The 54,565-nt window shown below is 72.4% G+C and carries 52 protein-coding genes and 1 tRNA gene (2 of these 53 cut by a window edge); 31 read left to right on the top strand and 22 right to left on the bottom strand.

Annotation, left to right across the window (positions count from 1 at the left end):
* From AB0E91_RS11370 to AB0E91_RS11385, 4 genes are all read left to right on the top strand, one after another.
* A protein-coding gene (locus AB0E91_RS11370; protein ID WP_161179992.1) for an aspartate kinase crosses the window boundary here: on the top strand, positions 1–87 show its 3' portion. Its footprint begins 1,191 nt before the window's first position; 87 of the gene's 1,278 nt are visible here — the last part of the coding sequence; the start codon falls outside the window, past its left edge; the stop codon is at positions 85–87.
* A complete protein-coding gene (locus tag AB0E91_RS11375) occupies positions 87–1,154 on the top strand; it encodes an aspartate-semialdehyde dehydrogenase (RefSeq protein WP_361778655.1) in 1,068 nt (355 codons plus the stop codon). Before AB0E91_RS11370 ends, AB0E91_RS11375 begins: the two co-directional genes overlap by 1 nt.
* Before the next feature lie 455 nt (positions 1,155–1,609).
* A complete protein-coding gene (locus AB0E91_RS11380; protein ID WP_361779072.1) occupies positions 1,610–2,194 on the top strand; it encodes a SigE family RNA polymerase sigma factor in 585 nt (194 codons plus the stop codon).
* A 101-nt stretch (positions 2,195–2,295) separates the two neighbouring features.
* Positions 2,296–3,537 carry a hypothetical protein gene (locus tag AB0E91_RS11385; RefSeq protein ID WP_361778658.1) on the top strand — a complete coding sequence of 414 codons (1,242 nt, stop codon included), beginning with the start codon at positions 2,296–2,298 and terminating at the stop codon, positions 3,535–3,537.
* On the opposite strand, the gene AB0E91_RS11390 is transcribed toward AB0E91_RS11385, so the two are convergent.
* Positions 3,507–4,361, bottom strand: coding sequence for an SURF1 family protein (locus tag AB0E91_RS11390; protein WP_361778661.1), 855 nt, complete (start codon positions 4,359–4,361; stop codon positions 3,507–3,509). The two genes, AB0E91_RS11385 and AB0E91_RS11390, sit on opposite strands and share 31 nt — an antisense overlap.
* A 97-nt stretch (positions 4,362–4,458) precedes the next feature.
* Between AB0E91_RS11390 and AB0E91_RS11395 the strand changes: the two genes are divergently transcribed.
* Positions 4,459–6,249, top strand: a complete 1,791-nt coding sequence (locus AB0E91_RS11395; protein WP_361778664.1) for a prolyl oligopeptidase family serine peptidase — start codon at positions 4,459–4,461, stop codon at positions 6,247–6,249.
* Positions 6,250–6,280: 31 nt separating this feature from the next.
* On the opposite strand, the gene AB0E91_RS11400 is transcribed toward AB0E91_RS11395, so the two are convergent.
* Positions 6,281–8,074, bottom strand: coding sequence for an NAD-binding protein (locus tag AB0E91_RS11400; RefSeq protein WP_361779075.1), 1,794 nt, complete (start codon positions 8,072–8,074; stop codon positions 6,281–6,283).
* A 155-nt stretch (positions 8,075–8,229) separates the two neighbouring features.
* On the opposite strand from AB0E91_RS11400, the gene AB0E91_RS11405 reads away from it, so the two are divergent.
* The 8 genes from AB0E91_RS11405 (at position 8,230) to crcB (ending at position 14,054) form a co-directional block, all read left to right on the top strand.
* Positions 8,230–9,282, top strand: a complete 1,053-nt coding sequence (locus AB0E91_RS11405; RefSeq protein WP_361778667.1) for a permease — start codon at positions 8,230–8,232, stop codon at positions 9,280–9,282.
* A complete protein-coding gene (locus AB0E91_RS11410; protein WP_361778670.1) occupies positions 9,279–10,058 on the top strand; it encodes a TIGR03943 family protein in 780 nt (259 codons plus the stop codon). Before AB0E91_RS11405 ends, AB0E91_RS11410 begins: the two co-directional genes overlap by 4 nt.
* A 96-nt stretch (positions 10,059–10,154) precedes the next feature.
* Entirely contained in the window at positions 10,155–10,628 is a 474-nt protein-coding gene (locus tag AB0E91_RS11415; RefSeq protein ID WP_361778673.1) for a carboxymuconolactone decarboxylase family protein, read from the top strand.
* 97 nt (positions 10,629–10,725) lie between these two features.
* Positions 10,726–11,778 (top strand): permease, encoded by a 1,053-nt coding sequence (locus tag AB0E91_RS11420; protein WP_361778676.1) that lies wholly within the window; start codon positions 10,726–10,728, stop codon positions 11,776–11,778.
* Positions 11,775–12,626 (top strand): TIGR03943 family protein, encoded by an 852-nt coding sequence (locus AB0E91_RS11425; RefSeq protein WP_361778679.1) that lies wholly within the window; start codon positions 11,775–11,777, stop codon positions 12,624–12,626. The genes AB0E91_RS11420 and AB0E91_RS11425 overlap by 4 nt, the downstream gene beginning before the upstream one ends.
* 221 nt (positions 12,627–12,847) lie before the next feature.
* Positions 12,848–13,333 (top strand): CrcB family protein, encoded by a 486-nt coding sequence (locus AB0E91_RS11430; protein ID WP_361778682.1) that lies wholly within the window; start codon positions 12,848–12,850, stop codon positions 13,331–13,333.
* The gene (locus AB0E91_RS11435; protein WP_361778685.1) at positions 13,330–13,683 is read left to right on the top strand and encodes a DUF190 domain-containing protein; all 354 of its coding nucleotides are present in this window, start codon (positions 13,330–13,332) and stop codon (positions 13,681–13,683) included. The genes AB0E91_RS11430 and AB0E91_RS11435 overlap by 4 nt, the downstream gene beginning before the upstream one ends.
* Entirely contained in the window at positions 13,680–14,054 is a 375-nt protein-coding gene (gene crcB / locus AB0E91_RS11440) for a fluoride efflux transporter CrcB (RefSeq protein WP_361778688.1), read from the top strand. Before AB0E91_RS11435 ends, crcB begins: the two co-directional genes overlap by 4 nt.
* Before the next feature lie 62 nt (positions 14,055–14,116).
* Here the strand turns inward: crcB and AB0E91_RS11445 are convergent, their stop codons facing one another.
* Positions 14,117–14,845 carry a TetR/AcrR family transcriptional regulator gene (locus tag AB0E91_RS11445; protein WP_361778691.1) on the bottom strand — a complete coding sequence of 243 codons (729 nt, stop codon included), beginning with the start codon at positions 14,843–14,845 and terminating at the stop codon, positions 14,117–14,119.
* Between the two features lie 139 nt (positions 14,846–14,984).
* Between AB0E91_RS11445 and AB0E91_RS11450 the strand changes: the two genes are divergently transcribed.
* Positions 14,985–16,670: a CocE/NonD family hydrolase gene (locus tag AB0E91_RS11450; protein ID WP_361778694.1), complete on the top strand. Its 1,686-nt coding sequence runs from the start codon at positions 14,985–14,987 to the stop codon at positions 16,668–16,670.
* Here AB0E91_RS11450 and AB0E91_RS11455 read toward each other — a convergent pair.
* Positions 16,640–17,110, bottom strand: a complete 471-nt coding sequence (locus AB0E91_RS11455) for a nuclear transport factor 2 family protein (protein ID WP_361778697.1) — start codon at positions 17,108–17,110, stop codon at positions 16,640–16,642. The two genes, AB0E91_RS11450 and AB0E91_RS11455, sit on opposite strands and share 31 nt — an antisense overlap.
* 119 nt (positions 17,111–17,229) lie before the next feature.
* Between AB0E91_RS11455 and AB0E91_RS11460 the strand changes: the two genes are divergently transcribed.
* Together AB0E91_RS11460 and AB0E91_RS11465 are read left to right on the top strand one after the other, a co-directional pair.
* A complete protein-coding gene (locus AB0E91_RS11460) occupies positions 17,230–18,399 on the top strand; it encodes a low temperature requirement protein A (RefSeq protein WP_361778700.1) in 1,170 nt (389 codons plus the stop codon).
* A gap of 98 nt (positions 18,400–18,497) precedes the next feature.
* Entirely contained in the window at positions 18,498–18,932 is a 435-nt protein-coding gene (locus AB0E91_RS11465) for a hypothetical protein (protein WP_361778703.1), read from the top strand.
* Positions 18,933–18,962: 30 nt separating this feature from the next.
* On the opposite strand, the gene AB0E91_RS11470 is transcribed toward AB0E91_RS11465, so the two are convergent.
* Both AB0E91_RS11470 and AB0E91_RS11475 read right to left on the bottom strand, forming a co-directional pair.
* On the bottom strand, positions 18,963–19,787 hold the full coding sequence (locus AB0E91_RS11470) for an alpha/beta fold hydrolase (RefSeq protein WP_361778706.1): 825 nt from the start codon (positions 19,785–19,787) through the stop codon (positions 18,963–18,965).
* 93 nt (positions 19,788–19,880) lie between these two features.
* Positions 19,881–20,588 carry a nucleotidyltransferase domain-containing protein gene (locus AB0E91_RS11475; RefSeq protein ID WP_361778709.1) on the bottom strand — a complete coding sequence of 236 codons (708 nt, stop codon included), beginning with the start codon at positions 20,586–20,588 and terminating at the stop codon, positions 19,881–19,883.
* Positions 20,589–20,889: 301 nt separating this feature from the next.
* Here AB0E91_RS11475 and AB0E91_RS11480 point away from each other — a divergent pair, with 301 nt between their 5' ends.
* Positions 20,890–22,143 carry an LAETG motif-containing sortase-dependent surface protein gene (locus tag AB0E91_RS11480; RefSeq protein ID WP_361778712.1) on the top strand — a complete coding sequence of 418 codons (1,254 nt, stop codon included), beginning with the start codon at positions 20,890–20,892 and terminating at the stop codon, positions 22,141–22,143.
* Between the two features lie 150 nt (positions 22,144–22,293).
* Here the strand turns inward: AB0E91_RS11480 and AB0E91_RS11485 are convergent.
* The 3 genes from AB0E91_RS11485 to AB0E91_RS11495 form a co-directional block, all read right to left on the bottom strand.
* A tRNA-Pro gene (locus tag AB0E91_RS11485) sits at positions 22,294–22,367 on the bottom strand.
* A gap of 77 nt (positions 22,368–22,444) precedes the next feature.
* Entirely contained in the window at positions 22,445–23,206 is a 762-nt protein-coding gene (locus AB0E91_RS11490; RefSeq protein ID WP_361778715.1) for a Pr6Pr family membrane protein, read from the bottom strand.
* 101 nt (positions 23,207–23,307) lie between these two features.
* Positions 23,308–24,234 (bottom strand): metallophosphoesterase, encoded by a 927-nt coding sequence (locus tag AB0E91_RS11495; protein WP_361112893.1) that lies wholly within the window; start codon positions 24,232–24,234, stop codon positions 23,308–23,310.
* 187 nt (positions 24,235–24,421) lie between these two features.
* Between AB0E91_RS11495 and AB0E91_RS11500 the strand changes: the two genes are divergently transcribed.
* On the top strand, positions 24,422–24,889 hold the full coding sequence (locus tag AB0E91_RS11500) for a GatB/YqeY domain-containing protein (protein WP_361778719.1): 468 nt from the start codon (positions 24,422–24,424) through the stop codon (positions 24,887–24,889).
* Between the two features lie 95 nt (positions 24,890–24,984).
* Here AB0E91_RS11500 and AB0E91_RS11505 read toward each other — a convergent pair whose 3' ends face one another.
* Positions 24,985–27,315 carry a transglycosylase domain-containing protein gene (locus AB0E91_RS11505; RefSeq protein ID WP_361778722.1) on the bottom strand — a complete coding sequence of 777 codons (2,331 nt, stop codon included), beginning with the start codon at positions 27,313–27,315 and terminating at the stop codon, positions 24,985–24,987.
* A 540-nt stretch (positions 27,316–27,855) separates the two neighbouring features.
* Between AB0E91_RS11505 and wblA the strand changes: the two genes are divergently transcribed.
* The gene (wblA, locus tag AB0E91_RS11510; RefSeq protein WP_063777071.1) at positions 27,856–28,194 is read left to right on the top strand and encodes a transcriptional regulator WblA; all 339 of its coding nucleotides are present in this window, start codon (positions 27,856–27,858) and stop codon (positions 28,192–28,194) included.
* Between the two features lie 134 nt (positions 28,195–28,328).
* Here wblA and AB0E91_RS11515 read toward each other — a convergent pair whose 3' ends face one another.
* Together AB0E91_RS11515 and AB0E91_RS11520 are read right to left on the bottom strand one after the other, a co-directional pair.
* Complete coding sequence (locus AB0E91_RS11515; protein ID WP_361778725.1) at positions 28,329–29,699, bottom strand: ArsA-related P-loop ATPase; 1,371 nt, start codon at positions 29,697–29,699, stop codon at positions 28,329–28,331.
* Positions 29,696–30,673, bottom strand: a complete 978-nt coding sequence (locus tag AB0E91_RS11520; protein ID WP_361778728.1) for an ArsA-related P-loop ATPase — start codon at positions 30,671–30,673, stop codon at positions 29,696–29,698. The genes AB0E91_RS11515 and AB0E91_RS11520 overlap by 4 nt, the downstream gene beginning before the upstream one ends.
* A gap of 72 nt (positions 30,674–30,745) precedes the next feature.
* On the opposite strand from AB0E91_RS11520, the gene AB0E91_RS11525 reads away from it, so the two are divergent.
* The 4 genes from AB0E91_RS11525 (at position 30,746) to AB0E91_RS11540 (ending at position 33,211) form a co-directional block, all read left to right on the top strand.
* Positions 30,746–30,904, top strand: a complete 159-nt coding sequence (locus AB0E91_RS11525) for a DUF4177 domain-containing protein (protein ID WP_018547934.1) — start codon at positions 30,746–30,748, stop codon at positions 30,902–30,904.
* Entirely contained in the window at positions 30,901–31,365 is a 465-nt protein-coding gene (locus tag AB0E91_RS11530; protein WP_361778731.1) for a RidA family protein, read from the top strand. Before AB0E91_RS11525 ends, AB0E91_RS11530 begins: the two co-directional genes overlap by 4 nt.
* Before the next feature lie 143 nt (positions 31,366–31,508).
* Entirely contained in the window at positions 31,509–32,384 is an 876-nt protein-coding gene (locus AB0E91_RS11535; protein ID WP_361778734.1) for an NUDIX hydrolase, read from the top strand.
* Positions 32,381–33,211, top strand: coding sequence for an MBL fold metallo-hydrolase (locus AB0E91_RS11540; RefSeq protein ID WP_361778737.1), 831 nt, complete (start codon positions 32,381–32,383; stop codon positions 33,209–33,211). Before AB0E91_RS11535 ends, AB0E91_RS11540 begins: the two co-directional genes overlap by 4 nt.
* Before the next feature lie 60 nt (positions 33,212–33,271).
* Here the strand turns inward: AB0E91_RS11540 and AB0E91_RS11545 are convergent, their stop codons facing one another.
* Both AB0E91_RS11545 and AB0E91_RS11550 read right to left on the bottom strand, forming a co-directional pair.
* On the bottom strand, positions 33,272–34,114 hold the full coding sequence (locus AB0E91_RS11545) for a nucleotidyltransferase domain-containing protein (RefSeq protein WP_361778740.1): 843 nt from the start codon (positions 34,112–34,114) through the stop codon (positions 33,272–33,274).
* Between the two features lie 145 nt (positions 34,115–34,259).
* Complete coding sequence (locus AB0E91_RS11550; protein ID WP_018547939.1) at positions 34,260–34,934, bottom strand: Crp/Fnr family transcriptional regulator; 675 nt, start codon at positions 34,932–34,934, stop codon at positions 34,260–34,262.
* A gap of 311 nt (positions 34,935–35,245) precedes the next feature.
* Between AB0E91_RS11550 and nth the strand changes: the two genes are divergently transcribed.
* The 3 genes from nth to AB0E91_RS11565 all read left to right on the top strand — a co-directional run bounded on the left by nth (position 35,246) and on the right by AB0E91_RS11565 (position 38,147).
* Positions 35,246–36,058, top strand: coding sequence for an endonuclease III (gene nth / locus AB0E91_RS11555; protein ID WP_361778743.1), 813 nt, complete (start codon positions 35,246–35,248; stop codon positions 36,056–36,058).
* A 73-nt stretch (positions 36,059–36,131) separates the two neighbouring features.
* Positions 36,132–36,827: a CoA pyrophosphatase gene (locus AB0E91_RS11560; RefSeq protein WP_361778746.1), complete on the top strand. Its 696-nt coding sequence runs from the start codon at positions 36,132–36,134 to the stop codon at positions 36,825–36,827.
* Positions 36,828–36,947: 120 nt separating this feature from the next.
* Entirely contained in the window at positions 36,948–38,147 is a 1,200-nt protein-coding gene (locus AB0E91_RS11565) for a MarP family serine protease (protein ID WP_361778749.1), read from the top strand.
* Between the two features lie 73 nt (positions 38,148–38,220).
* Here the strand turns inward: AB0E91_RS11565 and AB0E91_RS11570 are convergent, their stop codons facing one another.
* The 6 genes from AB0E91_RS11570 to AB0E91_RS11595 form a co-directional block, all read right to left on the bottom strand.
* Positions 38,221–38,400: a hypothetical protein gene (locus AB0E91_RS11570; protein ID WP_361778753.1), complete on the bottom strand. Its 180-nt coding sequence runs from the start codon at positions 38,398–38,400 to the stop codon at positions 38,221–38,223.
* Positions 38,401–38,539: 139 nt separating this feature from the next.
* Positions 38,540–39,475, bottom strand: a complete 936-nt coding sequence (locus AB0E91_RS11575) for an alpha/beta hydrolase (RefSeq protein ID WP_161183591.1) — start codon at positions 39,473–39,475, stop codon at positions 38,540–38,542.
* Complete coding sequence (locus AB0E91_RS11580) at positions 39,472–39,975, bottom strand: phage holin family protein (protein ID WP_361778756.1); 504 nt, start codon at positions 39,973–39,975, stop codon at positions 39,472–39,474. Before AB0E91_RS11580 ends, AB0E91_RS11575 begins: the two co-directional genes overlap by 4 nt.
* Before the next feature lie 63 nt (positions 39,976–40,038).
* Positions 40,039–41,481, bottom strand: coding sequence for a Na+/H+ antiporter NhaA (nhaA, locus tag AB0E91_RS11585; protein WP_361778759.1), 1,443 nt, complete (start codon positions 41,479–41,481; stop codon positions 40,039–40,041).
* 426 nt (positions 41,482–41,907) lie between these two features.
* The gene (gene acs / locus AB0E91_RS11590; RefSeq protein WP_361778762.1) at positions 41,908–43,863 is read right to left on the bottom strand and encodes an acetate--CoA ligase; all 1,956 of its coding nucleotides are present in this window, start codon (positions 43,861–43,863) and stop codon (positions 41,908–41,910) included.
* A gap of 125 nt (positions 43,864–43,988) precedes the next feature.
* Positions 43,989–46,424, bottom strand: coding sequence for a SulP family inorganic anion transporter (locus AB0E91_RS11595; protein WP_361778764.1), 2,436 nt, complete (start codon positions 46,422–46,424; stop codon positions 43,989–43,991).
* A gap of 376 nt (positions 46,425–46,800) precedes the next feature.
* Here AB0E91_RS11595 and AB0E91_RS11600 point away from each other — a divergent pair, with 376 nt between their 5' ends.
* Complete coding sequence (locus tag AB0E91_RS11600; protein WP_361778766.1) at positions 46,801–48,066, top strand: hypothetical protein; 1,266 nt, start codon at positions 46,801–46,803, stop codon at positions 48,064–48,066.
* 63 nt (positions 48,067–48,129) lie between these two features.
* Here AB0E91_RS11600 and AB0E91_RS11605 read toward each other — a convergent pair whose 3' ends face one another.
* Complete coding sequence (locus AB0E91_RS11605; RefSeq protein ID WP_361778768.1) at positions 48,130–49,110, bottom strand: ATP-binding protein; 981 nt, start codon at positions 49,108–49,110, stop codon at positions 48,130–48,132.
* Between the two features lie 144 nt (positions 49,111–49,254).
* On the opposite strand from AB0E91_RS11605, the gene AB0E91_RS11610 reads away from it, so the two are divergent.
* Entirely contained in the window at positions 49,255–50,079 is an 825-nt protein-coding gene (locus AB0E91_RS11610; RefSeq protein ID WP_361778771.1) for an oxidoreductase, read from the top strand.
* Between the two features lie 399 nt (positions 50,080–50,478).
* On the opposite strand, the gene AB0E91_RS11615 is transcribed toward AB0E91_RS11610, so the two are convergent.
* Positions 50,479–51,312 carry an HAD-IB family hydrolase gene (locus tag AB0E91_RS11615; protein ID WP_361778774.1) on the bottom strand — a complete coding sequence of 278 codons (834 nt, stop codon included), beginning with the start codon at positions 51,310–51,312 and terminating at the stop codon, positions 50,479–50,481.
* A gap of 585 nt (positions 51,313–51,897) precedes the next feature.
* Here AB0E91_RS11615 and ssd point away from each other — a divergent pair.
* The 3 genes in view from ssd to AB0E91_RS11630 are tightly spaced (each overlapping or abutting the next) and all read left to right on the top strand, a layout consistent with a single transcriptional unit that may run on beyond the window.
* Positions 51,898–53,004, top strand: a complete 1,107-nt coding sequence (ssd, locus tag AB0E91_RS11620) for a septum site-determining protein Ssd (RefSeq protein ID WP_361778777.1) — start codon at positions 51,898–51,900, stop codon at positions 53,002–53,004.
* On the top strand, positions 53,001–54,233 hold the full coding sequence (locus tag AB0E91_RS11625) for a TadA family conjugal transfer-associated ATPase (RefSeq protein ID WP_361778780.1): 1,233 nt from the start codon (positions 53,001–53,003) through the stop codon (positions 54,231–54,233). Before ssd ends, AB0E91_RS11625 begins: the two co-directional genes overlap by 4 nt.
* Positions 54,226–54,565, top strand: partial view of a type II secretion system F family protein gene (locus tag AB0E91_RS11630; protein ID WP_361778783.1) — the beginning only. 536 nt of this gene lie beyond the right edge of the window; only the first 340 of its 876 coding nucleotides appear in the window; the start codon lies at positions 54,226–54,228; the stop codon falls past the right edge of the window. The genes AB0E91_RS11625 and AB0E91_RS11630 overlap by 8 nt, the downstream gene beginning before the upstream one ends.

Genomic DNA, 54,565 nt, shown 5'->3' on the forward strand with positions numbered 1-54,565 from the left:
ACCGAGGCCGTGCGCGCCGTGCACACCGCCTTCGGCCTGGACTCCGACAGCGACGAGGCCGTGGTCTACGGGGGTACCGGCCGCTGATGAACAGGGGCCCCCGCCGCCCCGCCCTCGCGGTCGTGGGGGCGACCGGCGCGGTCGGGGCCGTCCTGCTCCAGATCCTGTCCCAGCGCGCGGACGTGTGGGGCGAGATCAGGCTGCTCGCCTCCCCGCGCTCGGCCGGCCGCAAGCTGGCCGTGCGCGGGGTGGAGACCGAGGTCGGCGCGCTGACCGAGGCCGCCTTCGACGGGATCGACATCGCGCTGTTCGCCGTGCCCGACGAGGTCGCGGCCCGGTGGGCGCCGCTCGCCGCCGGGCGCGGCACGGTCGTCGTGGACACCTCCGGCGCCTTCCGGGCCGACCCGGAGGTGCCGCTCGTCGTCCCCGAGATCAACCCGCACGCCGTGCGCAACCGGCCGCGCGGCATCGTGGCGAGCCCGGGCGGTACGACCCTGTCGATGATCGTCGCCCTCGGCGCGCTGCACGCCGAGTACGGCCTGCGCGAGCTGGTCGTCTCCTCGTACCAGGCGGTCAGCGGGGCCGGGCGGGCCGGGGTGGAGACCCTGCGCGCCCAGCTGTCCCTGGTCGCCGGTACGGAACTCGGCGGCGCCCCCGGTGACGTACGGCGGGCGGCGGGCGAGCTGACCGGGCCGTTCCCGGAGCCGGTCGCGCTCAACGTGGTGCCCTGGGCCGGGTCGCTCGGCGCGGACGGCTGGTCCTCGGAGGAGCTGGGGGTGCGGGAGGAGTCCCGCAGGGTTCTCGGGCTGCCGGACCTCCCGGTCGCGGTGACCTGCGTCCGCGTCCCCGTCGTCACCGTGCACTCGGCGACCGTCCACGCCCGCTTCCAGGACGAGGTCACGGTCGACGGCGCCCGCGAGATCCTCGCGACCGCGCCCGGTGTGGTGCTGTGCGACGACCCCGAGGCGGGTGAATTCCCCACCCCGGCGGACGTGGTGGGCACCGACCCGACCTGGGTCGGCCGGGTCCGGCGGGCCCTCGACGACCCCGCCGCGCTCGAACTCTTCGTGTGCGGCGACAACTTGCGCAAGGGCGCCGCGCTCAACACCGCGCAGATCGCGGAGCTGGTCGCTGCCGGGAATCTGTGGGAATGACAGGGGTTCCCTGTGGATTCCGTAGGATTATTTTAAGAAATGTGGCCGGAACCATGGTCCAATTCACTTGAACCCCGGCTCCACGACGACAGAGGATTTCCTTCCCGCCCTCCGCAACCGCGCGAGGGCGGGAAGCGTCTTTGCGGGCACCCGAGTGGGGCCGGGGGCGCGGAGATTCCGGCGCGGAGCGCCGTGATCGGGGTCGCTGTGACGCCCGTTCGACGAGGACACAGGGGAAGAGCGGGACGCATGGCGGCACTTGAGGATCGGTCGGTCGTCGCACATGTGGCGCCCGGCACGTACAACCCTCGCGGGGGTGTGTGTGTCCAACAGGCGTGGCAGAGGTACTCGAATTCGCCCCCGCGCTCTTCGAGCAGGGCGTATCCCCAACGGCAGGCGGCGCCGCGGCGCTCCGTCCGCCCCGCGCCGTGCTCCGGCCGCGCGCACTCGGTGACATGCCGGTGATCGCGCCGATGCCCGCAGGGCGGCAGACCCGCATACCCGGCCAGCGCGACGGCGCGGACGGCACGACGTCCGACGCGGCCGCCGGCACGACCGTCGACCATCTCACCGAGACCTACCGCGCGCACTACCGCTCGCTGCTCGGTCTCGCGGCGCTGCTGCTCGACGACACCGCCTCGTGCGAGGACGTCGTGCAGGAGGCGTTCATCCGCGTCCACTCGGCGCGCAAACGGGTGCGTGACCCCGAGAAGACCCTCGCCTACCTTCGGCAGACGGTCGTCAACCTCTCCCGCTCCGCCCTGCGTCGGCGCATCCTCGGCCTGAAGCTCCTCTCCAAGCCGATGCCCGACATGGCGAGCGCGGAGGAGGGCGCCTACGACCAGCTGGAGCGCGACGCCCTCATCAAGGCGATGAAGGGCCTCCAGCGCCGTCAGCGCGAGGTGCTGGTGCTGCGCTACTTCGCCGACATGACCGAGGCCCAGACCGCCGAGACGCTCGGCATCTCGCTGGGCTCGGTGAAGGCGTACGGCTCACGGGGCATCGCCGCGCTGCGGGTGGCCATGGGAGCGACGAAATGAGCGGGAGCGCTCCGCACGAGCGGGACACCGGGCACGGGGAGCCGCGGCGCGAGCCGAACACCGGCCACGACGACACGCCTACGCACGCTGGGAACGGAACTGTGAAGCACGGCCCCGACGGAGACGGCCGGAAGTCCGGCGAAGAACGCGAGACACCCACGGCTGCGGCTTCGGAGGCACCCGAGGCGTCCGAGACCGTCGAGCTGCCCAAGGCATCCCCGGCCGCGAAGGCTCCCGGGGGCGACGGGCTCGCCGAGCTGGCCCGGCTGATCGGGCCGACCGACCTGTTCGGGCCGGGCGACCTCGGCGGTCCGGGGAGCGGGGACACCGGTGCCGCCCCCGACGAACTGGCGCTGCGCCGGCTGCTGCACTCCGCCGTGGACGACCTCGAACCCCGGGACGGCTCACTGGACCGGCTGCGGCGGGCCGTACCCGCGCGGCGGGCGCGCAAGCGGCAGGCGACCGTGGGCATGGCGGCGGCCGCGCTGTTCATCTGCACCGCCGTCCCCGCCCTGGTGCACGTCTCCAACTCGGGCGGCACCGACCCCAACACCGCCATGGCGGGCCAGTCCTCCCTGGCCCAGGGCAGCGAGGGCAAGGGCCGGAGCGGCGGCGGCGCCACCGCGGGCACCGGCGGCCAGGCGGGCACCACCGCCGGGCAGCCCGGGACCGTCGGCGGCACGGAGCAGCCCGGCACGAAGTCCCCGGGCGACAGCGGCGCCACCGGCGGCACCGACCCCTCCGCGAGTGCCGTCTCCGGCACCCCGCCCTGCACGGCCGCCCAGCTCGGCGCGACCGGCACCACCGACGCCCCCGACTCCTCCGGCGTCGTCTACGGCACCTTCAGCGTCACCAACACCTCCGCCACCGCCTGCACGGTCAACGGCACCGGCCAGGTCGGCGCGACGGCCCAGGGCGCGGCCGACCCGGCGAAGGTCACCGCCGCGGCGCACGTACCCGGCGACGCGGCGGCCGCGCTGCCCGCGCCCGGCCTGGTCGTGTCCACGCTGGTGCTCCGGCCGGGCGCGTCGTACGCCGAGAAGTTCGGGTTCGTGCCCTCCGAGACCTGCCCCGTCCAGGGCGGCGCCACCGGCGGTACGGGCGGCGGCGACTCCACGCCCAGCCCGACCCCGAGCGCCGGCCAGGACGGCGGCGCGACCGGCGGCACCCAGAACACCGCCGCCGAGGGCACCGCACCCCAGCTGGTGACCGACGGCACTCCGGCCGAGGGCAGCGTCCTGGTGACGTACCACGCGGTCGGCGGCACGCTGAGCGCCACCGCGACGGTCCCGAGCGCGTGCGCCGGGACGGTCTACTTCACCGGGATGGTGCCGGGGGTCTGAGTGCCGGGGGCCTGAGCCTCCGCCTCGGTGTCCTGCCGCTCCGGGCCCGTCTCCGGGTCCGGCTCCGGCGGCAGGATGCCGAGTTCCGCGTCGCGCACGGCCTCCGCCTCGCGGCGCAGCAGCCGGAACCACATGAAGACCACGAAGCCCGCGAAGACGAACCACTCACCGGTGTAGCCGAGGTTCTGGAACGCCTTCAGATCGAGACCGGTCCCGGCGGGCGCGGTGGCGGGCACCGCCTTCATTCCCGTGTCGCCCTTGTCGAGGGTCACCCACGCGTCGTAGAGCCGGTCCGGCACCAGGTTGACCAGCGAGGCCGGGCTGATCGCGGCCGTCTGCCCGGCGGGCAGCCCGCCCTGGGCGCTGACGCCGTTGTCCCCGGGGGTCTCGGGCGCCTGGAGCGCGCCGGTGACGGTGACCTCGCCGGCCGGCGGCTCGGGCGCGGTGTGCGCGTCGGCCTTCCCCGGCAGCCAGCCGCGTACGACGGGCAGCGACTTGCCGGTGCCGGTGCGCAGCAGGGTGAGCACGTAGTACCCGGTGCGGCCGTCGAGCTGCCGGTCCGGGACCAGCAGCTGCGTGCCGTACCGCCCGCTCGCGGTCACCCGCTCGCCGGAGGTCCGCTTGTCGACGGGCAGCATCGTGGCCAGCGGCCGTGCCGTCCCGCTGCGATCCGAGGACGCCTGCTCGGTGGCGGTGCGGGAGTCCTGCACCCGCCCCTCGAACCGGCTCAGCTGCCAGGACCCCATGAACACGCAGAACGGGACGGCGAGCAGCACGAAGACGTTGATGCCCCACCAGCGGGGTGTCAGCAGGAACCGGTACACACCCCAACGGTACGGCGGGCCGCCCGGGCGCCCTCGCGGGGGGCCCGCGTGCGCCTGAAGCCGACGCGGGATTCGCGGGTCGGGGATGCTAGGGGGCATGAGTGAAGCTGTGGAGATGCCCGACTGGGAGAAGCGGTTCCGGGCGCCGCGCGTCTCGCTGCCCGACTGGGCCGAGGACGCGCCGGAGCGGTCGCTGTTCGTGTCGAACGCGACCGGCACCTACGAGCTGTACGCCTGGGACCGCGCGAGCGGTGCCCAGCGGCAGGTGACGGACCGGCCCAACGGCACGACCGACGGGGTGCTCACCCCGGACGGCGCGTGGATCTGGTGGTTCGACGACAAGGACGGCGACGAGTTCGGCGTCTGGCGCCGCCAGCCCTTCGAGGGCGGCCCGGACGAGCCCGCCGTACCCGGGATCGAGGCCGCCTACTCGGCCGGGCTCGCGCTGGGCCGGGACGGGCGTACGGCGGTCGTCGGGCGGTCCACGGACGAGGACGGTACGACGATCCACCTCGCGCGCTCCGGGGAGGAGCCGGTGGAGCTGTACCGGGACCGGGAGTCCGCCGGGGTCGGCGACCTCTCCCACGACGGCTCGCTGATCGCGATCGAGCACACCGAGCACGGCGACGCCATGCACGCGGCGCTGCGCGTCGTGCGGACCGACGGCAGCACGGTCGCCGAGCTGGACGACACGCGCGGCGGCACGGAGGAGCTGGGCCTTGAGGTGCTCGGCTTCGCCCCGGTCGACGGCGACACCCGGCTGCTCATCGGGCACCAGCGCCGGGGCCGCTGGGAGCCGCTGGTGTGGGACGTGGCGACCGGCGCGCAGACCGACCTCGCGCTGGAGCTGCCCGGTGACGTGGCCGCCGAGTGGTACCCGGACGGCAGCGCCCTGCTGATCTCGCACGGCTTCGAGGCGCGCAGCGAGCTGTTCCGGTACGACCTGGCGGACGGCACGCTGACCCGTATCCCGACCCCGCCGGGCACGGTCTCGGGGGCGACGGCGCGGCCGGACGGCAGCGTGGAGTACCTGTGGTCGTCGGCGGAGGAACCGCCGGTCGTCCGGTCCACGTCCGGCGCGGTGGTCCTGGACCCGCCCGGCATGAAGTGCCCGCCCTCGGTCGCGGTGCAGGACGTGTGGGTGGAGGGCCCCGGCGGCCGCATCCACGCCCTGGTCCAGAAGCCCGCGGGCGCCACCGGTCCGCTCCCCACGGTCTTCGACCTGCACGGCGGCCCGACCTGGCACGACAGCGACTCCTTCGCCGCCGGACCGGCCGCCTGGGTGGACCAGGGGTACGCGGTGGTCCGCGTCAACTACCGGGGCTCCACCGGCTACGGCCGCGCCTGGACCGACGCCCTCAAGCACCGGGTCGGCCTGATCGAGCTGGAGGACGTCGCCGCCGTCCGCGAATGGGCCGTCTCCTCCGGCCTCGCCGACCCCGAGCGCCTGATCCTCACCGGCGGCTCCTGGGGCGGCTACCTCACCCTGCTCGGCCTCGGCACCCAGCCCGAGGCGTGGACGGTGGGCATCGCGGCGGTCCCGGTCGCGGACTACGTCACGGCGTACCACGACGAGATGGAGGCCCTGAAGGCCATGGACCGCACGCTGCTGGGCGGCACCCCCGAAGAGGTCCCCGACCGCTTCGAGGCGTCCTCCCCGCTGACCTACGTCGACCAGGTCAAGGCCCCGGTGTACATCTCCGCCGGCGTCAACGACCCCCGCTGCCCCATCCGCCAGATCGACAACTACGTCGACCGCCTCCGCGAGCGCGGCGCGGCCCACGAGGTCTACCGCTACGACGCGGGCCACGGCTCCCTGGTCGTGGACGAGCGGATCAAGCAGCTGTCCCTGGAGATGGAGTTCGCGCGACGGCACCTGGCGCCCTGAACCGGGTGAACGCCCGGGCGGCCGGCGGGACTCAGCCGAGTTCCGCCAGCCCCCGGCGGGTTGCCGCGACGACCACGCGGTCTCCCTTGCGGAGGACGTAGTTCGCGGGCACGTCCGGGAAGCCCTCCAGGGCGAGGACGCGCCAGGCGCCGGGGCGGAAGGCCTCGGCGAGGGTGTGGCCCTCCAGTTCGGGGTGGCCGGTGACCTCCACCGAGGCGAAGAGGAGGACGCGGCGTTCCACCGGGAAGGCGCCCAGGACGCGGCGGCCGAGCATCGCGCCCGCGAAGGCGGGGGCGGAGAGGTAAGTGACGCTGCGGCTGCGGGTGGTGGCCTGGGGATGGGCGGCGCGCAGGGTGCGGTAGACGGCGGTGGCGAAGTCGTCGTCGTAGAGGCGGAGAACGACCCGCAGGGCGGGGTGCAGGGAGCGGGCGTAGAGGGCCGCCTCCAGGTTGGTGGTGTCCGCGCTGGTCACCGCGAGGAGGGCGGACGCGCGGTGGATCTTGGCCGCCTCCAGGACGCCTTCCTGGGTGACGTCTCCGAGGACGACCGGGACACGGAGGCGCCGCGCCACCGCGAGCCCGCGCGCCTCGGGCCCCGACTCCACGCACACCACGGGGATGTCCAGCTCCCGCAGCCGTACCAGCACCCGGGTGCCGATCTTGCCGAGACCGAGCAGGACGACATGGCCGCCCAGGCCGCGCGGCGGCTTCCGCAGCGCGCCCACCGTGCGGAACGTGCCGAGCCCTTCGAGGACCGCTGCCAGCAGCACCGGCAGCAGCAGCAACCCCGTGAGTCCGGACAGGAGTTGGAGGATCTGGCGGCCGATCGGCTGGCCGAGCGCGGGCTCGTCGATCGCGAACAGGTCGAGGAGGGTGAGGTAGAACGCGCCGAGCGGATGGATGCCGGTGACGAGCCACAGCGCCACCGCGAGCGCGAGCACACACCCCGCGAGCCCCGCGAGGGACCACCGCAGGCGGGGCGAGAACAGCGAGGTCAGCGGCGGTACGACCCCCATGCCGAGGCCCGCCCCGGCCGTCTGCGAGGTGCGCGCGGAGACCTGTTCCAGCACGATCCGCGACCGGTTCCCGGCCTGCCGTACCTCCTCGTCGTCGGGCAGCATCCGGGGCCGCTGGTCGGGGGAGCCGTCCGCCGCGTCGGGGTCCGAGAGAAGCGCCAGTGTGCACAGCCCGGGAGCGCCCTCCGGCGGTGCCGCCCGCTCCACCGCGCGCAGCATCAGCCCGTCGGTGTGCACGACCCGGCTGGTCCCGGTGAGCGCGGTGGCGGCCAGCGCGGGAGCGGCGGTGTCGGCGTCGGACAGCACGGTCGTCGACCCGTCGGGCAGCCCGAGTTCGTCGTCACCGGCCGCCAACGCGGCAGCCTGGTCGAGGAGTTCCTCGATGTGCTGCCCCAACCTCCGGTTGTAGAGCCGCAGGACGAGCCGGACGCGGGGGTTCAGCCGCCGCGCGGTCAGTGCCGCGCGGATGTTGGTCTCGTCGTCCTCGTACACCAGCGCCAGCGCCGCCGCCCGGTCCACCCCCGCCTCGGCGAGCACGGCCTCGGTGGCGGCCGGAGCCTCCAACACTCGCTCACCGTAGGAGTGTTGAGGAGCCGGTGGCGGCACGGCCGCGTTCGCCCCGGCCCGCCCGACCGCCGCGTTCACCACGCGGTCGAACAGTGCCGCCGACGCCGACCGCGGCGGCCCGACGACCGGCGGCCCCGCCGTGTCCGCGCCCGGCGGTACGACCAGGACGACCTGCTCGCCGTAGACTCCGCGCAGTTCGGCGGTCAGCCGGCGCGCGAGCCCGTCGTCGCCGCACACCACCATGTGCCCGGACGCTCCGCCCGTACCGCCCTGCCCAGGAATGGTCCCCACGAGGGAAAAGAGTGCCCCAAGGAGCGGCCCGGTTCCAGGGATGGCGTGAACGGGCGCGCCCCGGGGTGCGTACCGCCCGAAGGAGTACCGATCCGGAGGGAACACCCGTGGCCATCACCGAGGACGCCCCGCCCACGCGCACGGGCGGCGAGGGGGAGCCCGGCGGGAAGGCGGTGCCAGGCGGGGAGACGGTGCCCGGCGAAGAGGGTCGTCCGCGCCTCAGCTCCCCCCTCGTGCTGACCCTGGTCCTCCTGCTCGCCGTCCTCGCCCAGTCCCCGATCCGGGGCGCGCTCGGCACGCCGGTGATGCAGAGCTGGACGACCGTCTTCGTGGCCGTCACCGTCCAGGCGCTGCCCTTCCTGGTCCTCGGTGTCCTGCTCTCCGCCGCCCTCGCGGTGTTCGTACCCGCCTCCTTCTTCGCCCGAGCGCTTCCCGCCCGGCCCGCGCTCGCCGTCCCGGTCGCCGGACTCGCGGGCGCCGTGCTGCCCGGCTGCGAGTGCGCCTCGGTGCCGGTCGCGGGCGCGCTGGTGCGCCGGGGCGTGACCCCGGCCGCCGCCTTCGCGTTCCTGCTGTCCGCACCCGCGATCAACCCCGTCGTCCTCACCGCGACCGCCGTCGCCTTCCCGGACAACCCCGAGATGGTCCTCGCCCGTTTCGGCGCGAGCCTCCTCGTGGCCTGCGGCATGGGCTGGCTCTGGCAGCGCCTCGGCCGCACCGACTGGCTGCGCACCCGCGCCCACGGCGCCCACGAGGGCGCGACGAAGGGCGAGACGTTCTGGAACTCCGTACGCCACGACACCGTCCACGCGGGCGGCTTCCTGGTGCTCGGCGCGATGGCCGCCGCCACGCTGAAGGCCGTCGTACCGGCGACCTGGCTCCGACTGGCCGCCGACAACCCGGTGTTGTCGGTGCTCGCCCTCGCCGTCCTCGCCGTACTGCTCTCCATCTGCTCGGAGGCGGACGCGTTCGTCGCGGCCTCGCTGACCCAGTTCTCGATGACGGCCAAACTCGTTTTCCTGGTGGTGGGCCCGATGATCGACCTCAAGCTCTTCGCCATGCAGGCGGGCACCTTCGGCCGCGGCTTCGCGCTCCGCTTCGCCCCCGCCACCTTCGCGGCGGCCGTCGCGGGCGCGGTCCTGACCGGGGCGGTCCTGCTGTGAACCGGCACGCCCAGGCGGCGGTCCTCTTCCTGCTCGGCGGCGCGCTGCTGCACGCGGGTACGACGGATCTGTATCTGCGGTACGTCAAGGCGGGGCTCCAGCCGCTGCTGCTCGCGGCGGGGGCGGTGCTGATCGTGACGGCGGGGGCGACGGTCTGGTACGAGTGGCGACGTGCGAAGTCGGCCTCAAAGGGCGGGAGTTCGGAGGCACCGGGCCACCCGGAACACGAGGAGCATGAGGAGCACGGGGGGCACGAGGGGCACACCCACCCCGAACCCGGCGTCTCCTGGCTCCTCGTCCTCCCCCTCCTCGCCCTCATCCTCGTCGCCCCGCCCGCCCTCGGCTCGTACAGCGCCCTGCGTACCGGCACCGCGCTCCAAAAGCCCTTCGGCTACGACCCGTTGCCCGCGGCCAACCCCGTCCCGCTGAGCGTGGTCGACTACGCCTCCCGTGCCGCGTACGGCCACGGCCGGACCCTGCACGGCCGCGCCGTCCGCGTCACCGGCTTCCTCGCGCTGGACGGCTCGGGCAGGCCGTACCTCGTCCGCATGGCCCTCAACTGCTGTGCGGCCGACGCCCAGCCGGTCAAGGTCGCCCTGACCGGACAGCTCCCGCCGGTGCTGCGCCCGGACGCCTGGCTGGAGGTGGAGGGCGCGTACAGCCCGAAGCTGACCCGCGATCCGGTCAACGGCGGCCCGATCCCGTATCTGCAGGTCACGTCCACCAGGCCGGTGCCGACCCCGCGCGACCCGTACGACGAGACCTGGAACAAGTGAGCATGGTGACGCGGGTCACACGGGACCATGTCACATCCCGGCGCCGCCCTCCGTCGTAACGGTGTATCCATCGGAAACGGCATCAGGGAGCACGGCATGGAAGCCCGACTCAACGTCTTCGCCAACCCGATCTCCGGCAAGGTCATCAAGCACCTCGGCGCGGCCGGGCGCGTGCTCTCCGAGTCCTCGCTGCCCGCGTCGACGCAGGAGCTGGTGAAGATCCGCGCCAGCCAGATCAACGGCTGCGCCTTCTGCCTCGACATGCACACCAAGGAGGCCGCGCACGCGGGGGAGACCCACCAGCGGCTGCATCTGGTCGCCGGGTGGCGCGAGGCCACCGTCTTCACCGACGCCGAGCGCGCCGCCCTGGAGCTGGCCGAGCAGGGCACCCGTATCGCGGACGGGGCCGGCGGTGTCCCGGACGAGGTGTGGGCGAACGCGGCCAAGCACTACGACGAGGAGCAGCTGCTCGCGCTGGTCACGCTCATCGCCGTCATCAACGCGTACAACCGGATGAACGTCATGATCCAGCTGCCCGCGGGTGACTACCAGGTGGGCCAGTACGCCTGAGGACCGGCCCGAGCGGAACCCTGTGAGACGGCGTGTGCGCACGGTCGCGCGCACGCCGCTCGCATAAGGTCGGCCACACCCGACATCCGGAGTGAAAATGGGAAAAACGGATGAATTGGTGGGTGTGGTCGACGGGGCGGCGACGGCTGTTGCCGCCCCGCCGGTGCCCACCGCTGTCCTACGGCCCGGGCCCCGCCGCCGCCCCGTCACCGTGGCCCTCGTCGCGGCGGCCGCCGTCGGCACGGTGGTACTGCTGCTCCTCGGCACCGGATGGCTCGACCGGCCCGCCGTCCAGGCGTGGCGCACCGTCTGCCTCGCCATCGCCGTCCAGGCGCTGCCCTTCCTGCTCCTCGGCACCGTCCTGTCCGGCGCCATCAACGCCTTCGTCCCCGCCGACCTGTTCACCCGGATCCTGCCCAGGCGGGCCGCGCTCGCGGTGCCGGTCGCGGGAATGGCGGGGGCGGTACTGCCGGGGTGCGAGTGCGCCTCGGTCCCGGTGGCGAACAGCCTGATCAGACGGGGTGTCACCCCGGCCGCCGCCTTCGCCTTCCTCCTCTCCGCGCCCGCGATCAACCCGGTCGTGCTCACCGCCACGGCGGTCGCCTTCCCGGGCAACCCCGCGATGGTCGCCGCCCGGCTGCTCGCCTCGCTGGCCACGGCCGCCGTGATGGGCTGGCTGTGGCTCTGCTTCGGCAAGGAGAAGTGGCTGCGGCCCGCCGTACGGCACACCGGACACCAGCACGGACACAGCCGCTGGACGGAGTTCCGGCACGGCTTCCAGTACGACTTCCTGCATGCGGGCGGCTTCCTCGTCCTCGGCGCGATGGCCGCCGCCACCTTCAACGTCGCCGTCCCGCGCTCGGTCCTCGACACCTTCTCCGGCTCGCCCTGGCTGGCCGTGCCCTTCCTCGCCGGACTCGCCGTACTGCTCGCGGTGTGCTCGGAGGCGGACGCGTTCGTGGCGGCCTCGCTGACGGGGTTCTCCCCCACAGCCCGGCTCACTTTCATGGTGGTCGGCCCCATGGTGGACCTGAAGCTGATCGCCCTTCAGGCGGGCACGTTCGGCCGCGCGTTCGCGCTCCGCTTCTCGGCGGCGACGACGGTCGTGGCGGTCGCCGCGAGTGTCCTGGTCGGAGGGGGGCTGCTGTGAGAAGGACCGTACAGAGCGCGCTGCTTCTGCTGACCGGCGCGGGCCTCCTCCACTCGTCGCTCTTCACGACGCTGTATCTGCGGTACGTGAAGGAGGGGCTGCGGCCGCTGCTGGTGGCGTCGGGGGTGGTGCTGGTCGTGCTGGGGGTGATGAACCTGGTGCTGGAGCTGCGCGGGCGGCCGTCGGACGGCCACGACCACGCGGACCATGAGGACGGGGGCCATGAGGACGGAAGCCATGGGCGCGATCACGCGGGCCACGATCACGGGGACCACGGGCACGCGGACCATGGGAGCGATCACGGGGATCACGGCCACGACCACTCCCGCGCCCCCAAGGTCGCCTGGCTCCTCGCCCTCCCCGCGCTCAGCCTTCTGATCTACGCCCCACCGGCCCTCGGCGCCTACACCGCGTCCCACGCGAGCACGAAGTCGGCGCCCCCGACGAAGCAGACCCGCTTCGAGCCGCTCCCCGCCTCCACGGCCCCCGTGCCGATGACCCTGACCGGTTTCACCAACCGCCTCCAACAGGACCCGGCGAAGACGCTCAGCGGCCGCGCGGTCCAGCTGACCGGCTTCGTCACCCCGGGCGGCGCGGACGGCGGCTGGTACCTCACCCGGATCATCTTCACGTGCTGCGCGGCCGACTCCCAGACGGTGAAGCTCCGTATGTACGGCCCCGAAGCCCCACCCGCCAACACCTGGCTCTCGGTCACCGGCACCTGGCACCCGTCCGGCGCCCTCGGCACCAGGTCGGCGGCGGCCGCGCTGGACGTCCAGGAGTCCCACCCCGTCGCCCAGCCGATCAACGCCTACACGGACGACCTGCCGCTGACCGTCGGCTCGTAAAGCCGTAGAGCCGTAAAACCACAGGAGTCGGGACCCGCCGGTGACGTGGTCACTCACGGCGGGCCCCGGGTAGGCTGGGTGACCGGCCGTGCCCTCGGGGTGCGGCGCGGCGGTGGGGCTCGCCGTACCCGAACCGCGGCATCGAAGCCGCCAACAGTCCCTGCTTGCGATGGAGTGTGCCCGTGTGCGCGGGCCCCGGGCGAGTAGGGAGACGTACCTTCATGACAGCATCGCGACCCGCCACCACGAGCGAACCCGTGGACCCCGACGTGGATCTGCGCGCACCCCGCGAACGCGCGCGTTCCTGGCGGGCCCAGGCGCCCGTCGTGGCCGTCGTCTCGGTGGGCGGCGCGATCGGCGCGACCGCCCGGTACGCGGGCTCGCTGCTGTGGCCCACGGCCGCCGACGGGTTCCCGTGGACCACCTTCGTGATCAACGTGACCGGCTGCGCGGTCATCGGTGTCTTCCTGGTCCTCGTCAGCGAGGTGTGGACGGCCCACCGCCTGCTGCGCCCGTTCTTCGGCACCGGCGTCCTCGGTGGCTACACGACCTTCTCGACGTACGCCGTCGAGATCGAGCGCCTCGTGAACGCGGGCGAGGCCCGCACCGCCCTCGTCTACCTGGCCGCGACCCTGCTCGCGGCCCTCGGCGCGGTGACACTCGCGGTGACGGCCACGCGCCGCGTCCTGGCCTGGAGGCAGTCATGACGGCGACACGGCTGACCGGAGACGCCCTGCGGGTGACGATCTTCATCGGTGAGCACGACACGTACCACCACAAGCCGCTCTACAGCGAGATCGTCCACCGCGCGCACGCGGCCGGGCTCGCGGGCGCGAGCGTCTTCCGGGGCATCGAGGGCTTCGGCGCGACCTCCCTGATCCACACCGCCCGGCTGCTGTCCCTCAACGAGGACCTGCCGGTGGCCGTCGTGATCGTGGACACGGAGGACCGGGTGCGGGCGTTCCTGCCCCAGCTGGACGAGCTGGTGGGCTCGGGACTGGTGATTCTGGACGACTGCGAGGTCATCCGCTACGTGGGCGAGGAGAGGCACGCGTGAACTGGCTGCTGGTGATCGTCGGAGGCATGGCGGGTGCCCCGCTGCGCTACCTGACCGACCGCTTCGTGCAGAAACGCCACGACGCCGTGTTCCCCTGGGGCACCTTCACCGTCAACGTCATCGGCTGCTTCATCCTCGGCCTGCTGACCGGCGCGGTCGTGGCCGGTGCCGCGTCGAGCAACGCCCAACTGCTGCTCGGCACGGGCCTGTGCGGCGCCCTGACGACGTACTCCACCTTCTCCTTCGAGACCCTGCGCCTGGCCGAGGACGGGGCGCGGTTCCTCGCCGCGGCGAACGTGGTCGCGAGCCTGGTGGCGGGGCTGGGGGCCGCGTTCGTGGGGACGGCGGTGGCGGAGGCGATCTGGGTCTGAGGCGGCGGGGGCGGCTTCGGGGGCGCCCGCCGTCAGGCCATCGGATTCCGGGCGTGCCCCCGTCAGGCCGTATCCAGGCCGTCGACCAGCCGGTTCAGGAATCTGCCGAAGGTCGCCTCGGGGGTGACCGGACGGCCCGGCGCGGCCAGTGCCTCGGCGAGTTCCGGGTGGTGGCCGTCGGCGGCCATGGCGGTGAGATAGCGGGCCTCGGCCGCGCGCCGGCCGGGTGAGTCCGCGCTCGCGGACTGGGCCAGCTCATGGCGGACATGCCCGGCCACGAAGGACGTGAGCTGGGCGAACACCTCCAGCCGTGCCGCGCCGTCGAGCCCGCTCGGCCGCAGCGCGGCGAGAGCGCGTTCGAGGAAGTCCAGGGCGCGCGGTCCGGGGGTGTGCCGGGTGACGAGGACGGCGGCCAGCCACGGGTGGCGCAGCATGAGCGCGCGCTGCCGGTGGGCCAGCGTCTTCAGGTCGGCCCGCCAGTCGCCGGTGAGCGGGTCCGTGAGCGGCAGCTCGCCGCAGACGTCGTCGGCCATCAGCGCGAGCAGGGTCTCCTTGTCGGGGGCGTAGGTGTAGAGCGACATCACGCCCGCGCCGACCTCGGCGGCGACCCGCCGCATGGTGACCGCGTCCAGCCCCTCCGCGTCCGCGAGGGCGACCGCCGCCGTCGTGATCGCCGCACGGCTGAACGTGGGCCGCCGTCCCCGGCGCGGCCCGGCGGCCGCCGGCGTGGGACCCAGCCACAGCCGCTCCGGGTCGACGCCCGAGGCGCCCGTTCCCTTGTCGTGCGGCACGTCTCCCGCGCTCCCTTTCCCTTGGTTTCCCTTGGTTTTACCCCGCCGGCCGGTGTCGGCCCTTGCCAAGGTCATCCAAGCATCCCCTATTCTCGTGCACCGTACGGAAATGAGGAGGGGAACGATGAGGAGGGGACCGATGTCATCATCCACGCCCGACGCCGTGACCGTGGCGCACTTGCCCAAAGGGCGCCCGCCGCTCTCCGCGCGCCTGCTGCGGGCGACCTTCCGGGGACTCCCGGACCCGCGCCACCCCGTGGGGTACGAGCCCGCGGTCCCGGTGCCCGCCGCCGACGGCAGCCCCCTGCTCACCGACCACTACTTCCCGCGTGCCGAGGGCGACTTCCCCACCCTCCTGGTCCGCTCGCCCTACGGCCGGGGCCTGCCGTGGTCCGCGATGTACGGGCTGCTCTTCGCCGAACAGGGCTTCCACGTCGTCGTCCAGAGCTGCCGGGGCACCGGTGGCTCCGGCGGCACCTTCGACTTCTGGCGCAACGAGCCCGGCGACGCGCAGGCGGCGGTCGCCTGGCTGCGCCAACAGCCCTGGTTCGACGGCAGGTTGGGCACCATCGGCCCCAGCTACCTCGGCTACACCCAGTGGGCCCTGGCCCTCGACCCGCCGCCTGAGCTGAAGGCGATGGTGCTCCAGGTCGCCCTGCACGACCCGCACGCCGTCTTCCACACCGACGGCGCCCTGCACCTGGACAACTCCCTCAGCAGCGGGGTGGGCTTCTCCCACCAACACCGGGGCGTCATACCGTTCGTGAGAGCGACCCTGCGCCTGAAGCGCCGCCTGCGCGAGATCACCGCCGCCCGCCCGCTGCGCGGCGCATACCGGCCCGCCCTCGGCGAACTGCCCTGGCTGGACGACCTGATGACCCACCCGGACCCCAACGACCCGTACTGGGACGGTGCTTCACTGGCCGAGGCGGCCGACGGTCTCCGCGTCCCCACCAGCCTGATCTCCGGCTGGCACGACGCGCTCGCCGACCAGACCTTCGAGCAGTACGAGCGCCTGCGCCGCGCCGGATGCGAGACCGCCCTGCTCGTCGGCCCCTGGACCCACTCCTCCGCCCTCCAGCAGGGCTGGCCCGAGGTGTTCGCGGAAAGCCTCGCGTGGCTGCGCGCCCACCTGTGCGACGACCGCTCCGAACTGCGTCCGACCGAGGTACGCGTCCACCTCGGCGGCGCGTGGCGCGACCTGGACGGCTGGCCGGTGAAGGCGGAGGCGGCCTCCTGGTACCCGCTCTCCGGCGCCCAGCTCACCCGGCAGTCCCCCGTGGACGACTCCCCGGTGGCGTCGTTCCGCTACGACCCCGCCGACCCCACCCCGTCCGTCGGCGGCCCCCTGCTCTCGCCCGGCGCCGGACCCCGCGACAACCGGCCCCTGGAGGCCCGCGCCGACGTCCTGACCTTCACCGGCCCTCCGCTCACCGAGCCGCTGGACATCCTGGGCCCGGTCACCGCGCGGCTCAGCGTCTCCACCGACACCGGGTACGCCGACGTCTTCACCCGACTGTGCGACGTCGACCCCGAGGGCCGCTCCGTCAACGTCTGCGACGGGCTCGGCCGGGCCCGCACCACCGGCGACACGCCCGCGCGGCTCACCGTGCCGATGAGCACCACCGCCCACCGCTTCCCCGCCGGACACCGCGTCCGCTGGCAGATCAGCGGCGGCGCCCACCCCCGCTACGCCCCCTCCACCGGCACCGGAGACCTCCCGGCCGACGCCACCACCCGCGTCCCGGCGCGCATCACCCTCCACGCGGACTCGGAGCTGACGCTGCCCGGGATTCAGAGCCCGAGTTCCGACAACCCCGGGTGATCGTCGGGCCGTCGGCCCAGCGGCCAGTGGTATTTCCGCTCCTCCTCGCCGATCGGCAGGTCGTTGATGGAGGCGAGGCGCACCCGCATGAGCCCGTCCTCGTCGAACTCCCAGTTCTCGTTGCCGTAGGACCGGAACCAGGTGCCCGAGTCGTCGTGCCACTCGTAGGCGAACCGCACGGCGATTCGGTCACCGGCGAAGGCCCACAGCTCCTTGATCAGCCGGTAGTCCAGTTCCCGGGCCCACTTGCGGGTGAGGAAGGCGACGATCTCGTCCCGGCCGCGCAGGAACTCGGCGCGGTTGCGCCAGCGGCTGTCGGGCGAATAGGCGAGGGCGACCTTCTCCGGATCGCGCGAGTTCCAGCCGTCCTCGGCGAGACGCACCTTCTCGACGGCGGACTCGCGGGTGAAGGGGGGAAGGGGCGGGCGGGCGTCGGCCATGGTCACTCCAGGGGGGCGGGGTGCTGGGGTGCGGGGGTGCTGGGGTGTTCCATTCCATCGCGCGGCGGGGAGTGATCGCATCCGATGCCGCTGCGGGCGCCGCCATTACGGTGTCCGGCATGAACCAGTCACAACCCATCGGAAACGGCCGGTCCTGGTACCGCCCCATGGTGGCCCGCCCCACCGACGAGCGGCACCGCGTCGCCACCGTCCTGGAGCTGTTCTTCGACCTCTGCTTCGTCACCGCGGTCGCCGAGGCGGCCGCGGCGTTCGAACACGAGCTGGCGGGCGGCCACCTGGGACACGGGGTGCTCGGCTACGCGCTCGTGTTCTTCGCGATCTGGTGGGCGTGGATGAACTTCACCTGGTTCGCCTCCGCCTACGACACCGACGACGTGCCGTACCGCGTCCTCACCCTGATCCAGATCACCGGCGCCCTCATCATGGCGGCCGGCGCGGCCAAGGCGCTGGAGCACTACGACTTCACGGTCGTCACCTACGGCTATGTCGTGATGCGGCTCGCCATGGTCACCCAGTGGCTGCGCGCGGCCCGCTCCGACCCGGCCCGCAGAGCCTCCAGCCTGCGCTACGCGGTCGGCATCCTCGTCGTCCAGATCGGCTGGGTGGCCCGCCTCGCCCTGCCGCACGGCCTGGGCCTGCCCTCCTTCCTCGTCCTCGCCGTCGCGGAACTCGCCGTACCGGCCTGGGCCGAGCGCGCCGCACGCACCACCTGGCACCCGCACCACATCGCCGAGCGGTACGGCCTGTTCACGCTCATCGTGCTCGGCGAGTCGATCACCGCGGCGACGGCGACCGTACGCACCGCCCTCGACACCGCCGTCTCCCTCGGCGACATCGCCCCGCTGGTCGTCGGCGGCATCCTCACCGTCTTCGCCATGTGGTGGCTCTACTTCACCCAGGACGCCGCCGAACGCCTCAACTCCCTGCGCATGGCCCTGCTCTGGGGCTACGGCCACTACGTCGTCTTCGCCTCGGCGGCGGCCGCGGGCGCGGGCCTCGCGGTCGAGATCGCCCACCTGACCGGCCACGCGCACCTCAGCCGGGTCGCGGTGGCGGCGGCGTACACGGTGCCGGTGGCCCTGTACCTCCTGGTCCTGCGCCTCCTGCACCGCCATGGACGCGCCGGAGCCCTGGACGTGGTGTGGGCCGTCGGCATCCTGGCCGTCCTGGCGGTGACGTTCACCCCGAGCCCGGTGCTGGCGACGGGGTGCGTGATGTCGGTGCTGGTGGGGGCGGTGGTGGTGCTGGGGGAGCGGAGGCGGGCGTGATGCCGCAGGCCGGCCGTACGGGCATCCCCCGAGGCCGGGTGATCATTTTCCGGCAAAGGGCGATGACGGGCCGCAGGCCCTGTGCCAAGCTGCACGGCATGGGGTGGACCTTCAAAGCTCACGGTGCCCTCGCCTACGCGCTGGGCATCACACTGCTGGCACTGACCGCACTCGCCTTGCTGCCCACGACGACACCGCCGATCCGGCCGACCGGCCCGGGATGGCCGACCATGGCGATGCTCGCCCTGCTCATCCCGACCGTCCTGTCGACCCTGTTCCGTGCCTTCCTCGTCCGAGCGGACGCCCGCTCCGGGTGGCTGGCCTTCCGCTGCCTCCCCGAGAAGGTCCAACTGGCCGTGGCCGCCGCCTTCCTCGTGGGCGTAGCCCTGCTGGTCCTCAACCTGACGACCGGCGCCGGGAACGACAACCCCCACTGGCTCGCGGTCCCGGCACTGCTCTACATCGCCTCCGCGTACTCGATCCTGGCCACCGGGGAGATGAACCGAGCGGACCGCGAGATCGGGGAGGCGTGACGGGACGGCCGGCCTGAGCGGGGGAGCCTCTCACCCGCGGTCGACCGTCTCCAGGAACTCCCGGAGCAGCCCGCTCACCACGGCGGGCTGCTCCACCGTGCTGCTGTGCCCGGCCCCCGGCACCACCTCCAGCCGGGCCCCCTGCACCGCCGCCGCGATCCGCTCCGACTCGACGGCAGGCGTGGCGACGTCATCGGCACCTACGACGACCAGCGTGGGCACGGCGATACGGCCGAGTTCTTCGCTCACGTCGGGCCGCTCGACGACTCCGAGCACTGCCTTGCGTATCCCGGAACGCCGACAGCGCCGCAGCCGCCGTACCCACTCGTCGACAACGGGCGCGCTCGCCGGTGACGCGAGGAACTCGGGCCCGAACATCTCGGCCTTCACCCTCCCCAGCACCGGCCGGACCCCGGTGAGCAGATAGACGTTGGCCAGCAGCCGGTACTCCCCGACCCGTGCGGACTCCTCGGCCCGCGCACTGGTGTCGAGCAGCGTCAGCGACCTCAGCAGCTCCCCGTGCCGGGCCGCGATGCGCTGCCCGACGAAGCCGCCCATGGAGAGCCCGACGTAATGAACGGCCCCGAGCCCGAGCCGCCCGATCAGCGCGACGGCATCACCGGTCAGCGTGTCCATGTCGTACCCGCCCGGCGTCGCCGGAGTCTCCCCCTGCCCCCGCCAGTCCACGGTCACGCACCGGTAGTCCCCCCGCAGCGCCTCCACCTGCGCGTGGAACATCCACCCGTTGAAGAGCAGCCCGTGCCCGAAGACGACGACGGGCGCATCGGGCTTCCCTGGCGGCGCCCCCGTGTCGGTGCAGAAGACGGAAACGCCATTGACGTCGACCAAGGGCACGCGTGACTCCTTCGCTCGGGGTGGCAGCCGAGCGTAGAGGTGCGCGGGGCGATGCTCAACGGGCCTGCGCGACAGAGCCGTTCGGCTCGACGACTAGGACGACGTCCCACCCCGCCGATACCCGGCCCAAAGCCGCCCACCGGCCTCCCCCAGCACCTCGTCCACGACGGAGACGAGCAACTCGTCCCGCCCGTCGAGCACTTCCCTCACTCCGTGCCGCAGCCGATCCCCCAGCCCCGGCGCGGCCACCTCCAGCCGCCGCGCGAGCCACTTCCCGCCCCCACGCCAGGAGCGACGGACAACCAACGCCAACTCGCCGGTCCGTCTGGCGAGTTCACCGGCGATGAACAGCCGCTCATTCCGATCCCCGCTCCCCGCCAGGTCGTCGAGCAGATCGGTGATCGCATACCGCAGATCCTCAACCACCTCCCCGTCCACCACGGGCGGCCCCGCGGCGACCAACTCCCGTGCCTCGGCGGCGAGTCGTGCCCCCACCCCGTCGACGTCGAACAGCAACTCCCCCTCGGCACACATGAAAAGCAACGGCGACCGCCCCTTGCTCACCTCCCGCCCGACATATGCCCCCCACGTCCCCTCGGTATGCACGAACATCTCCACCGGCCACCCCGCCCCCCGAAAGCTCACCCGATACGGCGCCGGTGCCCCATGCAGCACGACGACGACATCGAGGTCCGACATCGCCGTACGCCGCTCCGTGACGACACTGCCCCCGAGGAACGCGGCCCGAGCGTCGGGGTGGTGCTCCAGCACCAGGGCCCGCGCGGTCTCCACCAGATCCATCCGGCAACTATCCACCGGACGGGGTCCGGGCTGCCGTCAGGAGTGCCGGGACGGCATGAGGGTGACATGGGTCATGGAAACAGTGCGGGAGAAGTGGGCAACTGTCCCTGCGCGCCCGGTTTGACTCCGATGGAGCCGTTCCCCGGGCCACGAGGGGCCAGGGAAACACCTATACCGTCTCTTTACATTCCCCCTAGACTCGTCGGCGTCCAGGGCGCCCCCAAATCCACTTGTTCCGGGGGCCGTTGCTGCTGTTTCTCTCCTCGGGGGTCCCTCTGTGAAGCTTCGCAGTTCTCTTGCCATGGCAGCCGCCGTCGCGATGGCGACGCCTGTCGTGCTGCTCACCGCCACGTCCGCGTCGGCTCTCGGCGCGAGCACGGCACAGACGCAGAACCAGCCGACGTACGCGGAGCTGAAGCAGGCTGCCGCCGACGCGAAGAAGGCCCACGAGGAAGCCGTCACGGCCAGGGAAGAGGGGCTGAAGGAGCTCAAGGCGACCCTGGAGGCCCTGGACTCCGACACGCACCCGCTCAAGGCTGCCGTGATCGCCGCGGAAAGAGCGGCCAAGGAGGCCGCCGCCACCAGGACCGCCGCCGAGAAGGCCGTCGCGGACGCCGAGGCCAAGCTCGAGGCGGCCGGGGACGACACCGAGAAGGCCGCCGCGCAGCAGGCCCTCGAAGCCGCACAGGCCGACCTGGCGAAGGCGGTCACGGCCGCGAAGGACGCCGACGCCGAGGTGGAGAAGGCCGACACCGCGCTGGACGACGCCCGGGTGGCGGCGAGCCGTAAGTACGGTCAGCTCCAGACCGCCGCCGCGAAGACCCTCAAGGACCTGGAGACCGCCGACGCGGCGCTGGCCGCCGCCGGACAGTGCGTCCGTGAGGCCGGGCTGACCTCGCTCGCGGACGGCCTGCCCTCGAAGGTCACCGCCGGGACCACCGTCGACTTCACCCTGCGCGTCGCCAACGGCACCGAGCGCACGCTGACCGTCGACCCGCTGGTGGCCTTCCACACGAAGGACGCCGCCAAGCACCTGCTGAAGGTGGAGTGGTCCGACGGATCGGCCTGGCAGACCCTCGACGAGGACAGCGGGGCCGAGCACATCGGCCACATGGAAACGATGAAGCCCGGCGACCACCGTGACGTGAAGATGCGCATGACGGTCGGCTCCTCCGCCCGGGCCACCGACGCCTTCGCCCTGCTCGCCAGTGACGCCTCCGACGCGTACAACCCCTGCGTCCTGGGCCCGATGAAGCGCTACGACTTCGAGCTCCTGCCCGCGGGCAGCAAGCCCGGCCCGGTCGACGACGCCAAGCCCGGCCGCCCCCAGGGGAACGACGAGCGCCCGTCCGGCACGGGCCCGTCCCCGCAGGGCGGCACGCCCACGCCGACGACCACCACGTCCGGCACGCGAACCCACACCAGCGGCAACCTCGCCGAGACCGGCGCCTCCTCGACGACCATGCCGCTCGCCCTCGCGAGCGCCGCCACCCTGACCCTCGGCGCCGGCGCGCTCCTCGTCGCCCGCCGCCGCAGGGCCACGGGCAACAATTGACGGCTGAACGCCCCTGAGCGAGCTGTGGCACGACCGCCGTGCCACAGCTCCCGGGCAACGGCCACCCGGCCACGCACGAACCGAGCCCGCACAACAAATCAGGCCCGGTGCTGATCTCTCAGCACCGGGCCTGACCTGGTGTTACGGCTGTCGGGGTGGCGGGATTTGAACCCACGACCTCTTCGTCCCGAACGAAGCGCGCTGCCAAGCTGCGCTACACCCCGATTGTCGCTGCTCTCGCGGCGACGACGTTTACTTTAGCCCACTGGGGGCCGGAGGCGAAATCCGGTTCTGGGCGGGGTCAGACGCGGCGGCGGGTGGGGGTCGGGCGGGTGTGGTCGAGGGCGATCAGGAGGAGGGCCAGGGCGTAGATCGCGAGGCCGATCAGGAGGGCGTTCGCGAGGGTGCTGCGGTAGCCGTGGGCGGCTGCGTCCAGGAAGGGGTAGAGGTAGCGGCCCCGCACACTGTCCGAGGGGACGAAGAGCGCTCGTGTCAGCGTGAAGATCAGGTACGCCAGCGGGAACACCAGCCACGCCGCCGCCTGGCGCAGGTGCAGACGGGGGGCCGGGGTGAACAGCAGCCAGTCCAGCAGGGCCGCCAGCGGCAGCACCGTGTGAAGGATCTGGAGCGCGCCCCACTGGGCGTGCCAGCGCTCCGGGATCGCCGACGTGCCCGTCATCGAGAACGGGGGCGTCGTATGGGCGAGCAGTACGTGGTACGTCAGCGCGCTGGTCACGATGTAGAGGAGTGCCGCCCCCGACACCGCGGCCGGTACGGCCCGCCGCGCCCGCCAGGACCGCGACGCCGACAGGAGCATGACCACCGCCAGCAGGATCGCCGCCTGGACACCGAAGTAGCTCAGGATGCGCGACGGGGCGCCGATCATGAGTTCCAGGGCGATCCCCGCCGCCGCGAGGAGCGCGGTTCCCAGGCGGAAGAGCGCCACCCAGGGGCGCCGGATCGGGGCCACCACCGCCGTCACCGGCACCGGCGACGGCCGCAGCACGGGCGGGCTGGGGATCGCCGGCAGGTCGGGGATGTCCCTGGGTATCGGTGCGGTCATGCCCTCACGCTAGGCATAAGGGGTGAAAGGGGCTATGTGGAGTACTCCGGGAGGGGGACGCCTTAAGCCCCAGGGCATGAGCCCCCCCAGGGGACGTGCCCCTACTCCCGCCCCACCAGCGTCAGCAACGTCACCTCCGGCGGACACGCGAACCGCACCGGCGTGTACCGGTTCGTCCCGCACCCCGCCGACACGTGCAGATGCGAGGTCCGGCCCGCCACCGAGTGCGTCGACAGCCCCTTCACCCGGTCCGTGTCCAGGTCGCAGTTGGTGACCAGGGCGCCGTAGAAGGGGATGCAGAGCTGGCCGCCGTGGGTGTGGCCCGCGAGGATCAGCGGGTAGCCGTCCTCGGTGAACGCGTCCAGCGTGCGCAGGTACGGCGCGTGGACGACGCCCATCGAGAAGTCGTGGCCGGCCGTGGGCCCACCGGCCACCCGGGCGTACCGGTCGCGCTTGATGTGCGGGTCGTCCAGGCCCGTCAGCTCGATCGAGGCGCCGTCGATCTTCAGGGTTCCCCTGGTGTTGGTCAGGTTGAGCCAGCCCGCGGAGTCGAAGCCGTCCCTGAGGTCCTCCCAGGGGTTGTGGACCACACCGGTGGCGGGCGCGTTGCCGTTCAGGCCGTGGCGGCCGCTGGCCTTCTCCAGGAGGTAGCGGGCGGGGTTGCGCAGCTTGGGGCCGTAGTAGTCGTTGGACCCGAAGACGTAGGCACCCGGGAACTCCATCAGCGGGCCGAGCGCGTCCAGCACCTCGGGGACGCCCTCGGGGTCCGAGAGGTTGTCGCCGGTGTTGATCACGAAGTCCGGGCGCAGCCCCGCGAGCGACTGCAGCCAGCGCCGCTTCTTGCCCTGGCCGCTCACCATGTGGATGTCGGAGACCTGGAGCACCCGCAGCGGGCGCATCCCCGGCGGCAGGACCGGCACGGTCACTCGTCGGAGGCGGAAGGAGCGGGCCTCGAACCCCGCCGCGTAGGCCACTCCGGCGGCGCCTGCCGCCATGATCCCCAGGGGTACTCCGTATCGCGCGCGCATACGACCATCGTGTCAGACCCCCGTGCGACGGCGAGACCGGGAGCCCTTTGGCGCAAGGGGTGTTCGGGCCGCCGGACGGCGGGGAGCGCGGGCCGTGCGGGACAGGGCGTCCGGGCCGTGCGGGACGGGAGGCGCGGGCCGCGAAAACGGGGCGCACCCCGGGCGGCGTACCTGCGACAATCGGACCATGACCACCACGCTCAAGGCGAAGCTGCACGACGACCTCAACGCCGCGATCAAGGAGCGCGACGAGCTGCGCTCCTCCACGCTCCGGCTGACCCTGGCCGCGATCTCCAAGGAAGAGGTCGCGGGCAAGGAGAAGCGCGAGCTGTCCGACGACGAGGTCCTCAAGGTGATCACCAAGGAGGCCAAGAAGCGTCGCGAGGCGGCCGAGGCGTTCGCGCAGGGTGGTCGTGCGGAGTCGGCCGAGCGGGAGAAGGCGGAGGGTGAGCTCCTCGCCACGTACCTGCCCAAGCAGCTCTCCGACGACGAGCTGAACGCGATCGTCTCCCAGGCGGTCGAGGAGGCGAAGGCCGCCGGTGCCGAGGGCCCGCGCGCCATGGGCGCCGTGATGAAGATCGTGAACCCGAAGGTCGCCGGTCTGGCCGAGGGCGGCCGCGTCGCCGCCGTCGTGAAGAAGCTCCTCCAGGGCTGACGGCCCCAGCCGGACTCCGAGAGTCCCGCCCGTAAACGACTTCGGGGCCGCACCCCTGCTCGCGCAGAAGGTGCGGCCCCGCCGTCGTACGTGCCTCAGTTCCGGCGGCCGCCGTTCGTGCCGCCGTTGCCCTGACCCTGCGTCGGGTTCTGGGGCACCGTGACGGTCGGGTTCGTCGTACCGGGAGTGCCGCCGCCCGCGCCGCCCGGGGTCCCCGTGCCGCCGCCGTTCGTCAGGGCGCCGAAGAGGCCGCCGATCAGGCCGCCGCCGCCCGGGTTGCCCCGATGTCCGCCGCCCGTACGGCCGTTGTCGCCGCCGTTGTCCCGGCCGCCGTCCCTGCCGTGGTCGTCGTCATCGTCGTCGGGGATGTCGATCAGCTGGAAGTCCGGGGCGGCCTTTCCGACGAGGGCGCCCGCCATGGCGTCCTTCCAGATCGGGCCCGGGACCTCGCCGCCGTAGACCAGCGGACGGTAGACACCGCCGATGGTGACACCGGCCATCTTCAGGTCCTGCTGGGCGCTGCCGACCCAGACCGCGCCGGCCAGGTTGGGCGTGTAGCCGACGAACCAGGCGTTCTTGCGCTCGTCCGTCGTACCCGTCTTGCCCGCGCTCTCGCGGTCCGTGAGGCCCGCTTCCTTACCGGTGCCGGAGTCGACCACGCCGCGCAGCAGCGTGTTCACCGTGTCCGCGGTCTTCTGGCTCATCGCGCGCGAGCAGCTCGTCCTCGGGACCGGGATCGACTTCTCCTCGGTGCCGATCTTCTGGGTGATCGACTCGATGGCGACCGGCGTGCAGTACTTGCCGCGCGAGGCGAAGGTCGCGTACGCGCTCGCCATGGTCAGCGGCGACAGGCCGATCGAGCCGAGCGCCATGGACGGGGACTGCGGGATCTTGGTGCCGTTGCCCTGCACCACGTGCATCGCGTCGGTGATCTTCGCCACCGGGCACAGGCCGATGTCGGAGATGAGCTGCACGAAGTAGGTGTTGACCGACTTGGCCATCGCCTCCTTCATGCGGTACGGGCCCTTCTCGGACTCGTTCTCGTTCTCCACGGTCTCGTGCTCGGTGTTGCGGTAGGCCGTGCCGCTGCATCCCTGCACCGGGCTCGGGTACTCCATCTTGTACGGCGAGGAGTACGACTGGGTCGGCTGCTTGCCGCCCTCGATCGCGGCCGCCGCCACGAACGGCTTGAACGTCGAGCCGGTCGGGAAGCCGAAGTTGGAGCCGCCGTAGGCCTTGTCCACCGAGAAGTTGTACTCGGTCTCGTCCTTGCCGTAGCCGAACGGCTTCGACTGGCCCATCGCCAGGACCTTGCCGGTGCCCGGCTCGACCAGGGTGGCGGCCGCGGCGACCTTGTCGGACTTGTAGACGTGGTCCTTGAGGGAGTCCTGCACGGAGTCCTGGGCCTGCGGGTCCAGGGTCGTACGGATCGTCAGGCCGCCCTTGTTCCAGAGCGTGGCGCGCTCCTCGCGGGTCTTGCCGAAGACCGGGTCGGTCAGGAAGACGTACTCCACGTACTTGCAGAAGAAGGCGGAGCCGCGGGTCGCGGTGATGCAGCCGTTCTTCGGCTGGCTGACGTGCAGCCCGAGCGGCTTCTCCATCGCGCTGTCGGCATCCGCCTGGGAGATGTCGCCGACCTCGGCCATGCGCTGCAGCACGGTGTTGCGCCGCTTGGTGGCCTCGGCCTCGTCGTTCACCGGGTCGTAGCGGCTCGGGGACTGGACGATGCCGGCGAGGAGCGCGGACTCCTGGAGGTTGAGGTCCTTGGCGTGCTTGGAGAAGTAGCGCTGCGAGGCGGCCTCGACGCCGTACGCCTGCTCGCCGAAGAACGTGATGTTGAGGTAGTTCTCCAGGATCTTCTTCTTGCCGAGCTTCTCCTCGATCTGGATCGCGTACTTCAGCTCGCGGACCTTGCGGCCGAGGGTCTGCTGGGTGGCCTGGGCGACCTTGGTCGGGTCGTCCCCCGCCTCCTCGATGAAGTAGTTCTTCACCAGCTGCTGGGTGAGCGTGGAGGCGCCCTGCGCGACCCCGCCCTCCTGGGCGTTCTTGTTCAGGGCGCGCAGCACGCCCTTGAGGTCCACCGCGCCGTGCTGGTAGTAGCGCGAGTCCTCGATCGCGACGATCGCCTTCTGCATGTACGGCGAGATGTCCTTGAGGTCCACCACCGTGCGGTCACGGGAGTAGACGGTCGCGATCTGGTGGCCCCGGCTGTCCAGTATGGTCGTGCGCTGGCTGAGCTGGGGGCTCTTGAGGTTGGCGGGGATCTCGTCGAAGCCCTGGACGGAGCCCTTCGCCGCGAGGCCCAGCGCGCCCGCGGCGGGCAGCGCGATGCCCGCGAGCACCGCCCCCGCCAGCACACTGACACCGAGGAACTTGGCGGCCTGCTGCGTCGTCGAGAGGCCACCGCCGGAGCGCTTCTTTGGCATGGGGGCAGCCTAATCCGTACTGATGAGCGTTCCGATGGACCGACAGTCCTTCGGGATGTTCGGGTGCAGGATCGTGACGTACGCCGGTGGCACGCGGGCGCCACGGGAGCACGCGGGCGTCATGGCACGGCGCGGCGGGGCGCGTCCGTGTCCATTCGCCGGACACGCGCACAGGCATTGGCCTAAGCTGCGCTCAACTGTCACAGCGGTGCGGCCATGTAGCAATACGTCCGGCGACCCCGAATCGTTCCGGGAGTACCCCCACTTTCCGGCGGGGCGTGTCCGAATCCGCCTCGTGTGTCACCGGACGCCCCTTGTGGCGCACCACAACCGTCCCGCTTCGCCGGGATGATCACGCATGTCGTCAGCTCACTCCTCCGGGTGATCTGCCGCTTACCCATAGTCCGTTCGGGCCATTCAAGATTGGGCCCGAAGGGGGTGTTGCGCTGTCCGCGCCTTCCGTAACGTCCTCAACTGGCGGCGGTGAATATGCCGCTGCCGCCGTGGGGGAGCCTCGATTCGGGAGAGGACGGCGCCGGTATGGGCTGGGTTACCGACTGGAGTGCGCAGGCCGCCTGCCGCACTACCGATCCGGATGAACTGTTCGTTCAGGGAGCAGCGCAGAACAGGGCGAAAGCGGTGTGCACCGGGTGCCCGGTGCGGACGGAGTGCCTGGCGGACGCGCTGGACAACCGTGTGGAGTTCGGTGTGTGGGGAGGCATGACGGAGCGCGAGCGCCGCGCCCTGTTGCGCCGGCGCCCCACCGTCACCTCCTGGCGGCGGCTGCTGGAGACCGCCCGTTCGGAGTACGAGCGCGGCACGGGAATCGTGCCCCTCGACAACGACGAGGTGTACGAGAACTACGCGGCGGTCAGCTGAGGGCTTGCCCTCGGCATAGGCCGACGGGGTAGGTACTGGGCTGCCGCGTGTGCCGCTGCCCAGGTGTGGCGGGGCCGCGTGCGCCGCTGTCGTACGGGCGCGTGCGCCATGGGGTCAGTTCCGTGCGGCCCTCATCAGGTCAGTTCCGTGCGGCCCTCGGAGAGACGGTCTCCGATGTCGCGCAGGCCCGCCAGGTCGTGTACGTCGCCGGGGAGGGCCGGGACCTCGACGAGCGCCACCTCGGGGTGGCGCGAGACGAAGCGGTCCCGGGTGCGCTGCTCGCGTGCGAGCAACTGCATCCGGTCGGCGTGCAGCCTGAGCAGGCCCGCCGTCAGCTCGTCGACGGACCGGTCCGGATCGGTGGCGGGGGAGCCTGCGCCGGGGGCCGGGTCCTCGGACGGAGCGGAGTCTGAACTTCCGTACATGTCGGGAGAGTTACGAGATCCAGCTTTCCCGTCCCCCTGATCGACAATGCGGTCCTCCGCAAGATTTTCCGCGGCCGCGAGCGCCCGTTCGGCCGAGAGCCGTCCGGCCCCGCTCGCGTGCACGCGGTTGAGGACCAGCCCGACCAGCGGCATCTTCTCCGCGGCGAGGCGCTCCACGAAGTACGCCGCCTCGCGCAGCGCGTCCCGCTCCGGCGCGGCCACCACGAGGAATGCCGTACCGGGTGCCTGGAGCAGCTTGAACGTGGCGTCCGCGCGTGTACGGAACCCGCCGAAGGTGGTGTCCATCGCGGAGACGAAGGTCTGTACGTCCTTCAGGAGCTGACCGCCCAGCAGCTTGCCGAGCGTGCCGGTCATCATCGACATGCCGACGTTCAGGAAGGCCATCCCGGCGCGGCCGCCGAGCTTGGCCGGGGCGGTGAGGACGCGGATGAGGCGGCCGTCCAGGAACGACCCGAGCCGCTTGGGCGCGTCCAGGAAGTCCAGCGCGTTGCGGGAGGGCGGGGTGTCGACGACGATCAGGTCCCACTCGTCCTTGGCGCGGAGCTGGCCGAGCTTCTCCATCGCCATGTACTCCTGCGTGCCCGCGAAGCCTCCGGAGACCGTCTGGTAGAAGGGGTTCGCCAGGATCTGGGCGGCCCGCTCGGGGTCCGCGTGCGCCTCCACGACCTCGTCGAAGGTGCGCTTCATGTCGAGCATCATGGCGTGCAGTTCGCCGCCCGGGGTGTCGTCGGACCCGGCGTCCGGACGGCGGTCCTCGGTGCCCTTGACCCGGCGCGGCACGTTGTCCAGCGAGTCGATGCCCATGGACTGGGCGAGCCGCTTGGCCGGGTCGATGGTGAGGACGACCACCTTGCGGCCCCGCTCGGCCGCGCGCAGCGCGAGCGCCGCCGCCGTCGTGGTCTTGCCGACCCCGCCGGAGCCGCAGCACACCACGATCCGGGTCCCGGGGTCGTCCAGGAGCGCGTCCACGTCGAGCGCGCGGGCGGGGGACAGGCCGGGGCGCTCGCCGTCCTCGGCGTGCGCTCCGGCGGCCTTCGGCCGTGCCGGGTCCGGACTCATGACAACCCCTGCTTCCGCAGCTCGGTGGCGAGTTCGTACAGGCCCGCGAGGTCCATGCCCTCGGCGAACAGCGGAAGTTCGCGCATGGGCAGGTCCAGCTCGGCGAGGACCGTGCGCTGCTCCTGCTCCAGCGCGTACCGCTCGGCGTACTCGGCGGCCTGGTTCAGCAGCGGGTCGACCAGCCGCTCGGCGTTGCCGCCGCGGCGGGCGCCGCCGAGTCCGGCCGCGGACAGCGCGCGGGCGACGGCGGAGTGCGAGACCGTGCGGGCGAGTTCCAGGTCGGCCGCGTCCAGCACCTCGGGGCGGACCATGTTGACGATGATCTCGCCCACCGGAAGCCCCGCCGCGCGGAGTTCGGCGATGCCGTCGGCGGTCTCCTGGACCGGCATCTCCTCCAGGAGCGTCACCAGGTGCACCGCCGTCTCGGGCGACTTCAGCACCCGCATCACGGCCTGCGCCTGATTGTGTATCGGGCCGATCTTGGCGAGGCCCGCCATCTCGTCGTTGACGTTCAGGAAGCGGGTGATGCGGCCGGTCGGGGGCGCGTCCATGACGACGTGGTCGTAGAGGAAGCTGCCCTGCTTGTCCTTGCGGCGCACCGCCTCGCACGCCTTGCCGGTCAGCAGTACGTCTCTGAGGCCCGGTGCGATGGTGGTCGCGAAGTCTATGGCGCCCAGTTTCCGCAGGGCGCGGCCCGCGCCGCCGAGTTTGTAGAACATCTGGAGGTAGTCCAGAAGGGCCTGTTCGGGATCGATGGCGAGTGCGTACACCTCCCCGCCCCCGGGAGCGACGGCGATCTTCCGCTCCTCGTAGGGCAGCGCCTCGGTCTCGAAGAGCTGTGCGATGCCTTGCCGGCCCTCGACCTCCACGAGAAGCGTCCGCTTCCCCTCGGTCGCGAGGGCCAGCGCGAGGGCGGCGGCGACCGTCGTCTTTCCGGTCCCGCCCTTGCCGCTGACGACCTGGAGCCTGCTCACGTCTTCGAGACTAACCAGTCCGGGCCACAGTCACGCGGGAGGCTGTGGATAACAGCGACTACAGTCGGCCCCATGACCAAGTGGGAATACTCGACCGTGCCGCTGCTCGTCCACGCCACGAAGCAGATTCTGGACAACTGGGGCGAGGACGGCTGGGAGCTCGTCCAGGTCGTGCCCGGACCGAACCCGGAGCAGCTCGTGGCCTACCTGAAGCGGGAGAAGCAGGCGTGAGCGCGGTGGAGGCCCGGCTGGCCGAACTCGGGCTGACACTGCCCGAGGTCGTGCCGCCGCTGGCCGCCTACCAGCCGGCCGTGCTGTCCGGTGTGTACGTCCACACCGCGGGCCAGCTGCCCATGGTGGACGGGCAGCTGCCGGTCACCGGCAAGGTGGGCGCCGAGGTCACCGCGGAGGAGGCCAAGGACCTCGCCCGCACCTGCGCGCTGAACGCGCTGGCCGCCGTGAAGTCCGTCGCGGGTGATCTGGATCGCATCGCCCGCGTGGTGAAGGTCACGGGCTTCGTGGCCTCCGCGTCCGACTTCACCGGCCAGCCCGGCGTCCTCAACGGCGCCAGCGAACTGCTCGGCCAGGTCCTCGGCGACCGGGGCGTGCACGCCCGCAGCGCGGTCGGCGTCGCGGTGCTGCCGCTGGACGCGCCGGTGGAGGTCGAGATCCAGGTGGAGCTGCTTCCGTGAGCCGGGCGGAGCTGCTTCCGTAGACCAGGCGGAGCGGCTTCCGTGATCCATGGGTGGTCGCTCACGTAACACCCACGTCAAACACCCCGCACGACCCCCGGCCACCTCTCGAACATTCGCTCTGTCCGGGATAGCCTCCGGCCATGGCGAACGGTCAGTGGTACCCCCCGGAGTGGCCGGACCGCATCCGCGCGCTCGCGGACGGCACGCTCACTCCCGTGGCGCCCAGACGCGCGGCGACCGTGATGCTGCTGCGGGACACACCGGCCGGGCCTGCCGTGCACATGCTGCGCAGACGCGCCTCCATGGCTTTCGCCGGAGGCGCGTACGCGTATCCGGGCGGCGGGGTCGACCCGCGCGACGACGACCGTGAGATCGGCTGGGCGGGCCCCTCGCGCGCGTGGTGGGCCGAGCGGCTCGGAGTGGACGAGAGCAGCGCCCAGGCCGTCGTCTGCGCGGCCGTGCGGGAGACGTTCGAGGAGGCGGGCGTCCTGCTCGCCGGGAGCGGCCCCGACGCGGTCGTGGGCGACACCGGCGGCGACGACTGGGAGGCCGACCGCGCCGCCCTGACCGCCCACGAGCTGTCCTTCGCCGAGTTCCTGGACCGCCGGGGCCTGGTCCTGCGCTCCGACCTGCTCGGCGCCTGGACCCGCTGGATCACCCCGGAGTTCGAGTCCCGCCGCTACGACACCTGGTTCTTCGCCGCCGCCCTCCCCCAGGGCCAGCGCACCCGCGAGACCTCGGGCGAGGCCGACCGCACGGTCTGGACACGCCCCGAGGAGGCCGCCGCCGGGTACGACCGGGGCGAGCTGCTGATGATGCCGCCCACCATCGCCACCCTGCGCCAGCTGCTGCCGTACGGCACCGCCGCCGACGTGCTCGCGGCCGCGCCGGAGCGGGACATGACCCCGGTGCTCGCGCGCGCCCGGCTGCGGGGCGGCGAGGTCGTGCTGAGCTGGCCGGGGCACGACGAGTTCACCAGGCACGTCCAGGCGGCCCCCGGCGGAGGTGCGGCATGACCGACGCCGCCGTACTGCCCGGACAGCCCCGGAACGTGGTCGCCTCGGGCCCCGCGACCGAACGGGCCGTCAACGTCCTCGCGCCCAACGCCTCCGCGATGACCCTGGACGGCACCAACACCTGGATCGTCGCCGAGCCGGACTCCGACCTGGCCGTGGTCATAGACCCCGGGCCCCTGGACGAGGGCCATCTGCGCGCGGTCGTGGACGCGGCGGAGCGGGACGGGCGGCGCATAGCCCTCACCCTGCTCACCCATGGCCACGCCGACCACGCCGAGGGCGCCTCCCGCTTCGCGGAACTGACCGGCACGCGCGTGCGTGCCCTCGACCCGGCGCTGCGCCTGGGCGACGAGGGGCTGGCGGCCGGAGACGTGATCACCACCGGCGGGCTCGAACTGCGGGTCGTAGCGACCCCGGGGCACACCTCGGACTCGCTGAGCTTCCATCTCCCGGCCGACGGCGCGGTGCTGACCGGCGACACGATCCTCGGGCGCGGCACGACCATGGTGGCGCACCCCGACGGCCGTCTGGGTGAGTACCTGGCCTCCCTGCGCCGGCTGCGCTCGCTCACCGTGGACGACGGCGTGCACACCGTTCTGCCGGGCCACGGGCCGGTCCTGGAGGACGCCCAGGGCGCCGTCGAGTTCTATCTCGCCCACCGCGCCCACCGGCTCGCCCAGGTCGAGACGGCCGTGGAGAACGGCCACCGCGGCGCGCCCGCGATCGTCGCCCACGTCTACGCCGACGTGGACCCCTCGCTGTGGCCCGCGGCCGAGCTGTCCGTCCGCGCCCAGCTGGACTATCTGGGTGAGCACGGGCTCATCTGACCGGCCCCGCTGATCCAGCAGGCCCCGCCGATCCGACCGGCGCCGCCGATCCGGCCGTCGCTACGGCGTGACCTCCTCCGGACGGAGGACCTTCTCGCCGTGCACGCGCGCGTACTCGGCGGCGAGCCAGGGGCCGAGGTCGTCCGTGTACAGCCGCAGCACCCCCGTGTCCCCGGCGGGCTCGCGGCCGTAGCGCGCCGCCACGCGCATCGGGGCGGCCCGCTCCGGGTGGTACGCCCCGAAGACCTCCGCCATCTCGCCCAGGTCGCTCGTCCAGCCCCGCCAGCGGGGCATGACCAGGGTGAAGCCGGTGCGCACGAGATGCCGGGACATGAAGCGCACCAGCGGTCTGCGCGCCTCCTCGGTGTCCGGCGCGGCCGCGATCCGGGTCCGCCAGCGGGGCAGCAGCCGGGCGAGGTCGCCGTTGGTCTCGCGGGCCAGCAGGGAGGTCGGGCGGTAGCGGGGCAGCAGGGCGGCCAGGTCGTCCCCGGCGAGCGGGGTGCACAGGCAGGCCACGAACCAGCCCAGGTCGTGCCGCTCCGCCTCGCTCAGCAGCCGCTCCCGGCCGTACAGGAGGGTGCCCACGCCGTCGATCACGCCGTACTCCCGGTCCAGGGCCGCCCCGAGGGCGTTCGCGACGGTCCGGTCGGCCTCGGTCGGCTCCGCGCGCAGCGCGACCAGCAGGTCCAGGTCGCTGCGGCCCTCGCGCGCGGTGCCGCGCGGGACCGAGCCGTACAGGTAGGCGCTGTCCAGGCGGTCGCCGTAGGCGGCGGTGAGGCGGTCGCGCGCGGCGGCCACGACCGGGCGGAAGGCGGGCGGCACGCGCGCGAGGGAGCCCTCGCGCGCGATGAACCCGTCGGGGTCCAGGCCGTGCGGGGCGGGAAGGCGCTGAGGCTCGGGCATACCCCGCACTCTGCCGGTACGGGGCGGTGCGGATCAGCCGAATTACGGCGATTGCGACGGCCCGGTACGCGGGAGGACACCGGCCGGGCCCACGGGAAGGGGCCCCGCCGTCCGGCAGGGCCCCTGTCACCGTGTGCGGGTCGGGTCAGCGCGAGCGCTTCGCCAGGCGCTCCACGTCCAGCAGGATCACGGCCCGCGCCTCCAGGCGCAGCCAGCCGCGCTGGGCGAAGTCGGCCAGCGCCTTGTTCACGGTCTCGCGGGAGGCGCCCACCAGCTGGGCCAGCTCCTCCTGGGTGAGGTCGTGGACGACGTGGATGCCCTCCTCGGACTGCACGCCGAAGCGGCGCGAGAGGTCGAGCAGAGCGCGCGCGACGCGGCCGGGGACATCGGAGAAGACCAGGTCGGACATGGCGTCGTTGGTCTTGCGCAGCCGGCGGGCGACGGCGCGCAGCAGGGCCGTGGCCACCTCGGGGCGCGCGTTCAGCCAGGGCTGGAGGTCGCCGTGGCCGAGGCCGAGCAGCTTGACCTCGGTCAGCGCCGTGGCGGTCGCCGTGCGCGGGCCCGGGTCGAAGAGCGACAGCTCGCCGATCAGCTCACCGGGGCCGACGACGGCCAGCATGTTCTCCCGCCCGTCGGGGGAGGTGCGGTGAAGCTTGACCTTGCCCTCCGTGACGACGTACAGCCGGTCGCCGGGGTCGCCCTCGTGGAACAGGGAGTCTCCACGGGCGAGGGTCACCTCACTCATGGAGGCGCGAAGCTCCGCGGACTGCTCGTCGTCGAGAGCCGCGAAGAGCGGGTTGCGCCGCAGAACGTCGTCCACGAGTTCTCTCCTTGTCGACCTGCTCAGGGGATGGTTCTCCCCCACGTGCCAGGGGACCGTGCTCCCCATTTTGCCGGACGGTCCAAACAGTGTGATCTGTCACAAGGATGCCGCACACGTGTCCCAACGTGAGCGGCAGGGGTCCAATCGGGGGCTGATCCTCCGGGTCCGGGGCGGATGTCGGTGCCGGGCTTTAGGCTGGCCGGGTGTCCAAACAGCCGGTGAGAGCACAGGCCGAGGGGGCTGAACGGGTGACCGTGCGCCGCGATTCCGCCGTGGGCGAACAGGGTTCCGATGGAAGTGGCAAAAAGGTGAAAACCGTAAAAAAGGCTGCGGCGAAGAAGGTGGCCGGCGAGTCCCGCACCGCCCTGGTCCGCCGCGCCCGCCGGATCAACCGCGAGCTGGCCGAGGTCTACCCCTACGCCCACCCCGAGCTGGATTTCGAGAACCCCTTCCAGCTCGTGGTCGCCACGGTCCTGTCGGCCCAGACCACCGACCTGCGCGTCAACCAGACGACCCCGGCGCTCTTCGCCAAGTACCCGACCCCCGAGGACCTCGCGGCCGCCGACCCGCAGGAGGTCGAGGAGATCCTGCGGCCCTGCGGCTTCTTCCGGGCCAAGACCCGCTCGGTCATAGGGCTCTCCAAGGCCCTCGTGGAGGACTTCGGCGGCGAGGTGCCCGGAAAGCTCGAGGACCTGGTCAAGCTGCCCGGAGTCGGCCGCAAGACCGCCTTCGTGGTCCTCGGCAACGCCTTCGGACGCCCTGGGATCACCGTGGACACCCACTTCCAGCGGCTGGTGCGGCGCTGGAAGTGGACCGAGGAGACCGAACCCGAGAAGATCGAGGCAGCCGTCGGGGCGCTGTTCCCCAAGAAGGACTGGACCGACCTGTCCCACCACGTGATCTGGCACGGCCGCCGCATCTGCCACGCCCGCAAGCCCGCCTGCGGCGTCTGCCCCATCGCCCCGCTCTGCCCCTCGTACGGCGAGGGCGAGACGGACCCCGAGAAGGCGCGGAAGCTCCTCAAGTACGAGAAGGGCGGCTTCCCCGGCCAGCGGCTGAACCCGCCGCAGGCGTATCTGGACGCGGGCGGCATCGCGGCCCCGCCGCTGGGGGCCGGATGACGGCGGAGGCCGCGGGCCGGACGACGGCAGGGGCGCGGGGAGCACGGGCGTTGGCGACGGCGAGGGGGCGGGCATGACGTACACGCGGGACACGCACGAGGGGCCGGTGGCCGTGCGCCGGGAGGGGCTGCCCGGCTGGCTGGAGCCGGTGGTCCGCGCGGCCGAGACGGTCCAGCCGCTCCAGCTGAGCCGCTTCCTGCCGCCGGAGAACGGCTCGGGCCGCCAGTCTGCGGTGCTGATCCTCTTCGGCGAGGGCGAGCGCGGCCCCGAGCTGCTGCTGATGGAGCGCGCCGGTTCGCTGCGCTCGCACGCGGGCCAGCCGTCCTTCCCCGGTGGCGCGCTCGATCCGGTGGACGGCGACCCGAAGGCCGACGGACCGCTGCGGGCCGCCCTGCGCGAGGCCGAGGAGGAGACCGGGCTCGACCCGGCGGGCGTGCAGCTCTTCGGCGTGCTGCCCGCGCTCTACATCCCGGTCAGCGAGTTCGTCGTCACGCCCGTCCTCGGCTGGTGGCGCGAGCCCAGCCCGGTCGGCGTCGTCGACCCCAACGAGACCGCACGGGTCTTCACCGTCCCCGTGGCGGATCTCACGGACCCCGCCAACCGCGCCATGGCCACCCACCCCAGCGGCCACCGAGGCCCGGCGTTCCTGGTCGAATCGGCCCTGGTGTGGGGCTTCACCGCCGGGGTGATCGACCGGCTGCTGCACTACGCGGGCTGGGAAATGCCCTGGGACCGATCCCGGCAGGTCCCGCTCGACCGGCGGTCGTGACAGGGTGTCCGTGCGGTGTTTTCCCCGGGGACACGACAGCGGCGGGCCTGCCGCCGCTCCCCGGGTCCCCGGCCGAGCCGCCGGGGCCGGAGCGAAAGTGATGGGGCGGGGCCAGAAGCGGTGAACGTGCTCGACATCCTCCTGCTGGCCGCGGCCGCCTGGTTCGCGGTCGTCGGCTACCGCCAGGGCTTCGTCGTCGGCATCCTGTCGGTGACCGGCTTCCTCGGCGGCGGTCTCGTCACCGTCTACGCGCTCCCGGTGATCTGGGACGCCGTGACCGGCGGCCGCAAGGTCGGCACCACGCTCGCCGTGGTGGCCGTGGTCGTCGTCATCGTCGTGGCCTCCGTCGGCCAGGCCCTGACCACACACCTCGGCGGCCGGCTGCGCCGCCACATCACGTGGTCACCGGCCCGCGCCCTGGACGCCACCGGCGGCGCGCTCGTCAACGTCGCCGCCATGCTGCTGGTCGCCTGGCTGCTCGGCTCCGCCCTCGCCCAGACCACGCTGCCGACGGTCGGCCGCGAGGTGCGCGACTCCCGGGTGCTGGTCGGCATGGACCAGATGCTGCCGGGTCAGGCCGACATCTGGTTCAAGGACTTCACCTCCGTCCTCGCGCAGAACGGCTTCCCGCAGGTCTTCAGCCCGTTCTCGAACGAGCCCATCCAGGAGGTCCAGCCGCCCGACCCGGCCCTCGCGCGCAGCGCGGTCGCCGTGCGGGCCCAGCGCTCCATCGTGAAGGTCACCGGCACCGCGCACAGTTGCGGCAAGGTCCTGGAGGGCACGGGCTTCGTCTTCGGCGACCGCCGCGTGATGACCAACGCGCACGTGGTGGGCGGCGTCGAGGAACCCACCGTCCAGATAGGCGGCGAGGGCCGCAAGTACGAGGCCAGGGTCGTGCTGTACGACTGGCGGCGCGACATCGCCGTCCTGGACGTGCCCGACCTGACGGCGCCCGCACTGCGGTTCTCCACCCAGGACGCCGACGGCGGCAACGGCGCGATCGTGGCCGGGTTCCCGGAGAACGGCTCGTACGACGTGCGCGCGGCGCGCGTGCGCGGGCGCATCACGGCCAACGGGCCGGACATCTACCACCGGGGCACCGTCGCCCGCGATGTGTACTCGCTCTACGCCACCGTCCGCCAGGGCAACTCCGGCGGCCCGCTGCTCACCCCCAAGGGGAGGGTGTACGGCGTGGTGTTCGCCAAGTCGCTGGACGACGCCGAGACCGGCTACGCCCTGACCGCCGACGAGATCCGCGCCGACATCGCCAAGGGGCGCACCGCCACCGAGCAGGTGGGCACGGACAACTGCGCCCTGTGAGACCCGGTACGGGGGCGGCCTGGCGGCCGGTGCCGTTTCAGCCGTGCGTACAGCCGCGCGCTCGGCCGTGCGTTCAGCCGCGCGGGTGACGCAGGCGTACCGAGACCCAGCGGGCCCGGCGGCGCAGAATGCGCGGAATCCCCACCCTCGGGTCCGCTTCCGCCAGTTGCGGTGTCCCTCGCCGCGCCGAACCGGATCCGGCGAGGGAGCGGCGGTCGCGGGGTGCGTCACTGTAGTCGTGCGTCCAGCCCATACCCCGACGTGTGCCCCCGCCCCAAGGTCGATAACCGCTTCCGCGCCCACCGATCGGCCTATGCGTCAGGCATGTGGCCGTTCGGCGGACAAGTGTTCAGGAACGGTCGGGAAAAGGGGCACTCCGCGCGCCCGAACGGTCACCGGTCGGGTTCGGGGTCCTTCAGCCAGTTGATCAGCTCCGTGGAGAACGCCACCGGGTCCTCCTCGTGCGGGAAGTGGCCGAGCCCGTCGAACAGCCGCCAGCGGTACGGCGCTTCCACGTACTCGCCCGAACCGGCCGCGCTGCGGGTCCGGGTGACGGGGTCGAGGGAGCCGTGCAGATGCAGCGTGGGCACCCGTACCGGCCGCTTCATCCGGCGGTTGAACTGGATGCCGTCGGGGCGCGCCAGCGAGCGCACCAGCCAGCGGTACGGCTCGATGGAGCAGTGCGCGGTGGACGGGATGCACATGGCCCGCTGGTACGTCTCCACGTCCGCGTCCTCCGGCAGGCGCGGTCCGGACCAGTCCCGGATCAGCCGCCCCACCAGCGCCCCGTCGTCGGCGGTCAGCCGGCGCTCGGGAATCCACGGCCGCTGGAAGCCCCAGATGTACGAACTGGCCGCCGTCTGCCGGGTGTCCCGGAGCATCGCCGCCCGCCAGCGCCTGGGGTGCGGCATCGACACCACGGCGAGCCGCCGCACCAGCTTGGGCCGCATCGCGGCGGCCGTCCAGGCCAGATAGCCGCCCAGGTCGTGGCCGACCAGGGCGGCGTCGGGCTCGCCCAGCGAGCGGATCACACCGGTCACGTCGAGCGCGAGGTTGGCGGGGTCGTAGCCGCGCGGGGTGCGGTCGCTGCCGCCCACGCCGCGCAGGTCCATGGCGACGGCGCGATAGCCCGCCGCGGCGAGCGCGGACAGCTGATGGCGCCAGGTCCACCAGAACTGCGGGAAGCCGTGCAGCAGCATCACCAGGGGGCCGTCGCCGAGTTCGGCGATGTGGAAACGTGCGCCGTTGGCGGCGACGTCCCGGTGGGTGACCTTCTCCCCGGAGGGGATGCCGATGCGTACGGCCGGGGCGGCGGCGGGTTCCGTCATGAGGACGAGCGTGCCACAGCCTTGCGCCCGCGTTCGGCCGGAGGCAGCGCGCGCGGGTGCTGCGGGCCGGTCCCGCGGGGGTGCGGCTTGGCCTTCTGGAGCACGCCCGCCGACTCCTTCATCGAAGCGGCCACCTTCTGCGGGCCCTTGCTCTTCTTGGCCTTCTTGGCGAGCGCCAGGCCGACGAGCGCGAGGAGCACGGCGAGCAGCACGTTGGCCGCGAAGGAGAGCAGGAAGCAGAGCGCGAGGTTCCAGTTGCTCCAGGTGCGGATGCCGTACGCCAGCGCGAAGTTGAGCATCGGCAGGGAGAACAGCAGCAGCGCGCCCGCCACCGAGAACGAACCGCCGCTCATCGCACCGCGCTTGACGTCCTGCCTGAGCTGCGCCTTGGCCAGGGCGATCTCGTCGTGCACCAGCGCCGACAAGTCGGTCGACGCCGAAGCGAACAACTGGCCGATGCTGTGTTCGGCGCCGACCGGGCTGCCGTCGGGTGCGCTCATCGCGTTCTCCCTCTGAAGTGGTGCCGTCTTGGTGTACCGCTTGGTTTGTACCGTCTCGTCAGATCATGCCGGACGACCGTTCTCCCCGCCTGCCCCGCCGGGCACTTCCGCACGCGCGTGCCGCGCGGCGGCGGCCTTCTCGGCGGCCAGCCTGCGGTGCTCGGCGGCCCGGCGCTCGTGGATCGCGGCCATGCGCAGGTGGTACGCCGGATCGTCCTGTTCGTAGATGTCGGGGACACCGTCCTCGTCCTCGTCGCGCTCCTCTTCCTCGCACATACCGCGGTACTTCGCATTACGTACCTTCAGCAGCACGGTCGCACAGATGGCCGCGATCAGCGATCCGACGAGGACGGCCGCCTTGACCTCGGCGGTCAGCGCGGCGTCGTCCGCGAAGGCCAGCTCGCCGATCAGCAGCGAGACGGTGAAACCGATCCCCGCGAGCGTCGCGACCGCGAACACGTCCGCCCACGCGAGGCCCTCGCCGAGCGTGGCCCGGGTGAAGCGCACGGTGAGCCAGGTGCCGCCGAAGACACCGACGGTCTTGCCCACGACCAGGCCGAGCACCACACCGAGCGTCTCCGGCCGGGTGAAGACCTGCACGAGCGCCCCGCCGGAGACCGGCACCCCGGCGCTGAACAGCGCGAACAGCGGCACCGCGAGCCCGGCCGACACCGGCCGCACCAGATGCTCGATCCGCTCCCCGGGCGAGCGCTCCTCGCCCTCACGGGTGGTGCAGCGCAGCATCAGCCCCATGGCGACGCCCGCGATGGTGGCGTGCACCCCGCTCCGGTACATCAGCGCCCAGGCCACCAGCGCGAGCGGCACGTAGACGTACCAGCCGCGCACGCCCTTGCGCAGCAGCAGCCAGAAGACGGCCAGGGCGGCGACGGCCCCGCCGAGCGCGGCGAAGTCGAGCCGGCCGGTGAAGAACACCGCGATGATCAGGATGGCGAAGAGGTCGTCGACGACGGCGAGCGTGAGCAGGAAGGCGCGCAGGGCGCTGGGCAGCGAGGTGCCGATGACCGCGAGCACGGCGAGCGCGAAGGCGATGTCGGTGGCCGTGGGCACCGCCCACCCGGCCAGTGAGCCGTCGCCTGTGAGGCCGGTGAGGGTGTACACCAGCGCGGGTACGGCCATCCCGCACAGCGCCGCCGCCACGGGCAGCGCGGCCGCCCTGGGGTCGCGCAGGTCGCCTGCGACGAGTTCGCGTTTGAGCTCCGCCCCGGCGACGAAGAAGAACACCGCGAGCACGCCGTCGGCCGCCCAGTGCGCGACGGAGAGGTTCAGGCCAAGGACGGCGGGGCCGAGATGGAAGTGGCTGACCGCCTCGTAGCTGTCGCGGAGTGCCGGGACGTTCGCCCAGACGAGGGCGGCTATCGCGGCGACGAGGACGAGGACCCCGCCCACGGTCTCGGTGCGCAGCGCGTCCGCGACGGCGGTCCGCTCGGGCAGCGACAGCCGTCCAAGGGCCCGGCGGCCGGCGTTCGGGGTGCGGGGCGCGGTCATCACGGGGGCCTTCCGGTCGCGGGCAGGACAAAACGCTTGCCGACCAGACTTCCCGGCGCACCTTGGGCACGTCGTACGTGCCGATTTTGTTTACTTTACCTAAGTTCGTGGGGTGGCGCACCCCGTTGCGTTGGGGGGCGTACGAGGGCTCGCTGTGCGAGGGGGCGCGTACGGGGGTGTACGCGCGAGGGGTGCCCGGCGCTTCCCGCGCACCGGGCACCCCTCGTCGGCCGTACCGCTCCCTAGGGCCTGTCTTTCGGATCAGCCCGAGTCGCGGGGGCTGGCACGCACATCTGCGGCGTTGTCGTCACTCGCCGACGCTCCGCGTCGACTCCCTCCTCCGCCTTGCAGTTGCACGCACCAGCCCCCGCTCGGGTCGGCCGAAAAGCTCGCTCGGCTGGAGCTGCCTGATCCGAAAGACAGGCCCTAGTCGTCGCTGGGCTTGGACGGCATCCGGCTCTGGATGAGCGCCATGACCGTGGAGTCGGCCAGGGTCGTCACGTCACCCAGCTCGCGGTCCTCCGCCAGCTCGCGCAGCAGTCGGCGCATGATCTTGCCGGAGCGGGTCTTGGGCAGCTCCACGACCGGCTGCACGCGCTTCGGCTTGGCGATCGGGCCCAGCGTGGCGCCCACGTGGTCGCGCAGCTCGGCGACGAGCTTCTCGTCCTCCGTCACGTTCCCGCGCAGGATCACGAAGGCGACGATGGCCTGGCCCGTGGTCTCGTCCGCCGCGCCCACGACCGCCGCCTCGGCGACCGCCGGGTGCGAGACGAGCGCCGACTCCACCTCCGTGGTGGAGATGTTGTGCCCGGACACCAGCATCACGTCGTCCACCCGCCCGAGCAGCCAGATGTCGCCGTCGTCGTCCTTCTTGGCGCCGTCGCCCGCGAAGTACTTGTCCGGGAAGCGCGCCCAGTACGTGTCCAGGAACCGCTGGTCGTCGCCCCAGATGGTGCGCAGCATCGACGGCCACGGCTCGGTCAGGACCAGATAGCCGCCGCCTCCGTTCGGCACCTCGTGGCCCTCGTCGTCCACGACCGTCGCGCCGATGCCGGGCAGCGGGCGCTGCGCGGAACCGGGCTTGGTCTCGGTGACGCCGGGCAGCGGCGAGATCATCATCGCGCCGGTCTCGGTCTGCCACCAGGTGTCGACGACCGGGGTGCGGTCGGCGCCGATGTTCTTGCGGTACCAGATCCACGCCTCGGGGTTGATCGGCTCGCCCACCGAGCCCAGGACGCGCAGCGAGGTCAGGTCGAACTGCGCGGGGATGTCGTCGCCCCACTTCATGAACGTCCGGATCGCCGTCGGGGCGGTGTAGAGGATCGAGACGCGGTACTTCTCCACGATCTCCCAGAACCGGCCCTGGTGCGGGGTGTCCGGGGTGCCCTCGTACATCACCTGGGTCGCGCCGTTGGCCAGCGGGCCGTACACGATGTACGAGTGCCCGGTGACCCAGCCGACGTCGGCCGTGCACCAGTAGACGTCCGTCTCCGGCTTGAGGTCGAAGACGGCCCAGTGGGTGTACGCCGCCTGGGTGAGGTAGCCGCCCGAGGTGTGCAGGATGCCCTTCGGCTTACCCGTGGTGCCCGAGGTGTAGAGGATGAAGAGCGGGTGCTCCGCCCCGAACGCCTCCGGGGTGTGCTCCGCCGACTGGCGTCCGACCAGGTCGTGCCACCAGACGTCCCGCTCGGCGTCGAACGCCACGTCCTGCCCGGTACGGCGCACCACGAGCACGTGCTCGACCGAGCCGGACTTGGCGACCGCCTCGTCCACGGCAGGCTTGAGCGCGGACGGCTTGCCGCGCCGGAAGCCGCCGTCGGAGGTGATGACGACCTTGGCGTCCGCGTCCTTGATGCGGGTGGCCAGCGCGTCCGCCGAGAAGCCGCCGAAGACGACCGAGTGCGCGGCGCCGATGCGGGCCGTGGCCAGCATCGCGATCGCGGTCTCGGGGATCATCGGCATGTAGATCGCGACCCGGTCGCCCTTGCGGACACCCAGCTCCAGCAGGGCGTTGGCGGCCTTGGAGACCTCGTCCTTCAGCTCCGCGTAGGTGATCGAGCGGCTGTCGCCCGGCTCGCCCTCGAAGTGGATGGCCACCCGGTCGCCGTTCCCGGCCTCGACATGGCGGTCCACGCAGTTGTAGGCGACGTTCAGCTCGCCGTCCTGGAACCACTTGGCGAACGGCGGGTTCGACCAGTCCAGCGTCTCGGTCGGCTCCTTGGCCCAGCTCAGTCGCCGGGCCTGCTCGGCCCAGAAGCCGAGCCGGTCAGCCTTGGCCTGTTCGTACGCCTCGGCCGTGACGTTGGCGTTCGCCGCCAGGTCAGCGGGCGGCGCGAAGCGGCGCTCCTCCTTCAAGAGGTTGGCCAGGCTCTCGTTGCTCACGACATCTCCCTTTCCCAGGGTGTCCGTTGTGTCCCGGGCCACACCTCATCAGACCAGGAGGCCGATGACAAGGGTGGGCCGCAGAATTGGTTTAGACCTTTCTGCGACCCATCCGGAATGACCGCTCACGCGGGACCGCAGACCTCTTCCACCTCTCTCATGTCCTCTCTGACGTCGTGGAACACCCCTTCCGCCGCGGGGCCGCCCAGCAGATAGGCCCGCGCCTCACCCACGTGGAAATACATCCCGTGCAGCTCCAGCGCACCGGCCGCCAGGGCGCGGGCCACCGACTCGTGCGCCCGCAGATGCGCCAGCTGCTGGACCACGTTGGTCAGACACAGCCGCTCCACCGCGTCGGCGGCGGGCCGCTCCGCCAGCCGGGGCGCCGTGCCGGCGTCGGTGGCCATCCGCTCCAGGCTCGGCAGCCCGTACCGCAGCCAGCGTCTGAGCGGGGTCGGGGCGGCGCCGGGCTCCGCCGTGAGCAGCGCCTGCATCGCGCCGCACCCGGAGTGCCCGCACACCGTGATCGAGCGGACCCCGAGCACGTCCACCGCGTATTCGATGGCGGCGCCCACCGAGTCGTCGCCGTGCTCCTCGCCCGGCGGCGGGACCAGGTTCCCCACGTTGCGCACCACGAAGAGATCGCCGGGACCGCTCGCGGTGATCATCGAGGTGACCAGCCGGGAGTCGGCACAGGTGAGAAACAGCTGCGAGGGCCGCTGCCCCTCCCGCGCCAGCCGCGCCAGCTCCTCCCGGACCAGCGGGGCGGTGTTCCGCTGGAACGAGCTGATGCCTCGGGCGAGTTCGTGGGGGTAGGTGTCGGGGGCGGTGGTGCCGGGTGCGGCGGTTTCGGGGGTGCGGGTTTCGGCAGTGGTGCCGGGTGCGCGCGTTTCGATGCCGGTGGCGGGGGTGAGGTCCGCGCGTGCGGGCTCCGGGTCTCCGGCCGGACCGGCGCCGCCGGACGGCATCGCGCACTGGTGGTTGCGCCATGGTGTCCAGGGACGGCAGCGGCAGGCGGTGGAGGACGCCTCGGGGGAGTGGAACGTGCCGTGTCTGCCGGTCAGTTCGGCCGAGCCGCCGCGCGCGGTGTGGGAGGTCCGCCAGTCCTGCAGCGCCTCGTACGCCGCGTGGTCCATGAAGGAGCCGTCCAGCTCCACGACCGCGCGGCCGCCCTGGGGCACATGATGCAGGGTTCTGCTGAGCCGGGGCACGGCGAGGAACGTCAACTGGCCGCGTACGCGCACATGGTGGACCCCGTCCTTCTCCTCGTGCGTGATGCGGGTGTGGGTGAGGCGGCGCAGGGCGAGGAAGACGGCCACGGCGATCCCGAGGAGTACGCCCTCCAGGACGCCGAGGACGACGACGCCGAGCGTGGTGGCGGCGTACACCGGGACCTCGCGGTGCCGGTTCACCGTACGGATGTGGTGCAGGGACACCATCTGGACACCGACGGCCATCACCAGGGCGGCGAGCGCGGCGAGCGGGATGTGCTCCAGGAGCGGAACCATCAGCAGCGTGGCGATCACCACGAGGACGCCGTGCAGCATCGTGGAGTTGCGGCTGACCGCGCCCGCGTTCACGTTCGCCGTGCTGCGGACGGCCACTCCGGCGACGGGCAGGCCGCCGAGGGCGCCGGAGACGATGTTGGCCGCGCCCTGACCGAGGAGCTCGCGGTCGAGGTCCGAGCGGCCGAGCCGGGCCTGGGCTCCGGTGCGGGCGGCGGCCATCTTGTCCACGGCGACCGCGCCGAGCAGGGACTGCACGCTGCACACCAGGGTCGTGGTGAGCACGGCGGCCACGACACCGAGCGCCGGTCCCTCGGGCAGCCCGGCCAGCGCGTGGCTGCTCCAGGAGGGCAGGTCGACACGGGGCAGGCTGAGTCCGGTGAGCAGGGCGGCCGCCGTGGCCCCGGTGACCGCGACGAGCGGGGCCGGGACCTTGCGCAGCAGGCGCCCCGGTTCGCCGGGCAGGCGCGGCCAGGCCAGCAGCAGTGTCAGGGTCAGCGCGCTCACCGTCACCGCGGCCGGGTCCAGGTGCGCCAACTGGTGTGGCAGTGCACGGAGGTTGCTCAGCACCGAGCTGTCCGGGCTGCCGCCGATCACGATGTGCAGCTGGGCCACGGCGATGGTGACGCCGATGCCCGCGAGCATCCCGTGGACCACGGCCGGGCTGACCGCGAGGGCGCCGCGCGCCACCCGCAGGCAGCCCAGGCCGAGTTGGGCGAGTCCGGCGAGGACGGTGATCCCGCAGGTCGCCCGCCAGCCGTACCGGTGGATCAGGTCGGCGGTGACCACGGTCAGTCCGGCGGCCGGGCCGCTGACCTGGAGCGGGCAACCGCCGATCCGGCCGGCGACGATCCCGCCGACGGCGGCGGCGACCAGGCCCGCCTGTAGGGGCGCGCCGGTGGCGAGCGCGATGCCGAGCGAGAGCGGCAGGGCGATGAGGAAGACGGCGACGGAAGCGGACAGGTCGGCACCCTCGACGGCGAAACGGCGACGCCGGGGCGGTGGGTCGGTGGGTGGGGAATGGGAGTGAACGCGAGTGGGGGCGGTGGCTGACATCGTTCCCGTCTCCTCCGGGGCTGCGCGGTCGCGGACTTGGGGTGGCTCGCCCGATCTCCACCGTGTGATGGCGGGACATGGGGCGGGTGTTCGGTCGCGGCCGTGGGTCACGGCGTACAGCGGCGGGATGGATCAAATTTCGGTAAATGAATCGTAATGGCGAGTAAATGTCCCGCATAGTTTTTCGAGGCATATGGCGCATATCTCCACCCTCCAGAGTGAAGGGGTCATTTCATCGGCTTGTCGTACTAATTCCTTCTCGGCCCCGTGCGACCTTGGCGGCGCCGTCGGGGCGAACCCGGCGCGTCACCGCAGAAAGCCGTCATCAACTCGCCCGAGAGAAGCGCCTGAGAGAAGGAAGAAGGTGGGCGGAAATATGGCCGCCACCCAGAGGATTGCCGTCTGTGCCATGGTCGCCGCGGCCGGTGCCGCATCCCTCGCCGGCTGCGCCACCGGCTCCCACCCCGTGAAGGAAGGTGCGCCCGGCCCGCAGAACGGGGTCGACGCCCCCAGGAGCGTGGTCCGTCTGATCGGCGACGGGTCCACCGCCTACACCGGGTCGCAGCCGCACCTGCCCAGGCCCGAGAAGCTGAAGCCGGGTCAGAAGCCACCGCAGTTCGTGGTGTTCTCCTGGGACGGCGCCGGGGAGGACAGCCAGAAGCTGTTCTCGCACTTCCGCAAGGTCGCCAAGGACAACCACGCGAACATGACGTTCTTCCTCAGCGGCGTCTACATGCTGCCGGAGGCCAAGCGCGACCTCTACAAGCCGCCGCAGCACTCGCCGGGCCGCTCCGACATCGGCTTCAACGACGACCAGGGCATCGCCGACACCGCCAAGCAGGCCCGCCTCGCCTGGCTGGAGGGCAACGAGATCGGCACCCACTTCAACGGCCACTTCTGCGGACCCGACGGCGGGGTCGGCGAGTGGTCGGTGGACGAGTGGAAGAGCGAGATCGACCAGGCCAAGCAGTTCGTGAAGACCTGGAAGACCAACTCGGGCCTGAAGAACGCCTCCCCGCTGCCCTTCGACTACGACAAGGAACTCATCGGCGCCCGCACCCCCTGCCTGGAGGGGCAGAAGAACTTCATGAAGGCGGCGAGCCAGATGGGCTTCCGCTACGACTCCAGCGGCGTCAACAACCAGCTCTGGCCGAAGAAGAAGGACGGCCTGTGGGACCTGTCGATGCAGCTGGTCCCCTTCCCCGGGCACACCTTCGAGCAGCTGACCATGGACTACAACTTCATGGTCAACCAGTCCGGCACCCAGACCCAGGGCGACCCCGACAAGTTCGGTCTCTGGGGCGACGAGATGCGTGACGGCCTGCTCAAGGGCTTCGACCGCGCCTACAACGGCAACCGCGCGCCCCTGATCATCGGCAACCACTTCGAGTCCTGGAACGGCGGCACCTACATGCGGGCCATCGAGGACGTGGTGAAGACGGTGTGCGGCAAGCCCGACGTGCGCTGCGTCTCCTTCCGTGAACTGGCCGACTGGCTGGACACGCAGGACCCGCAGACCCTCACGAAGCTGCGCACCCTGGAGGTCGGGGAGACGCCCAGGCAGGGCTGGGCGTCCTTCCTCTCCGGCCGCCCGGCACCGGCGCCGAAGGGCGTGCCCGGGGCGCCGGCGGCCAAGCAGTAGGAGGCGACGGCCGGGAGGCGGGCGTCGACCAGGAGACAGGGATCGTCGGCCGGGCCGTACACGTCAGGCGGGGGTGGCGACACCCTCGCCCAGCACGAAGCCGGGATCGATCTGCGCCGCCAGATCGGTCCCGGTGCGCTCGTTCCCCCACGACTCGGCGTTCTTCAGATGGAAGTGCGCCATCTGGCGGGTGTAGCGCTCCCGGTCGCGCAGCGCGTACGTTGCGTCGGCGGCGGTCCTCAGCCGGTGCAGCGCGGCCGCGTTGGTCTCCTCCAGGAGCCCGAAGCGGGGCGGGCGCCCCTTCTCCATGGCGCGCACCCAGTCCGAGTGCCCGACCGTCACCAGCAGGTCGTCCCCGACCTCCTTGCGCAGGAAGTCGACGTCGTCCTGGGCCTGGACCTTGTTGCCGACGACCTTCAGCGTGACGTCGAAGTCGCGGGCGTACTCCTTGTACTGGCGGTAGACGGAGACCCCCTTCCGCGTCGGCTCGGCGACGAGGAACGTCATGTCGAAGCGGGTGAACATGCCGGAGGCGAAGGAGTCCGAACCGGCGGTCATGTCCACCACCACGTACTCGTCGGGGCCGTCGACGAGATGGTTCAGGAACAGCTCCACCGCTCCCGTCTTGGAGTGGTAGCAGGCGACCCCCAGGTCGGCGTCGGTGAAGGGGCCGGTGACCATCAGACGGACGGCGCCGCCGTCGAGTTCCACCGGGCGCGCGCAGGCGTCGTAGATCGCGTTGGGCTCGCGCACCCGGACCAGCCGCGAGCCCTCGCCGGGCGGGGTCGTCTTGATCATCGTCTCGGCGGAGGCGATGCGCGGGTTGCTGCCGCGCAGATGGTTCTTGATGAGCCGCAGCCGGTCGCCCATGGCGGGCAGCGCGGCCGCCTCCGCCTCGTCGAGGCCGAGGGCGGGGCCGAGGTGCTGGTTGATGTCGGCGTCGATGGCGACCACGGGGGCTCCGGCGGCCGCCAGATGGCGGATGAAGAGGGAGGAGAGCGTGGTCTTGCCGCTGCCGCCCTTCCCGACGAAAGCAATTTTCATGTTCACGAACGGTAGTCGCTTCATTGCTGTGTGTGTCATGGAGTCCGGCGAAGACCACTCCTTCGTGGGGTGGCCGTCGGGTGTCCACGGGGCTTCCCCAGGGGTGCGGGTCCGGTCGACGGGCGGACGCGTAGGGTCGTACGCATGAGTACGACTGGTGCGACCGCCGACCCGCTCGCCGCTCTGGGATCGCTGCCCGGTGTGGCCGACTCCGTGGAGTCCGTGCGCAAGGCCGTGGACCGGGTCTACGGGCACCGGATCATGCGGCGCCGCAGCAACGCGATCACCTCCGAGGCCGCGCTGCGCGGGGCGCGTGGTTCGGCCGCGCTGTCCGGTGCCGACTGGGCTCTGGAGGAGGTGCGGCGGCGTACGGACTTCAGTACCGACACCGAGGCGCGCGCCATGGGCGCGGCCCTCAGGCTGACCGCCGAGGCGGGCCAGCTGCTGTCCATCTGGCGGCAGTCGCCCCTGCGGGTGCTGGCCCGGCTGCACCTGGTGGCGGCCGCGAGCGACGGCGACGAGGTGGGCCGTCCGCGCCGCGCCGGCGAGACGGCCGACGAGCCGCTGATCGAGCTGCCGCTGCCGGACGCCCCCGAGGTCTCGGGCCGCCTGGACGGCCTCGCGGAGCTGATCATCGCGGGCAGCTCGGCGCCCGCCCTGGTGACGGCCGCCGTGGTGCACGGCGAACTGCTCGCGCTGCGCCCCTTCACCTCGCACAACGGGCTCGTCGCCCGCGCCGCCGAGCGCATCGTGCTCATCGGCAGCGGTCTGGACCCGAAGGCGGTGTGCCCCTCCGAGGTCGGCCACGCCGAGCTGGGGCGCGCGGCCTATCTGGGCGCGCTGGAGGGGTACGTCTCGGGCACCCCCGACGGCATGGCGGCCTGGATCGCGCACTGCGGCCGAGCGGTCGAACTCGGTGCCCGTGAGTCGACGGCGGTGTGCGAGGCGCTTCAGCGCGGAGCGGCCTGAGCGGGGCCGGGCGAGGGGCGGCCGAAGGCGGGGTGCCCCGGACAGGGTTGCGGCGGTACGAATCCCTCTCGTACCGCCGCTGGCATGTTCACCCGGGTTACCAAGCGTCCTCGTGTGTTGCTCATCAGGTCGGGGTGCTTTGCCCGGCCCTGGTGTAGCAGGCCCGTAATCGACGGTCCGACGTCGCGTGGGTGCCCAGTGTTCATGCAAGGTCCGTGGGGCCAAGTGCGTAGTAACAGGTAATCCTCGCGGATGTCCTTTGGTCTCGCGGGCCGTTGATTCCTTTGTACTGCAAAAGTGGAGAAATCGGAACCCCTGGCCGCACTTCTTTGCTTATGAACCCATCCCGGATTTCAGGTTTGAATCCCGGGTGAACCGGTCCGGACAGGGAAGAAACGGTCAGGCGGTCGTGGTGCGGCGCCGGTTGGCGTACCAGACGAGGCCGGCCGTGGCCGCCGCCGCGCCCAGGGCCGCCATCGCGACGAGCGCGGGTCGCGGTGGCACCGAGAGCGCGGGCAGTCGCTGCTTGAGCCGGACCGGCTTGCGGAACTCCAGGACCGGCCAGCCGCGCGCGACCGCCTCACGGCGCAGCGCGCGGTCGGGGTTCACGGCGTGCGGGTGGCCCACCGCCTGGAGCATCGGCAGGTCGGTCACCGAGTCGCTGTAGGCGTGGCTGCGGTCGAGGTCGTACCCCTCGGACGCGGCCAGCTCCCGGACGGCCTCGGCCTTGGTGGGGCCGTAGGCGTAGTACTCCACCTCGCCGGTGTAGCAGCCGTCCTCGCCGACGACCAGGCGTGTGGCCACCACGCGGTCGGCGCCGAGCAGTTCGCCGATCGGCTCCACCACCTCGGCGCCGGAGGTGGACACGATCACGACGTCGCGTCCGGCGGCGTGATGGCGCTCGATGAGCGAGGCGGCCTCGTCGTAGATGATCGGGTCGATCAGGTCGTGCAGGGTCTCGGCCACGATCTCCCTGACCTGCCGCACGTTCCAGCCGCGGCACAGCGTGGACAGATACTCGCGCATCCGCTCCATCTGGTCGTGGTCCATACCTCCGGCCAGGAAGACGAACTGGGCATATGCGGTACGCAAGGCCGCCCTGCGGTTGATCAGTCCGCCTTGGTAGAAGGACTTGCTGAAGGTGAGTGTGCTCGACTTCGCAATGACCGTCTTGTCCAGGTCGAAGAAGGCCGCTGCGCGGGGCAAGGAGTGGTTTTCCACAACCCTGAGCATAGGCGCCCACCATTCGGCGTAAGGTGTGGCGCGTGGGTTTGCCTGAGAGGCCTCTCGGGTACACCATGGAAGTCACGGATCGTTCGCGACCGTGCTAACCCGGTCCGGCTCCTCCCCCCCCCCGAGTCGGACCGTGGGGACGACCCCCGCTCTCCCCCCCGGCGGGGGTCGTCGCATGTCCAAGTGGGGTTTCTCCTTCCTCTTCCGGTGTGAACCCGGTGGCGGCCGATGGTCGGCCGCCGTTTCGTCATGCCCATGATTGATTACGTACGGTAATCATCGGGGTGCTCTGTGGAAGTCGTACACGAACCGTGTGCGCGTCACTGGTTTGAGTGACGGAGATATTCACAGGCCCTTCGGCATCCACAGTTTTCGATCAAGATCCACATCATTTTCGGGTTCGCCGCATCGTGATTCCACCGCGCTCCGGAGCGGGCCGCTCGATGGCCTGATCGCAATGCCGGGGGCGCGTATGGCCGGTTCCTATCGGCCGTTCATATGGAGACCTTTACCGGTTCTCCACAACTTGGGGAATCGCGTGGCCCGAGGGGACCGCGCGCACCACGCAGCGAAAGGGAATCCGCCATGACCGGAATCGTCACCCACGATCCGCCGCCGACCGCCGGAGACCGGGCGGCCCGCCCGCTCATCGTCACCGAGGACGCCCTGCTCCTGGACGACCTGCTGCGCCTGTGCGCGGCGGCGGGTGCCACACCCGAGGTCCACCACGGCGTCCCGGACCACGGCGGCGGCTGGTCGGCGGCCCCGCTCGTGCTCGTCGGGGACGACGCCGCCCGCCGTGTGCGCGGGGCCGCGCGCCGCAGAGGAGTGGTGCTGGTGGGCCGCGACCAGGACGACCCCGACGTGTGGAAACGCGCCGTCGAGATCGGCGCCGACCATGTCCTGATGCTGCCCGACGGCGAGCAGTGGCTCGTCGACCGCATCGCCGACGTGGCCGAAGGAGTCGGCCGCCCCGCCCTCACCGTCGGGGTCATCGGCGGCCGGGGCGGCGCCGGGGCCTCCACCCTCGCCTGCGCCCTCGCCGTCACCTCCGCCCGCGAGGGGGTGCGCACCCTCCTGGTGGACGCCGATCCGCTGGGCGGCGGACTCGACGTGCTCCTCGGCGGCGAGAGCGCCGAGGGCCTGCGCTGGCCCGCCTTCGCCGCCTCGCGCGGCCGGGTCGGCGGCGGCGCCCTGGAGGAGTCCCTGCCCGAACTGCACGCCCTGCGGGTGCTCAGCTGGGACCGGGGCGACTGCGTGGCCGTCCCGCCCCAGGCCGTCCGCGCGGTGCTCGCCGCCGCCCGGCGGCGCGGCGGCACGGTCGTCGTCGACCTCCCGCGCCGCCTGGACGACGGGGTCGCGGAAGTCCTCGCCCAGCTCGACCTGGCTCTGCTCGTCGTCCCCGCCGAACTGCGCGCCATGGCCGCCGCGGGCCGAGTCGCCTCCGCCGTCGGCATGGTCGTGCGCGACCTGCGCGTGGCGGTGCGCGGGCCGGGCGCGCCCGGGCTCGACGACCGCGAGGTGGCCCGGCTGCTCGACCTCCCCCTCGCCGGCACCGTCCCCTTCGAGTCCGTGCTGGCACGGCCGCGCGGTACCGCCAAGCCGCCCGGCGCGACCGGACGCGGCCCGCTGGCCCGCTTCTGCACCGCCTTCTGGGAGCAGGCCCTGGCCGAGACGGGAGGCCCCCGATGACCCTCCCCGGACTCGACCGGGCCGACGGCGCGGCCCTGCTCGACGGCGTCCGGCGCCGCCTGGCCGAGAGCGGCGCCGAACCCACCCCGGCCCGGGTCGCCCAGGCGCTGCGCGAACAGGGCCGGGTCCTGGGCGACGCCGAGGTCCTCGGCGCGGCCGAGCATCTGCGCTCCGAACTCGTCGGCTCCGGCCCCCTGGAACCGCTGCTCGCGGACCCCGCCGTCACCGACGTCCTGGTGACCGCACCGGACCGGGTGTGGGTGGACCGGGGCGGCGGCCTGGAGCTGACCCGGGTGACCTTCCCCGACCCCGCGGCGGTACGACGTCTCGCGCAGCGGCTCGCCGCCGTCGCCGGGCGGCGCCTGGACGACGCGCGGCCCTGGGCGGACGCCCGGCTGCCCGACGGCACCCGGCTGCACGCCGTGCTGCCCCCGGTGGCCGTCGGCTGCACCTGCCTCTCCCTGCGCGTCGTACGGCCCCGTGCCTTCACCCTCGCCGAACTGGCCCGCGCGGGCACCCTGCCGCCCGCCGGCGACCGGCTCCTGCGCGCCCTGCTGGACGCCCGGCTGAGCTTTCTGATCAGCGGGGGGACCGGCACCGGCAAGACGACCCTCCTGAGCGCGCTGCTCGGCCTGGTCGGACCCGGAGAGCGCATCGTGCTCGCGGAGGACTCGGCCGAGCTGAGACCCGACCATCCCCACGTCGTACGGCTGGAGACCCGGCCCGCCAACCAGGAGGGCGCCGGTCTGGTCACGCTGGAGGACCTGGTCCGGCAGGCGCTGCGGATGCGGCCCGACCGGCTGGTCGTCGGGGAGGTGCGCGGCCCCGAGGTGGTGCATCTGCTGGCCGCGCTCAACACGGGCCACGAGGGCGGCTGCGGCACCGTGCACGCCAACGCGGCGGGCGACGTACCGGCCCGGCTTGAGGCGCTGGGTACGGCGGCCGGGCTCGACCGGGCCGCGCTGCACAGCCAGTTGGCGGCCGCCCTGTCGGTCGTGCTCCACCTTGTGCGCGACCGGACCGGACGGCGCCGGATCGCCGAGGTGCACGTCCTGGAGCGGGACGCCTCCGGGCTGGTGCGGACGGTACCCGCGCTGCGCTGGGGCGAGCGGGCGTTCGTCGCCGAGCGGGGGTGGGGGCGGCTGCGGGAGCTGTTGGGCGGCACGCGCGCCCAGGGAGTCGAGGACCGCGTGAGCGGTCGTGGCGAGAGGAGCGGTGGCGATGGCTGAGGTCGGCATGGGCGAACTGGGCACGAGCGCTGCGCTGGTGTGTCTAGGCGCCATCGGATGGCTGTACCGCACACGGCAACAGGGCGTGCGCAGGGCTCGGTTGCTGCTGGCGGGCGGCGGAGCCGTGGCGACCGGGCCGCCTTCCGGGGAGCGGGTGACGGCCGAACTGCGGCGACTGACCGGCAGGTTGGGAGCCGAGTGGTGGTCGCTCGCGGCCGGGCTGCTCCTGACGCTCCTGGGCACCTCGGTGATTCCGGTGGTCGCGGGGGCCGCCGGGGTGCCGCTGCTGCGCCGGCTGCGGATCGCCCGGCAGGCCCGGCGGACCGAGGAAC

It is taken from the genome of Streptomyces sp. NPDC026659 (assembly GCF_040638245.1).
Classification (GTDB): domain Bacteria; phylum Actinomycetota; class Actinomycetes; order Streptomycetales; family Streptomycetaceae; genus Streptomyces.

What these genes read in the sequence shown, in the direction of transcription:
- AB0E91_RS11375 (WP_361778655.1), top strand. Translation starts at nt 87, where the DNA reads ATGAACAGGGGCCCCCGCCGCCCCGCCCTCGCGGTCGTGGGGGCGACC.
- AB0E91_RS11380 (WP_361779072.1), top strand. Translation starts at nt 1,610, where the DNA reads ATGCCGGTGATCGCGCCGATGCCCGCAGGGCGGCAGACCCGCATACCC.
- AB0E91_RS11395 (WP_361778664.1), top strand. Translation starts at nt 4,459, where the DNA reads ATGAGTGAAGCTGTGGAGATGCCCGACTGGGAGAAGCGGTTCCGGGCG.
- AB0E91_RS11400 (WP_361779075.1), bottom strand. Translation starts at nt 8,074, where the DNA reads ATGGTGGTGTGCGGCGACGACGGGCTCGCGCGCCGGCTGACCGCCGAA.
- AB0E91_RS11415 (WP_361778673.1), top strand. Translation starts at nt 10,155, where the DNA reads ATGGAAGCCCGACTCAACGTCTTCGCCAACCCGATCTCCGGCAAGGTC.
- AB0E91_RS11420 (WP_361778676.1), top strand. Translation starts at nt 10,726, where the DNA reads ATGGGAAAAACGGATGAATTGGTGGGTGTGGTCGACGGGGCGGCGACG.
- AB0E91_RS11430 (WP_361778682.1), top strand. Translation starts at nt 12,848, where the DNA reads ATGACAGCATCGCGACCCGCCACCACGAGCGAACCCGTGGACCCCGAC.
- AB0E91_RS11435 (WP_361778685.1), top strand. Translation starts at nt 13,330, where the DNA reads ATGACGGCGACACGGCTGACCGGAGACGCCCTGCGGGTGACGATCTTC.
- AB0E91_RS11450 (WP_361778694.1), top strand. Translation starts at nt 14,985, where the DNA reads ATGTCATCATCCACGCCCGACGCCGTGACCGTGGCGCACTTGCCCAAA.
- AB0E91_RS11455 (WP_361778697.1), bottom strand. Translation starts at nt 17,110, where the DNA reads ATGGCCGACGCCCGCCCGCCCCTTCCCCCCTTCACCCGCGAGTCCGCC.
- AB0E91_RS11460 (WP_361778700.1), top strand. Translation starts at nt 17,230, where the DNA reads ATGAACCAGTCACAACCCATCGGAAACGGCCGGTCCTGGTACCGCCCC.
- AB0E91_RS11465 (WP_361778703.1), top strand. Translation starts at nt 18,498, where the DNA reads ATGGGGTGGACCTTCAAAGCTCACGGTGCCCTCGCCTACGCGCTGGGC.
- AB0E91_RS11475 (WP_361778709.1), bottom strand. Translation starts at nt 20,588, where the DNA reads ATGGATCTGGTGGAGACCGCGCGGGCCCTGGTGCTGGAGCACCACCCC.
- AB0E91_RS11480 (WP_361778712.1), top strand. Translation starts at nt 20,890, where the DNA reads ATGGCAGCCGCCGTCGCGATGGCGACGCCTGTCGTGCTGCTCACCGCC.
- AB0E91_RS11490 (WP_361778715.1), bottom strand. Translation starts at nt 23,206, where the DNA reads ATGACCGCACCGATACCCAGGGACATCCCCGACCTGCCGGCGATCCCC.
- AB0E91_RS11495 (WP_361112893.1), bottom strand. Translation starts at nt 24,234, where the DNA reads ATGCGCGCGCGATACGGAGTACCCCTGGGGATCATGGCGGCAGGCGCC.
- AB0E91_RS11500 (WP_361778719.1), top strand. Translation starts at nt 24,422, where the DNA reads ATGACCACCACGCTCAAGGCGAAGCTGCACGACGACCTCAACGCCGCG.
- AB0E91_RS11505 (WP_361778722.1), bottom strand. Translation starts at nt 27,315, where the DNA reads ATGCCAAAGAAGCGCTCCGGCGGTGGCCTCTCGACGACGCAGCAGGCC.
- wblA (WP_063777071.1), top strand. Translation starts at nt 27,856, where the DNA reads ATGGGCTGGGTTACCGACTGGAGTGCGCAGGCCGCCTGCCGCACTACC.
- AB0E91_RS11515 (WP_361778725.1), bottom strand. Translation starts at nt 29,699, where the DNA reads ATGAGTCCGGACCCGGCACGGCCGAAGGCCGCCGGAGCGCACGCCGAG.
- AB0E91_RS11525 (WP_018547934.1), top strand. Translation starts at nt 30,746, where the DNA reads ATGACCAAGTGGGAATACTCGACCGTGCCGCTGCTCGTCCACGCCACG.
- AB0E91_RS11535 (WP_361778734.1), top strand. Translation starts at nt 31,509, where the DNA reads ATGGCGAACGGTCAGTGGTACCCCCCGGAGTGGCCGGACCGCATCCGC.
- AB0E91_RS11540 (WP_361778737.1), top strand. Translation starts at nt 32,381, where the DNA reads ATGACCGACGCCGCCGTACTGCCCGGACAGCCCCGGAACGTGGTCGCC.
- AB0E91_RS11545 (WP_361778740.1), bottom strand. Translation starts at nt 34,114, where the DNA reads ATGCCCGAGCCTCAGCGCCTTCCCGCCCCGCACGGCCTGGACCCCGAC.
- AB0E91_RS11560 (WP_361778746.1), top strand. Translation starts at nt 36,132, where the DNA reads ATGACGTACACGCGGGACACGCACGAGGGGCCGGTGGCCGTGCGCCGG.
- AB0E91_RS11570 (WP_361778753.1), bottom strand. Translation starts at nt 38,400, where the DNA reads ATGGGCTGGACGCACGACTACAGTGACGCACCCCGCGACCGCCGCTCC.
- AB0E91_RS11575 (WP_161183591.1), bottom strand. Translation starts at nt 39,475, where the DNA reads ATGACGGAACCCGCCGCCGCCCCGGCCGTACGCATCGGCATCCCCTCC.
- AB0E91_RS11580 (WP_361778756.1), bottom strand. Translation starts at nt 39,975, where the DNA reads ATGAGCGCACCCGACGGCAGCCCGGTCGGCGCCGAACACAGCATCGGC.
- nhaA (WP_361778759.1), bottom strand. Translation starts at nt 41,481, where the DNA reads ATGACCGCGCCCCGCACCCCGAACGCCGGCCGCCGGGCCCTTGGACGG.
- AB0E91_RS11595 (WP_361778764.1), bottom strand. Translation starts at nt 46,424, where the DNA reads ATGTCAGCCACCGCCCCCACTCGCGTTCACTCCCATTCCCCACCCACC.
- AB0E91_RS11600 (WP_361778766.1), top strand. Translation starts at nt 46,801, where the DNA reads ATGGCCGCCACCCAGAGGATTGCCGTCTGTGCCATGGTCGCCGCGGCC.
- AB0E91_RS11605 (WP_361778768.1), bottom strand. Translation starts at nt 49,110, where the DNA reads ATGAAAATTGCTTTCGTCGGGAAGGGCGGCAGCGGCAAGACCACGCTC.
- AB0E91_RS11610 (WP_361778771.1), top strand. Translation starts at nt 49,255, where the DNA reads ATGAGTACGACTGGTGCGACCGCCGACCCGCTCGCCGCTCTGGGATCG.
- AB0E91_RS11615 (WP_361778774.1), bottom strand. Translation starts at nt 51,312, where the DNA reads ATGCTCAGGGTTGTGGAAAACCACTCCTTGCCCCGCGCAGCGGCCTTC.
- ssd (WP_361778777.1), top strand. Translation starts at nt 51,898, where the DNA reads ATGACCGGAATCGTCACCCACGATCCGCCGCCGACCGCCGGAGACCGG.
- AB0E91_RS11625 (WP_361778780.1), top strand. Translation starts at nt 53,001, where the DNA reads ATGACCCTCCCCGGACTCGACCGGGCCGACGGCGCGGCCCTGCTCGAC.